Origin of the sequence: Chelatococcus composti (assembly GCF_014201415.1) — a bacterium.
Lineage (GTDB): Bacteria > Pseudomonadota > Alphaproteobacteria > Rhizobiales > Beijerinckiaceae > Chelatococcus_A > Chelatococcus_A composti.
Genome location: NZ_JACHEH010000011.1, coordinates 1 through 55,600 on the forward strand (window position 1 = coordinate 1; position 55,600 = coordinate 55,600).

Annotated in this window: 53 protein-coding genes and 1 tRNA gene (1 of these 54 cut by a window edge); 32 read left to right on the forward strand and 22 right to left on the reverse strand. The window is 68.7% G+C overall.

The window, feature by feature from the left end; all coding sequences use genetic code 11:
* The first annotated feature begins 518 nt into the window (after positions 1-518).
* Together HNQ73_RS16825 and HNQ73_RS16830 are read left to right on the forward strand one after the other, a co-directional pair.
* Entirely contained in the window at positions 519-2,609 is a 2,091-nt protein-coding gene (locus tag HNQ73_RS16825) for a M23 family metallopeptidase (RefSeq protein ID WP_244650276.1), read from the forward strand.
* Positions 2,610-2,706: 97 nt separating this feature from the next.
* On the forward strand, positions 2,707-3,624 hold the full coding sequence (locus HNQ73_RS16830) for an AEC family transporter (protein WP_183336399.1): 918 nt from the start codon (positions 2,707-2,709) through the stop codon (positions 3,622-3,624).
* 14 nt (positions 3,625-3,638) lie between these two features.
* Here the strand turns inward: HNQ73_RS16830 and gluQRS are convergent, their stop codons facing one another.
* Positions 3,639-4,535, reverse strand: coding sequence for a tRNA glutamyl-Q(34) synthetase GluQRS (gluQRS, locus tag HNQ73_RS16835; protein WP_183336401.1), 897 nt, complete (start codon positions 4,533-4,535; stop codon positions 3,639-3,641).
* 55 nt (positions 4,536-4,590) lie between these two features.
* Between gluQRS and HNQ73_RS16840 the strand changes: the two genes are divergently transcribed.
* Complete coding sequence (locus HNQ73_RS16840; RefSeq protein ID WP_183336403.1) at positions 4,591-5,259, forward strand: DNA-3-methyladenine glycosylase family protein; 669 nt, start codon at positions 4,591-4,593, stop codon at positions 5,257-5,259.
* Between the two features lie 82 nt (positions 5,260-5,341).
* Complete coding sequence (locus tag HNQ73_RS16845) at positions 5,342-6,025, forward strand: alpha/beta hydrolase (RefSeq protein ID WP_183336405.1); 684 nt, start codon at positions 5,342-5,344, stop codon at positions 6,023-6,025.
* Here the strand turns inward: HNQ73_RS16845 and HNQ73_RS16850 are convergent, their stop codons facing one another.
* Both HNQ73_RS16850 and HNQ73_RS16855 read right to left on the reverse strand, forming a co-directional pair.
* Positions 6,026-6,796: an HpcH/HpaI aldolase family protein gene (locus HNQ73_RS16850; protein ID WP_183336407.1), complete on the reverse strand. Its 771-nt coding sequence runs from the start codon at positions 6,794-6,796 to the stop codon at positions 6,026-6,028. It lies immediately after the preceding gene.
* A 37-nt stretch (positions 6,797-6,833) separates the two neighbouring features.
* On the reverse strand, positions 6,834-7,154 hold the full coding sequence (locus HNQ73_RS16855) for a DUF1476 domain-containing protein (RefSeq protein ID WP_183336409.1): 321 nt from the start codon (positions 7,152-7,154) through the stop codon (positions 6,834-6,836).
* Between the two features lie 334 nt (positions 7,155-7,488).
* Here HNQ73_RS16855 and purC point away from each other — a divergent pair, with 334 nt between their 5' ends.
* The 3 genes from purC (at position 7,489) to purQ (ending at position 9,303) form a co-directional block, all read left to right on the forward strand.
* Entirely contained in the window at positions 7,489-8,283 is a 795-nt protein-coding gene (gene purC, locus HNQ73_RS16860) for a phosphoribosylaminoimidazolesuccinocarboxamide synthase (RefSeq protein WP_183336411.1), read from the forward strand.
* Positions 8,284-8,372: 89 nt separating this feature from the next.
* Positions 8,373-8,615, forward strand: a complete 243-nt coding sequence (gene purS / locus HNQ73_RS16865; protein ID WP_183336413.1) for a phosphoribosylformylglycinamidine synthase subunit PurS — start codon at positions 8,373-8,375, stop codon at positions 8,613-8,615.
* Positions 8,616-8,619: 4 nt separating this feature from the next.
* Complete coding sequence (gene purQ / locus HNQ73_RS16870; RefSeq protein WP_183336416.1) at positions 8,620-9,303, forward strand: phosphoribosylformylglycinamidine synthase subunit PurQ; 684 nt, start codon at positions 8,620-8,622, stop codon at positions 9,301-9,303.
* Between the two features lie 78 nt (positions 9,304-9,381).
* Here the strand turns inward: purQ and HNQ73_RS16875 are convergent, their stop codons facing one another.
* Positions 9,382-9,750, reverse strand: coding sequence for a hypothetical protein (locus HNQ73_RS16875; RefSeq protein WP_183336418.1), 369 nt, complete (start codon positions 9,748-9,750; stop codon positions 9,382-9,384).
* A 245-nt stretch (positions 9,751-9,995) separates the two neighbouring features.
* On the opposite strand from HNQ73_RS16875, the gene purL reads away from it, so the two are divergent.
* From purL to grxD, 3 genes are read left to right on the forward strand one after another with little or no spacing between them, the layout of a single operon-like run.
* Positions 9,996-12,209, forward strand: a complete 2,214-nt coding sequence (gene purL, locus HNQ73_RS16880; RefSeq protein ID WP_183336420.1) for a phosphoribosylformylglycinamidine synthase subunit PurL — start codon at positions 9,996-9,998, stop codon at positions 12,207-12,209.
* 36 nt (positions 12,210-12,245) lie between these two features.
* Complete coding sequence (locus HNQ73_RS16885) at positions 12,246-12,482, forward strand: BolA family protein (protein ID WP_183336422.1); 237 nt, start codon at positions 12,246-12,248, stop codon at positions 12,480-12,482.
* 45 nt (positions 12,483-12,527) lie between these two features.
* The gene (grxD, locus tag HNQ73_RS16890) at positions 12,528-12,869 is read left to right on the forward strand and encodes a Grx4 family monothiol glutaredoxin (protein ID WP_183336424.1); all 342 of its coding nucleotides are present in this window, start codon (positions 12,528-12,530) and stop codon (positions 12,867-12,869) included.
* Between the two features lie 78 nt (positions 12,870-12,947).
* Here the strand turns inward: grxD and tlpA are convergent, their stop codons facing one another.
* A complete protein-coding gene (gene tlpA, locus HNQ73_RS16895) occupies positions 12,948-13,598 on the reverse strand; it encodes a thiol:disulfide interchange protein TlpA (protein ID WP_183336426.1) in 651 nt (216 codons plus the stop codon).
* 203 nt (positions 13,599-13,801) lie between these two features.
* On the opposite strand from tlpA, the gene lptM reads away from it, so the two are divergent.
* From lptM to HNQ73_RS16950, 11 genes are all read left to right on the forward strand, one after another.
* Entirely contained in the window at positions 13,802-14,044 is a 243-nt protein-coding gene (gene lptM, locus HNQ73_RS16900) for an LPS translocon maturation chaperone LptM (protein ID WP_244650272.1), read from the forward strand.
* Positions 14,045-14,075: 31 nt separating this feature from the next.
* Positions 14,076-15,353: a diaminopimelate decarboxylase gene (gene lysA, locus HNQ73_RS16905; protein WP_183336428.1), complete on the forward strand. Its 1,278-nt coding sequence runs from the start codon at positions 14,076-14,078 to the stop codon at positions 15,351-15,353.
* Positions 15,354-15,436: 83 nt separating this feature from the next.
* The gene (locus HNQ73_RS16910; RefSeq protein WP_244650271.1) at positions 15,437-17,968 is read left to right on the forward strand and encodes a TIGR02302 family protein; all 2,532 of its coding nucleotides are present in this window, start codon (positions 15,437-15,439) and stop codon (positions 17,966-17,968) included.
* A gap of 101 nt (positions 17,969-18,069) precedes the next feature.
* The gene (locus tag HNQ73_RS16915; RefSeq protein ID WP_183336430.1) at positions 18,070-18,255 is read left to right on the forward strand and encodes a twin transmembrane helix small protein; all 186 of its coding nucleotides are present in this window, start codon (positions 18,070-18,072) and stop codon (positions 18,253-18,255) included.
* 237 nt (positions 18,256-18,492) lie between these two features.
* The gene (locus tag HNQ73_RS16920) at positions 18,493-19,065 is read left to right on the forward strand and encodes an acyloxyacyl hydrolase (protein WP_244650270.1); all 573 of its coding nucleotides are present in this window, start codon (positions 18,493-18,495) and stop codon (positions 19,063-19,065) included.
* A gap of 6 nt (positions 19,066-19,071) precedes the next feature.
* A complete protein-coding gene (locus HNQ73_RS16925; protein WP_183336434.1) occupies positions 19,072-19,650 on the forward strand; it encodes a cob(I)yrinic acid a,c-diamide adenosyltransferase in 579 nt (192 codons plus the stop codon).
* Positions 19,651-19,702: 52 nt separating this feature from the next.
* The gene (locus HNQ73_RS16930; protein ID WP_183336436.1) at positions 19,703-20,416 is read left to right on the forward strand and encodes a rhomboid family intramembrane serine protease; all 714 of its coding nucleotides are present in this window, start codon (positions 19,703-19,705) and stop codon (positions 20,414-20,416) included.
* 157 nt (positions 20,417-20,573) lie between these two features.
* The gene (locus HNQ73_RS16935; RefSeq protein ID WP_183336438.1) at positions 20,574-21,323 is read left to right on the forward strand and encodes an electron transfer flavoprotein subunit beta/FixA family protein; all 750 of its coding nucleotides are present in this window, start codon (positions 20,574-20,576) and stop codon (positions 21,321-21,323) included.
* Position 21,324: 1 nt separating this feature from the next.
* Complete coding sequence (locus HNQ73_RS16940; protein ID WP_183336440.1) at positions 21,325-22,269, forward strand: electron transfer flavoprotein subunit alpha/FixB family protein; 945 nt, start codon at positions 21,325-21,327, stop codon at positions 22,267-22,269.
* Positions 22,270-22,440: 171 nt separating this feature from the next.
* Positions 22,441-23,322 carry a 3-hydroxybutyryl-CoA dehydrogenase gene (locus HNQ73_RS16945; RefSeq protein ID WP_183336442.1) on the forward strand — a complete coding sequence of 294 codons (882 nt, stop codon included), beginning with the start codon at positions 22,441-22,443 and terminating at the stop codon, positions 23,320-23,322.
* A gap of 145 nt (positions 23,323-23,467) precedes the next feature.
* On the forward strand, positions 23,468-24,040 hold the full coding sequence (locus HNQ73_RS16950; protein ID WP_183336444.1) for an HNH endonuclease: 573 nt from the start codon (positions 23,468-23,470) through the stop codon (positions 24,038-24,040).
* Here the strand turns inward: HNQ73_RS16950 and HNQ73_RS16955 are convergent, their stop codons facing one another.
* Together HNQ73_RS16955 and HNQ73_RS16960 are read right to left on the reverse strand one after the other, a co-directional pair.
* Positions 24,041-24,562: a disulfide bond formation protein B gene (locus tag HNQ73_RS16955; RefSeq protein WP_183336446.1), complete on the reverse strand. Its 522-nt coding sequence runs from the start codon at positions 24,560-24,562 to the stop codon at positions 24,041-24,043.
* A 105-nt stretch (positions 24,563-24,667) separates the two neighbouring features.
* The gene (locus tag HNQ73_RS16960; protein WP_183336448.1) at positions 24,668-25,249 is read right to left on the reverse strand and encodes a YqaA family protein; all 582 of its coding nucleotides are present in this window, start codon (positions 25,247-25,249) and stop codon (positions 24,668-24,670) included.
* 261 nt (positions 25,250-25,510) lie between these two features.
* Here HNQ73_RS16960 and HNQ73_RS16965 point away from each other — a divergent pair.
* Positions 25,511-25,595: transfer RNA gene (locus tag HNQ73_RS16965), tRNA-Leu, on the forward strand.
* Positions 25,596-25,649: 54 nt separating this feature from the next.
* Here the strand turns inward: HNQ73_RS16965 and HNQ73_RS16970 are convergent.
* Positions 25,650-26,126 (reverse strand): Lrp/AsnC family transcriptional regulator, encoded by a 477-nt coding sequence (locus HNQ73_RS16970; protein WP_183336450.1) that lies wholly within the window; start codon positions 26,124-26,126, stop codon positions 25,650-25,652.
* Positions 26,127-26,261: 135 nt separating this feature from the next.
* On the opposite strand from HNQ73_RS16970, the gene HNQ73_RS16975 reads away from it, so the two are divergent.
* Positions 26,262-28,670 carry a transketolase gene (locus HNQ73_RS16975; RefSeq protein WP_183336452.1) on the forward strand — a complete coding sequence of 803 codons (2,409 nt, stop codon included), beginning with the start codon at positions 26,262-26,264 and terminating at the stop codon, positions 28,668-28,670.
* 68 nt (positions 28,671-28,738) lie between these two features.
* On the opposite strand, the gene HNQ73_RS16980 is transcribed toward HNQ73_RS16975, so the two are convergent.
* The 6 genes from HNQ73_RS16980 to HNQ73_RS17005 all read right to left on the reverse strand — a co-directional run bounded on the left by HNQ73_RS16980 (position 28,739) and on the right by HNQ73_RS17005 (position 35,949).
* Positions 28,739-28,936 carry a hypothetical protein gene (locus HNQ73_RS16980; RefSeq protein WP_183336454.1) on the reverse strand — a complete coding sequence of 66 codons (198 nt, stop codon included), beginning with the start codon at positions 28,934-28,936 and terminating at the stop codon, positions 28,739-28,741.
* Between the two features lie 188 nt (positions 28,937-29,124).
* A complete protein-coding gene (gene kce, locus HNQ73_RS16985) occupies positions 29,125-30,048 on the reverse strand; it encodes a 3,5-dioxohexanoate:acetyl-CoA acetone transferase (RefSeq protein ID WP_183336455.1) in 924 nt (307 codons plus the stop codon).
* Positions 30,049-30,080: 32 nt separating this feature from the next.
* Positions 30,081-31,016, reverse strand: a complete 936-nt coding sequence (locus HNQ73_RS16990; RefSeq protein WP_183336456.1) for a 3-hydroxyacyl-CoA dehydrogenase — start codon at positions 31,014-31,016, stop codon at positions 30,081-30,083.
* A gap of 92 nt (positions 31,017-31,108) precedes the next feature.
* Positions 31,109-33,622 (reverse strand): branched-chain amino acid ABC transporter ATP-binding protein/permease, encoded by a 2,514-nt coding sequence (locus HNQ73_RS16995; protein WP_183336463.1) that lies wholly within the window; start codon positions 33,620-33,622, stop codon positions 31,109-31,111.
* Between the two features lie 10 nt (positions 33,623-33,632).
* Positions 33,633-34,511: a branched-chain amino acid ABC transporter permease gene (locus HNQ73_RS17000; RefSeq protein ID WP_183336465.1), complete on the reverse strand. Its 879-nt coding sequence runs from the start codon at positions 34,509-34,511 to the stop codon at positions 33,633-33,635.
* A gap of 184 nt (positions 34,512-34,695) precedes the next feature.
* Positions 34,696-35,949, reverse strand: coding sequence for an ABC transporter substrate-binding protein (locus tag HNQ73_RS17005; protein ID WP_183336467.1), 1,254 nt, complete (start codon positions 35,947-35,949; stop codon positions 34,696-34,698).
* Between the two features lie 209 nt (positions 35,950-36,158).
* On the opposite strand from HNQ73_RS17005, the gene HNQ73_RS17010 reads away from it, so the two are divergent.
* The 3 genes from HNQ73_RS17010 (at position 36,159) to HNQ73_RS17020 (ending at position 39,159) form a co-directional block, all read left to right on the forward strand.
* Complete coding sequence (locus tag HNQ73_RS17010; protein WP_183336469.1) at positions 36,159-36,857, forward strand: GntR family transcriptional regulator; 699 nt, start codon at positions 36,159-36,161, stop codon at positions 36,855-36,857.
* A 32-nt stretch (positions 36,858-36,889) separates the two neighbouring features.
* Positions 36,890-37,666 carry an SDR family oxidoreductase gene (locus HNQ73_RS17015; protein WP_183336471.1) on the forward strand — a complete coding sequence of 259 codons (777 nt, stop codon included), beginning with the start codon at positions 36,890-36,892 and terminating at the stop codon, positions 37,664-37,666.
* A 365-nt stretch (positions 37,667-38,031) separates the two neighbouring features.
* On the forward strand, positions 38,032-39,159 hold the full coding sequence (locus tag HNQ73_RS17020; protein ID WP_183336473.1) for a PLP-dependent cysteine synthase family protein: 1,128 nt from the start codon (positions 38,032-38,034) through the stop codon (positions 39,157-39,159).
* Positions 39,160-39,180: 21 nt separating this feature from the next.
* Here HNQ73_RS17020 and HNQ73_RS17025 read toward each other — a convergent pair whose 3' ends face one another.
* From HNQ73_RS17025 to pabB, 5 genes are all read right to left on the reverse strand, one after another.
* The gene (locus HNQ73_RS17025; protein WP_183336475.1) at positions 39,181-41,424 is read right to left on the reverse strand and encodes a heavy metal translocating P-type ATPase; all 2,244 of its coding nucleotides are present in this window, start codon (positions 41,422-41,424) and stop codon (positions 39,181-39,183) included.
* A 110-nt stretch (positions 41,425-41,534) separates the two neighbouring features.
* Positions 41,535-42,323 carry a DUF2189 domain-containing protein gene (locus HNQ73_RS17030; protein ID WP_183336476.1) on the reverse strand — a complete coding sequence of 263 codons (789 nt, stop codon included), beginning with the start codon at positions 42,321-42,323 and terminating at the stop codon, positions 41,535-41,537.
* Positions 42,324-42,438: 115 nt separating this feature from the next.
* The gene (locus HNQ73_RS17035; protein WP_183336478.1) at positions 42,439-43,308 is read right to left on the reverse strand and encodes an aminotransferase class IV; all 870 of its coding nucleotides are present in this window, start codon (positions 43,306-43,308) and stop codon (positions 42,439-42,441) included.
* Entirely contained in the window at positions 43,296-43,901 is a 606-nt protein-coding gene (locus HNQ73_RS17040) for an anthranilate synthase component II (protein WP_183336529.1), read from the reverse strand. Before HNQ73_RS17040 ends, HNQ73_RS17035 begins: the two co-directional genes overlap by 13 nt.
* Positions 43,901-45,298 carry an aminodeoxychorismate synthase component I gene (pabB, locus tag HNQ73_RS17045; protein WP_183336480.1) on the reverse strand — a complete coding sequence of 466 codons (1,398 nt, stop codon included), beginning with the start codon at positions 45,296-45,298 and terminating at the stop codon, positions 43,901-43,903. The genes HNQ73_RS17040 and pabB overlap by 1 nt, the downstream gene beginning before the upstream one ends.
* Before the next feature lie 274 nt (positions 45,299-45,572).
* Between pabB and HNQ73_RS17050 the strand changes: the two genes are divergently transcribed.
* From HNQ73_RS17050 to HNQ73_RS17075, 6 genes are all read left to right on the forward strand, one after another.
* Entirely contained in the window at positions 45,573-47,249 is a 1,677-nt protein-coding gene (locus tag HNQ73_RS17050) for an NAD(P)H-dependent oxidoreductase subunit E (RefSeq protein WP_244650268.1), read from the forward strand.
* Positions 47,246-50,056, forward strand: coding sequence for a formate dehydrogenase subunit alpha (gene fdhF / locus HNQ73_RS17055; protein ID WP_183336484.1), 2,811 nt, complete (start codon positions 47,246-47,248; stop codon positions 50,054-50,056). The genes HNQ73_RS17050 and fdhF overlap by 4 nt, the downstream gene beginning before the upstream one ends.
* 261 nt (positions 50,057-50,317) lie before the next feature.
* A complete protein-coding gene (irrA, locus tag HNQ73_RS17060) occupies positions 50,318-50,794 on the forward strand; it encodes an iron response transcriptional regulator IrrA (protein WP_244650278.1) in 477 nt (158 codons plus the stop codon).
* Between the two features lie 80 nt (positions 50,795-50,874).
* Positions 50,875-51,786 carry a LysR family transcriptional regulator gene (locus HNQ73_RS17065; protein ID WP_183336488.1) on the forward strand — a complete coding sequence of 304 codons (912 nt, stop codon included), beginning with the start codon at positions 50,875-50,877 and terminating at the stop codon, positions 51,784-51,786.
* 163 nt (positions 51,787-51,949) lie between these two features.
* On the forward strand, positions 51,950-52,672 hold the full coding sequence (locus HNQ73_RS17070; RefSeq protein ID WP_183336497.1) for a haloacid dehalogenase type II: 723 nt from the start codon (positions 51,950-51,952) through the stop codon (positions 52,670-52,672).
* 29 nt (positions 52,673-52,701) lie between these two features.
* Positions 52,702-53,196: an Lrp/AsnC family transcriptional regulator gene (locus HNQ73_RS17075; protein WP_183336499.1), complete on the forward strand. Its 495-nt coding sequence runs from the start codon at positions 52,702-52,704 to the stop codon at positions 53,194-53,196.
* A gap of 30 nt (positions 53,197-53,226) precedes the next feature.
* On the opposite strand, the gene HNQ73_RS17080 is transcribed toward HNQ73_RS17075, so the two are convergent.
* From HNQ73_RS17080 to HNQ73_RS17090, 3 genes are all read right to left on the reverse strand, one after another.
* The gene (locus HNQ73_RS17080; protein ID WP_183336501.1) at positions 53,227-54,075 is read right to left on the reverse strand and encodes an amidohydrolase family protein; all 849 of its coding nucleotides are present in this window, start codon (positions 54,073-54,075) and stop codon (positions 53,227-53,229) included.
* 126 nt (positions 54,076-54,201) lie between these two features.
* A complete protein-coding gene (locus tag HNQ73_RS17085; protein WP_183336509.1) occupies positions 54,202-54,954 on the reverse strand; it encodes a 2-keto-4-pentenoate hydratase in 753 nt (250 codons plus the stop codon).
* 8 nt (positions 54,955-54,962) lie between these two features.
* Positions 54,963-55,600, reverse strand: the 3' portion of a protein-coding gene (locus tag HNQ73_RS17090) for an SDR family NAD(P)-dependent oxidoreductase (protein WP_183336511.1). Its footprint extends 121 nt past the window's final position; only the last 638 of its 759 coding nucleotides appear in the window; its start codon lies beyond the right edge, outside the window — the gene reads right to left on this strand; it ends in the stop codon at positions 54,963-54,965.

The window sequence follows — 55,600 nt, forward strand, 5'->3', positions numbered from 1 at the left end:
CCCTCTCAGGATACCCCCAGAAGACAGGCCGCAAAAATACCGCCGCCTACGCTTCTCTTCCTCTCTCAACAATGTCAAAGAGCAACGGCAACCGATGATGCCGCGGCAACCTCGGGAGCGCAGCCATCCATCCCGACCTTGGCCGGGTGGATGAACCCGTCTTTCAGAGGAAGCCGTGGGCGCCGCCCGCCGTCAGCGGCAGCGCCGTTGTGGCGCTTATATAGGTCGGGTCGATTTCGACTGTCAACACGGGCCATGAAATTTTTTTGGCGGCCGACGCCCCCTATCTGGGGATAACTCGCCGGGCGCAAGCCCGGATCATGCCACGCATGGCTGCCGCACTTCGACCATACTGTCTGCGCAAAGAAACGGCACAGCTGCTTCTTGCAGACCGCCGTGCGTGCAGGTTGCGGTTGATTTGCCGGGCCGCGACCGGCAAAAGATGAAGCCGCAATTGGAACACAAACGTTTGCCGGTCGGTGGCGAGAGCTTCTGGTGCCAGGGGACGTCACGAGCGCATGAAGATCGACCACATGCCCGAAGGCAACGGCGCCTTCCTGTCGCCTGCGGCCGCAGCCCAGCCGCGGACGGCCGCGCGCGTCGAGGGCATGCGCCGGGAGCGCCCGTCGGTGATGGTCGACCTCGGCCGCGAGCCGCCGATCGACCCCGAGGGTCAATCTTCACCCCACAGCGACCGCCGCAGCTTCAGCCTGCGCTGGCTGACCGCCAGCATCCTGACGGGCGTCAGCGGCGCCGCCCTTCTCGGCGCTGCCATCTATATAGCGCTGCAGGGCGACACCATCTTCGCGCAACTGCCCGAGCGTGCGCGGGAGATAGCCCGCCGGGCCGACGACGGCGCAGCGAGCGGCAACAGGATCGTCAAGGGCGACAAGCTGGTGCGCACCGAGCTGTTCGTCGCCGCCAAGCAGACCATCAAGGCGCCGATGACCATGCGCGTGGGTGACCGCGAGGTGATCAAGGTCAGGCCCTTCCTGCGCCTTGCCACCAACCTGTCGCAGACGGCCGGCGTCTACGCGACCGATATTCCGCCCTTCAATCCGCTCAAGCTCTATGCCGAGGGAGAGGACACCTCCGAACGCTTCGGCGAGGTGGAGCCTGCTCCCGCCGATGCCGACGCCGATGTCTCCTTCGTGCGCCGCGACCTCGACGATGTCGAAATCGAAGCCGATGCACCGGGCCTCACCGACGAGGAGGCCCTGGCCCAGCTCGCCGAGGAGCAGCGGCTCACCGTGAGCGTCCGCAACGAGCCGTCGCTGACGGCGCCGGCCCAGCTCATGCTTTCGCGCACCCTGCGCCACGTGGCCCTGGCGAGCCCCGCCCTCGCCTACGCCAATCCCATCGACGCCCCGTTCAAGGAACTCGACATCCGCGTGGTGCCGGAGAACGTGACGATTGTCGCGCGGCAGGTCGCCGGCGAGAACCCGGCCGCCCCCGAGGAGAAGGTCGTCGCCGTCAAGAAGGGCGCCAAACTCGCCGACATCCTGAAGGCGGAGGGCGCGAGCGACCGGGAGATCGCCGCCATCCTCGCCGCCCTCGGGTCCGATACGGTGAAGGCTGTGCGCGAGGGGCAGAATGTCCGGCTGCTGCTTGCGCCCAATATCGACGGCAGCGGGCCGCGCCGTATCTCGCGCGTCATGATTGTCGATTCCCAGTCGATCGCCGGCATCGCCGCGCTCGACGACAAGGGGCGCTTTGTGCCTGTCTCGCTGCCCCAGGAGGAGTTCGCCACCGCGTCAGCGGAGACGGGCGAGGATGTCGGCGAAGACGGCGAGAACGGCTCCGGCGGGCGCGGGGCCCGGCTCTACGAGAGCCTCTACGAGACGGCACTGAAGAACGGCATCTCGCGCGAGGTTGTCCAGGATCTCATCCGCATCTTCGCCTACGATGTCGATTTCCAGCGCCGCGTCGGCCCCAACGATTCGATCGAGCTGTTCATGGCCGACGACGACGGCACGGCGGCCGGCGATGTCCTCTTCGCCGCGCTCACCGTCGGCGGCGAGCGGCGGGCGGTCTACCGCTACCAGTCGCCCGAGGACAACACCGTCGACTATTTCGACGAGGACGGCCGCTCGCTGAAGAAGTTCCTGCTGCGCAAGCCGATCACCGACGGCGTCATGCGCTCGGGCTTCGGCACCCGCCGCCATCCGATCCTCGGCTATTCCAAGATGCATACGGGTGTCGACTGGGCGAACCGCTCCGGCACGCCCATCCTCGCCGCCGGCGACGGCGTCGTGATAAAGGCTGGCTGGAGCTCCGGCTACGGGCGGCGCATCGAGATCCAGCACGCTAACGGCTACGTCACCACCTATTCACACCAGTCCGCCTTCGCCCGGGGAATTCAGGAAGGCGTCAGGGTGCGCCAGGGACAGGTCATTGGCTATGTCGGCAACACCGGCCTGTCGACGGGCGCGCACCTGCACTACGAGGTGCTGGTCAACGGACACTTCGTCAATCCGATGAAGATCAAGGTGCCGCGTGGCCGCGAGCTGGAGGGCACGGCCCTGGCCGAGTTCCGCCGCCAGCGCGACCAGATCCGCGAGCTGCGCGCCAAGGCCGAGACAGGCATGCAGGTGGCCGAGGGCGGCTGAGGCGGCCCGGCCGCCGCATGGCTGCCCTGCGCCTGCGCGCCTAGCCCGCCCGCCGGTCCCGCTTCAAGGTCGCGCAACATCTGCGACCGGTGGGGCCATGCTCTCCGTCTTTCTGCTCGTCTTGCCGATCTTCGGGCTCATCGCCGTGGGCTTCCTCGCCCGCTGCGTTGGCCTGCTCAACGACCGCACGGGCGAAGGCCTGTCGGATTTCGTCTACGCCCTCGCAATTCCCTGCCTCATCTTCCGCACGCTGGCGAAGGCCACGTTGCCGGAGGTGCAGCCCTGGGGCTACTGGCTGGCCTATTTCGGCGGCGTTGCCGTGGTGTGGGTGCTCACCACCGTCATCGCGCGGCGCCTCTTCCACGTCACCGAGAACGAGGGTGTCGTCGCCGGCTTTTCGGCGGCGCAGTCCAACACCGTCCTCGTCGGCATTCCGCTTATCCTGGGGGCCTATGGCGACGAGGGCGCCGTCCCGCTCTTTCTGCTGATCGCCATCCATCTGCCGATCATGATGACGGTAGCCACCGTGCTCGTCGAAGGGCGCGGCACCTCGCCCCTCACCATCGTGCGGCGGCTCATCACCCACCCCATCGTCATCTCGGTCATCGTCGGCTCACTCGCGCGGCTCCTGCCCGGCGGGCTGCCCGATGTCGTCTGGTCGCTCGTCAACCCCATCGCCGAGGCTGCCATCCCCTGCGCACTTATCGCCATGGGCGTCGCGTTGCGGCGCTACGGCTTCGGCGAAGGCTTCGGGCTCGCGAGCACCATCACGGTGCTGAAGCTGCTGGTGCACCCGCTTCTCGTCTATCTGCTGGCGCTCCATGTCTTCGACATGCCGCCGACGTGGGCCGGTGTCGCCGTGCTCTTCGCCGCCTCGCCCTCCGGCATCAACGCCTATCTGCTCGCCGAGCGCTACCGCTGCGGCATCGCCATCGCCTCCGGATCGATCGCCCTGTCGACCGCCTGCTCGCTGGCGAGCACGATTCTGTGGCTCACGGTGCTCGGCGCCGGCTAGGCGCCTCCTCGCCGTCAGGCGGGAAAGCCGAGGCGGCGGCGAATCTCGTCTGCGCCGATGCCGGCGGCCCTCAGGTCTCGCAACGCGGGCGAACCGCGGCTCTTGGCGAGCTTGAGGCCGGTCTCGTCGGCAATGAGCGGGTGATGGTGATAGCGCGGCACCGGCAGGTCGAGCAGCGCCTGCAGCAGCCGGTGCACATCCGTGGCCGCCGCCAGGTCCTGACCGCGGACCACATGCGTCACACCCTGCAGCGCATCGTCGACGACCACGGACAGGTGGTAGCTCGTTGGCACCTCCTTGCGCGCTAGCACCACGTCGCCCCACCGTGCCGGATTCGCCACCACGCGCCGCTCGCTTCCGTCAGGGTCGAAGGCGACGAAGGAGAGCTCGCGGCCTGCGGCCCCGACGCGCTGCAGCGCCGCAGTCATGTCGAGCCGCAGCGCGTGCGGCTCGCCGGAGGCGAGACGGCGGGCGATCTCCTGGGCCGGCAGCTGCCGCGCAAGCCCCGGATAGAGCGGCGCCCCGTCGGGGTCGCGCGGCCACGGCCTGCCCTCGGCCCGCTCCCGCTCAGCGACGGCGGCCCTGATCTCCTGCCGGCTGGCGAAACACGGATAGAGAAGTCCCATTTCGCGCAGCTTCGCGAGGGCCGCCCCATAATCGTCCATGTGCTGGGACTGGCGGCGCACGGGCTCCTCCCACGTGAGGCCGAGCCAGGCGAGATCCTCGTAGATGGCCTCTTCGAACGCGGGCCGGCAGCGCGTCGGGTCGATGTCCTCGATGCGCAGCAGGAAGCGCCCGCCGAGGCGGCGGGCCAGGGAGGCGTTGAGCAGCGCCGAATAGGCATGCCCGAGATGGAGAAAGCCGTTGGGGCTTGGCGCGAAGCGCAAAACGGGTGTCGCCTTCGCCCCCATTGCCGCATCCCTCATGATGGAACGACCGCGATTCGAATCATGGCGAGGTTACCCGATGCCGAGCATCATCAACGGCGAGGCGGCGCTCGATGAAGCCCTTGGCGCCCTCGCCGCCGCCGACCCGCTGATCGGCGAATTGGTGCAGGCCGGCGCACGGCCGCCGCTGCGCCTGCGCGAGCCGGGCTTCCCCGGGCTTGCTGCCATCATCGTGGCACAGCAGCTGTCCGTCGCGAGCGCAGACGCCATCTGGGCGCGGGTGCGGGCACGATTCGACCCGCTCAAGCCTCGCACCTTCCTGGCCGCAAGCGACGAAGACCTGCGCGCCTGCGGCCTTTCGCTGCCCAAGATGCGCGGGCTGCGCGCCGTTGCGCTCGCCATTGCCGAGGGTCGCCTGATGCTCGATTCGCTCGGCGCCATGGCGCCCGAGGACGCCATCGCCGCCTTGACGGCCGTGAAGGGCATAGGCCCCTGGACGGCGGAGATCTACCTTCTCTTCTGCCTCGGCCACCCCGACATCTTTCCGGCTGGCGACCTCGCCCTGCAGGAGGCGGCCCGCCTCGCCCTCCGGCTCGACGAGCGCCCGCGCGAGAAGCAGCTGCGTGCCATCGCGGCCGAGCGTTGGCGGCCCTATCGCGGCGTCGCCGCGCGGGTGCTGTGGGCGTATTACCGCATCGCGCGCCGCGGCCGCGAAGGAGCGCCGCTGCTCGGAGCTGACAGCGCCTGAAGCCGAGGGAATCGCTCGACCGCGCGAACTCCATTCGCTAATCAGCAGGAAAGATCACCCTCGAGCCGCACGGGACGACCACATGGACCAGCGATTGATAGACGGGCCGCGTCTCGCCGCGCGATCGGGCGCCACGCGCCAGCTCGTCGTCTTCCTGCACGGCTACGGTGCCGACGGCAACGACCTCATCGACATCGGCCGCCAGTGGCAGCGCTGGCTGCCGGATGCGGCCTTCGTCTCTCCCCACGCGCCGGAGCCCTGCGGCATGTCGCCCATGGGCCGGCAATGGTTTGCCCTCACGTTCCGCGATCCGGACGAGCGCTGGCGCGGCGTCAACCATGCCGCCCCCGCGCTCGATGCCTTTCTGGATGCCGAACTCGCCCGCCATGGGCTGACGGAGGACAGGCTCGCCCTCGTCGGCTTCAGCCAGGGCACCATGATGGCGCTGCACGTCGGCCTGCGGCGCCGCACGGCGCCGGCCGCCATCGTCGGCTATTCCGGCATGCTGGTGGGGCCCAGCGGCGCACCGCCCGAGACGATGCGGGAAGAGATCCGCGCGCGGCCGCCGGTGCTTCTGGTGCATGGCGATGCGGACGAGGTGATCCCGGTGGAGGCGCTGTTCTTCTCGGCCCAGGCCCTGTCGAGCCTCGAGGTGCCGGCCCAGTGGCACCTGTCCCACGGCATCGGACACGGCATCGACGGCGAGGGCCTGCGCCACGGCGGGCTGTTTCTGGCGCGCGCCTTCGGCCTGCCCTACCCCGCCTGATCAGCGCCCGACGACGGCGAGCGCCGCCTGCGCCCCCTGGCGCAGGAAGGTCGTGTCGCTGCCGATGGCGGAGACGACGATGCCCTTGCGCGCCAGGGCCGCGGCCCGCTCCGGCGGGCCCGCGTAGACCCAGACGGCCTTGCCGGCAGCGCGGGCACGGGCGAGCACATGGTCAATCGCCGCGTCGACGGCCGCCGATTCCGGATCGAGATCCCGGCCACCGGACAGGGCGATGGACATGTCCGCCGGACCGATGAAGACTGCATCGATGCCCTCGACCGCAAGAATGTCGTCGACAGCATCGAGCGCCGCCCGCGTCTCGATCATCGCCACCGCCTGGGTGAGGCCGTTGGCGCGGGCAAGATAGTCCTTCGGCGCCAGGCCGGACAGGGCCAATGCCGCGTGCGGCCCCCAGCTGCGCTCACCGAGCGGTGGGAACTTGGCGAAGGCTGCGAAGGCCCGCGCGTCGGCTGCCGAGTTGATCATCGGGGCGATGACCGCGGCAGCGCCGGCGTCGAGCAGGCGCGAGGTGGTCTGGAACTCGCCGACGGGAATGCGCACGACGGTCGGCTTGCCCGCTCCGGCGACGAGCTGGATGCCGCGGATGGCGGCGTCGACATCGACGGCGCCGTGCTGCATGTCGAGGGTCACGAGGTCGAAGGCCTCGCGCGCCAGCAAGGCCGCAATGGCCGGCTCCCGGCTGCCGACCCAGGCAGAGAACAGCGGCTCGCCGGTCGCGAGCCGGCTGGCAAAATCCACATGGATCGACATGACGCCCCCCGGCGAATCTCGATGGTGACAGCCGGCCTTACTGGCCTTTGACTTCCTGGATGGCCTGCGCCATCAGCTCGTCCATGGTGCGACGGATCTGGTGGTCGGACTGGGCGACGCCTGCGGCATCGAAGTCGGCCCGCACCTTGCGGAACACGTCGTCGTCCCCCGCCTCCTCGAAATCGGCGAGAACGACACTCTTGGCATAGGCCTCAGCCTCGGCGCCGGTCTTGCCGAGCTGCTCCGCCGCCCAGAGCCCGAGCAGCTTGTTGCGCCGAGCCGTCGCCTTGAAGCGCAGCTCCTCGTCGTGCGCAAACTGCTTCTCGAAGGCCTCTTCGCGCTTGTCGAAGGTCGTCATCGGGCTCAACTCTCCCTCATGCGGTCGCTCAGGCCGCGATATAGATGGCAGAAGGCGGAAGCGCCAGCCCCCATCGGGCTCGAATCACGGCTGTCTGCCTCTGTGCCATCAGACACCCGACAACACCCGCTTGCAACGCCTGGCGGGCTCACCACATCATTTGGGCAATGTCCAATGCGTATCCGCCGCTCGGGGGCAGTCGTTGTGCTCCGGCTCGCAATCGGCTAGGTTGCGCCTTGCGGGCGAGGGCTTTGTCCGCAAGCACGATGAGCCTCGAACCGGCCCCCGCCCGCTTCGAGCCGCGGACCTTTTGTATGGAGCCACGGCACCTCCGATGGACTTTCTCAAAACACGGTATACGCCGATGAACCGTCGCCGTCGTATCTACGAGGGCAAGGCAAAGGTGCTCTACGAGGGCCCTGAGCCAGGCACGCTCATTCAACACTTCAAGGATGATGCGACCGCATTCAACGCCAAGAAGCACGAGGTTATCGACGGCAAAGGCGTTCTGAACAACCGCATCTCTGAATACATCTTCCAGAATCTCAACGACATCGGCGTGCCCACGCACTTCATCCGGCGGCTGAACATGCGCGAGCAGCTCATCCGCGAGGTGGAGATCATTCCGCTTGAGGTCGTGGTGCGAAATGTCGCAGCCGGCTCACTGTCGCAGCGCCTCGGCATCGAGGAGGGCACGCAGCTGCCGCGCTCGATCATCGAGTTCTACTACAAGAACGATGCGCTCAACGACCCGATGGTGTCCGAAGAGCACATCACAGCATTCGGCTGGGCGACGCCGCAGGAGATCGACGACATCATGGCGCTCGCCATCCGCGTCAACGACTTCCTGTCTGGTCTCTTCCTCGGCGTCGGCATCCGTCTCGTCGACTTCAAGATGGAGACAGGCCGCATGTGGGAAGGCGACATGATGCGCATCGTCGTGGCTGACGAGATCTCGCCCGACTCGTGCCGCCTGTGGGACATCAAGTCCTCCGACAAGATGGACAAGGACCGCTTCCGCCGCGACATGGGCGGGCTGATCGAAGCCTATTCGGAAGTGGCCCGCCGTCTCGGCATCCTCACCGAGAACGAGCGTCCCGGCCACGGCGGCCCGCGCCTGGTGCAGTGACGGCACGAGAAGTTGCCGCAGAGCGCGATTTTGATTAAGCGGGGGCCCGTTGGCCCCCGTTTCCATTGTTCCCTCCGGAGACCCCGATCATGAAAGCCCGCGTGACCGTGACCCTCAAGCAAGGCGTGCTCGACCCGCAGGGCAAGGCCATCGAGGGAGGGCTGAAGTCCCTCGGCATCGAGGGCATCGGCTCTGTCCGCCAGGGCAAGGTCTTCGACATCGAGCTGACGACGACGGACAGGACCAAGGCCGAGAGCGTGCTGCGCGAGGCCTGCGAGCGCCTGCTCGCCAACACCGTCATCGAGAACTACCGCATCGAGCTTGCGGAGTGAGGCGATGAAGGCGGCCGTCATCACCTTTCCCGGCTCCAACCGCGACGGGGACGTTGCGCGGGCCCTCAGGCAGGCGGGCGCCACCGTTGTCTCCGCCTGGCACGCCGACCACGAGCTGCCCCATGGCACGGATCTCGCCGTGCTTCCCGGCGGCTTCTCCTATGGCGACTACCTGCGCTGCGGCGCCATCGCCAGCCGGGCGCCCATCATGGACGCGGTGCGCGCCCATGCGGCGCGCGGCGGGCTCGTGCTCGGCATCTGCAACGGCTTCCAGATTCTCTGCGAATCCGGACTGCTGCCGGGCGTGCTGATGCGCAATGCCAACCTGCACTTCATCTGCCGGCGCCAGCACCTCAAGGTGGCGCGGGCCGACACGGCCTTCACCGGCCGATATCACGTCGGTCAGGTCATTGACGTGTGCATTGCCCACGGCGAGGGCAACTACTTCTGCGACGAGGAAACGCTGCACGAGCTGGAGTCGGAGGGGCGAGTCGCCTTCCGCTACTGCGATGCTGCCGGCAACACGTCCCGTGAGGCCAATCCCAACGGCTCGCTGAACAACATTGCCGGCGTGTTCTCCGAGGGTCTCAACGTGCTGGGCATGATGCCGCACCCCGAGAACCTCATCGACGAACTCGTTGGCGGCATTGACGGGCGCGGCCTCTTCGAGAGCCTCGCCGCCGCGTGACCCGCGCCGGCCGGGCGAGCACCGCCCGGCGCACCGCGCCTCACAGGCGAAAGGCGGGCAGCCCGGTCACCGGGCTGATCACATGGCCCACGACACGCGCGTCGCGGCCGTGACGGGCATTGTCTCGTAGCGGAAAAGGCCCAGCATCCCGGTCTCCACGCGGCCCGAGGCCGAGACGGTCAGGGTGCGATTCGCCGGGTCCTTCTCGACCGTGACCTCCTCCACCCAGGTCACCCCGAGGCCGTAGAAGTTGGCGCGGAAGAACTCGCGCGCCCGGCGCTCCAATGTCAGCTGGTCGAGCACCTCCGCTTCATGGATCAGTTGCCGCGCGGCAGCGTCGAGGGCGTTCTGCATGTCGAGACGCACATTGGCGGCGCGCGCATATTCGGCCGCGATCCCGCAGGGCACGAGCAGCAGCACCGGCCAAAGGATGCGGGCTGCGGCCATCGCCTTGTCCCATTGCCTGCGCAGTCCGTCCGAAAAGCTTCCGATCCGTCCCATGGCCGTTCAATTCGCTCCTCACGCGGCACCGTCGGTTACCGGATCGCGAATTCCGTGCCGGTCTCGCTGTATCAAAATGGTGCGCCCTGTGCGGTCTCGGCGCCTTTTCGCTGTCGCAGCGATTGCCTCGGCGAGGCTTAAGGGCTATGGCCGGGCGAGCGCTTTTCGACCGAGCCCAAGCGGAAACCGAGATGATCCCGAACGAGCCGAAGATCACGCCCGAACTCGTCGCCGAGCACGGCCTCAAGCCCGACGAATACGAGCGTTTCGTGGCCCTCATCGGCCGTGAGCCAACGATCACCGAGCTCGGCATCGTCTCGGCGATGTGGAACGAGCACTGCTCCTACAAGTCCTCGCGCCTGCACCTGAAGACGCTGCCGACGAAGGCCCCCTGGGTCATCCAGGGGCCCGGCGAGAACGCCGGCGTCATCGATATCGGCGACGGGCTCGCCTGTGTTTTCAAGATGGAGAGCCACAACCACCCGTCCTACATCGAGCCCTACCAGGGCGCGACGACGGGCGTGGGCGGCATCCTGCGCGATGTCTTCACCATGGGCGCGCGCCCGATCGCGGCGCTCAACGCCCTGCGCTTCGGCTCGCCCGACCATCCCAAGACGCGCCACCTGGTGGCCGGCGTCGTGGCGGGCATCGGCGGCTACGGCAATTCCTTCGGCGTGCCGACCGTCGGCGGCTCGGTGGGCTTCCACTCGCGCTACGACGGCAACATCCTCGTCAACGCCATGGCGGTCGGCATCGCCAGGGCGGACGAGATCTTCTACGCCAAGGCCACCGGTGTCGGTAACCCGATCGTCTACCTCGGCTCCAAGACCGGGCGCGACGGCATCCACGGCGCTACCATGGCCTCTGCCGAGTTCGACGAGAACTCCGAGGAGAAGCGGCCGACCGTGCAGGTTGGCGACCCCTTCGCCGAGAAGCTGCTGCTCGAGGCCTGCCTTGAGCTGATGGCCTCCGGCGCCGTCATCGCCATCCAGGACATGGGTGCGGCGGGCCTCACCTGCTCGGCCGTCGAGATGGGCGCCAAGGGCGACCTCGGCATCGAGCTCGACCTCGACGCCGTGCCCTGCCGCGAGGAGGGCATGACCGCCTACGAGATGATGCTGTCCGAGAGCCAGGAGCGCATGCTCATGGTGCTCGACCCGGACAAGCACGACATCGCCGAGGCCATCTTCCGCAAGTGGGGGCTCGACTTCGCCGTCATCGGCAAGACGACGGACACCCTGCGCTTCGTCGTCAAGCACAAGGGCGAGGTTGTGGCCGACCTGCCCATCAAGGAGCTTGGCGACGAGGCGCCTGTCTACGACCGGCCCTACATCCAGAACGCCTTCGAGCCCGTGCTGCCGCCCGAGAGCGTCGAGGCGCCCATGCCGAACGGCGAGGCGCTCGTGAAGCTGGTCGGCACGCCGGACCTGTGCTCGAAGCGCTGGGTGTGGGAGCAGTACGACCACCTCATTCTCGGCAACACCGTGCAGACGCCGGGCGGCGATGCTGCCATCGTGCGCGTCGGCGACGGGCCGAAGGGCCTCGCCATGACGACCGACGTGACGCCCCGCTATTGCGAGGCCGACCCGGTGGAGGGCGGCAAGCAGGCAGTGGCGGAAGCCTGGCGCAACATCACTGCCGTGGGCGGCCGGCCGCTCGCCGTCACCGACAACCTCAACTTCGGCAATCCCGAGAAGCCCGAGGTGATGGGCCAGTTCGTCGGCTGCATCCGCGGCATCGGCGAGGCCTGCCGGGCGCTCGACTTCCCGGTCGTCTCGGGCAACGTCTCGCTCTACAACGAGACGCAGGGCCGCTCGATCCTGCCCACGCCGACCATCGGCGGCGTCGGCCTGCTCGACGACGTGAAGGTCCACGCCACCATCGCCTTCCGCGCGGCCGGCGAGGCGCTCGTTCTCATCGGCGAGACGAAGGGCTGGCTTGGCCAGTCGGTCTACCTGCGCGACATCTGCGGCCGCGAGGCGGGTGCGCCGCCGCCGGTCGATCTCGCTGCCGAAAAGCGCAACGGCGATTTCGTGCGCGGCCTCATCCGCTCGGGCCGCGTACGCACGGTGCACGACTGCTCGGATGGCGGCCTGGCCGTGACGCTCGCCGAGATGGCGATGGCCGGCGGCATCGGCTGCACAGTGGACGCGGTTCCGGACGGTCTGTCTGCCCACGCCTTCCTCTTCGGCGAGGACCAGGCGCGCTACGTGCTCGCCGTGCCGGATGAGGAGGCGGAGGCAATCCTGCGCGAGGCCGCGGCGGCGGGCGTGCCGGCGGCGCGCATCGGCAGCACCGGCGGGGAGACATTGACCCTTCCGGACGAGGCGCCCATATCTCTTGAACGTCTCAGGACGGCGCATGAATCATGGCTGCCGGCCTACATGGCGGGTCAACACGCCTGAACCGGTACGGCGGGGACAAGGGAAGGGGCTGCAACAATGGCAATGGATGCACGCGAGATCGAGGAGCTGATCAAGGCGCATCTGCCCGACGCCACCGTCGAAATTCGCGATCTCGCCGGTGACGGAGACCACTACGCCGCAACCGTCATCTCGCCCTCGTTCAAGGGCAAGAGCCGCGTACAGCAGCACCAGATGGTCTATGCCGCGCTGCAGGGCCGCATGGGCGGGGCGCTGCACGCCCTTGCCTTGACGACGGCCGCACCCGACAATTGAGCCGAGCTGCGGGTGACGGACGCGCCCCGCGAACAGGGAAAGATTATGAGCAACGTCCACGCTTTCATCGACAATGAGGTCAAGACCAACGACGTCGTGCTCTTCATGAAGGGCACGCCGCAGTTTCCCATGTGCGGGTTCTCCGGCCAGGTCGTGCAGATCCTCGATTACCTCGGCGTGCCCTACAAGGGCATCAACGTGCTTGAGGACGAGAGCGTCCGCCAGGGTATCAAGGACTATTCCAACTGGCCGACGATTCCCCAGCTCTACGTGAAGGGCGAGTTCATCGGCGGCTGCGACATCGTGCGCGAGATGTTCCAGTCGGGCGAGCTGCAGAGCTTCCTGAGCGAGAAGGGCATCCCGGTGCGCGTGCCCGAGAAGGGCTGACAAACCATCGCCAGCAACGAGCGGGCACGTCGCGCAGCGGCGTGCCCTTTTTGCTGCGTCTGCGGGCGCGGCCGCGCCTCAGCGGCCGAGCGCCGCCCTGACGAAGGCCACGGCATCCTGCGAGTGCCATTCGGCCGGGCCGGCGAGCTCGGCGACGGCGCACCCCTCCGGCCCGATGACGAGCGTCGTCGGCATGCCGAAGGCCTTTCCGGCCGACTTGAGCTCCTGGAAGATCTTGGCCTGTGGATCGCGGTAGTGCGCGAGGCGCGTGATGCCCGCCTGCTTCAGCCATTCCTGCGGCTTTTCGGGATCGCGTGTGTCGATGTTGACGGCGACGACCTCGAAGTCGTCGCCGCCGAGATCGGCCTGCAGGGCATCGAGCGCCGGCATCTCCTGGCGGCACGGGGCGCACCAGGTGGCCCAGAGGTTGAGAAGGACGGTGCGACCCTTGAAATCGGCCAGCGTCAGGCGCCTGCCGTCCGGCCCCTCAAAGGAAAGCGGCGGCAGGGGCTGGGGCGTCGACGGCACTTTCACGGCGGCCAGCTCGCCCCTGGCGAGCGGACGCAGCCTGTCGAGCGTCTCCGCTGCCATCGCGCACTGGGCAACCTCCGCGCGGTCTTTGCCTGCGAGCCGGCCGGTCACCAGCGCGAGGCCCGCCCCGAGGATCGCCGCCCCGAAAACGGCGACGACGAACAGAGGCTGGCGGATGAGCGGCGTGGTCTCGGCCATGGATCTTCACCTCTCCTCAAAACGTCCACGGGCGCATTAGTCCGCGCCGGTGGCGAAATCCAGACCGTCGCGCCTCACGAAAGCGTGGCCGGCGGCCGCACGGCGGGACACCATGCCGGCGGCGCAACACGCCGCCCGCGTTAGGGGCTCGCGCTTCGCGACGCTTCGGCTATAGTGCGCGCCGTTTTTCGGAGAATGCCTTCGTGCCGTCACCGCTGCCCATTGCCCGTTCCATCGCCATCGTCCTCGCCGTCTCGCTCGCGCTCGCGGCCTGCGGCCGCCGTGGCGCGCTCGAGCCGCCGCCTGATCCGAACGCACCCGCGCAGGAGGAGAAGGCCGCGCCCGGCGGCGCGAGCCTGACGCCCTCGCCGGTCGGCACGCCGAAGAAACGGGCGGTCGAGCAGCCGCGCCCCAACGAGCCGTTCTTCCTCGACGCCATCCTCTAGCAGAGCGGCCGCTTCGGCGGCCCGTCCGGCCATGCACCACTTTTCCTATCGCGACGACGTCCTTCACGCCGAGGACGTCGCGCTCACCCGTCTCGCCGACGCGGTTGGGACGCCGTTCTACTGCTATTCCACCGCGACGCTGACCCGGCACTACCGCGTGTTCGCGGAGGCCTTCGCCGGCGAGAAGGCGCTCGTCTGCTACGCGGTGAAGGCCAACTCGAATCAGGCGGTGCTCAGGACACTGGCGGATCTCGGCGCGGGCATGGACATCGTCTCGGCGGGCGAGCTTGCCCGTGCACTCGCGGCCGGCGTGCCGGGGCACAAGATCGTCTTTTCAGGCGTGGGGAAGACGAGGGAGGAGATGGCGGCGGCGCTCGACGCCGGCATCCTGTGCTTCAACCTCGAATCGGAGCCGGAGCTGGAAGCCCTGTCCGAGGTGGCGCAGTCGCGCGGGCAGGTCGCGCCCGTCTCGGTGCGCGTCAATCCCGACGTCGATGCGCGGACCCACGCCAAGATCTCGACCGGCAAGTCCGAGAACAAGTTCGGCATCCCCATCTCCCGCGCGCGGGAGGTCTATGCCCATGCCGCGAAGCTGCCCGGCATCGTCGTGCGCGGCGTGGACATGCACATCGGCAGCCAGATCACGGACCTCGAGCCGTTCGACAACGCTGCCGCGCTGCTCGCCGAGCTGGCGCGCGACCTGATGGCCGCCGGGCACAAGCTGCACCACATCGATTTCGGCGGTGGCCTCGGCATCCCCTATCGCCACGACGACCCGCCGCCGCCGGACCCGAAGGCCTATGCCGAGGTCATCACGCGCCACACCCGTGGCCTTGGCCTCGAGCTCGTCTTCGAGATCGGCCGCATGATCGCCGGCAACGCGGGCATCCTGGTGACGCGCGTCGTCTACGTGAAGCACGGCGAGGGCAAGACCTTCGTCATCGTCGACGCAGGGATGAACGACCTCATCCGGCCGACGCTCTACGAGGCGCACCACGACATCATCCCCGTCGTGCGGGCGGCGGATGCGGGCACGATCACGGCCGACGTCGTGGGGCCTGTGTGCGAAAGCGGCGACTATCTCGCCCTCGGGCGCCGGCTGCCCGAGGTGAAGGCGGGCGACCTTCTCGCCGTCATGACGGCGGGCGCCTATGGCGCGGTGCAGGCTTGCACCTACAACACGCGCCCGCTGGTGCCGGAGGTACTGGTGCGGGGCGGCGACGCCGCCGTCGTGCGGCCGCGCCCCAGCATCAGCGAGATGATCGCGCTCGACCGCATCCCCGACTGGCTCGACCACAAATCGGCGTGAGACGGGGTTATCCTCGCGTCCGGGCATGTTAACCTTCGTTCCGGTGGGGGCGGAGTGCCGGAAACGGCGCGTGGAGAACCCGCATGAGCGAAAGCCCGGCACGCGTGCCCGCACGTGCACGGCCCATGATCGATGAACGGCTGCGCGCCCTCACGGCGCGTGCCCGACTCGTCTTGTGGTGGGAGGCTTTGTGGCCGGCCCTGTGGTGGCCGCTCGGCACCGTCATCGTCTTCCTCATCCTGTCGCTTCTCGGCATCTGGGACCTGCTGCCCGTTGCCGCGCGCCCCTACGGCGTTGGCCTCGCCGCCCTGGCGCTGCTCGCCTCGCTCATCCCGCTCGTCCGCATCTCCCCGCCGACGCGGCAGCAGGCACTCGCCCGCATCGACCGCGATTCCGCGGCGCCGCACCGGCCCGCGGCGGCGCTGGCCGACAGCCTCGCCGGCGCACCGAGCGACCCCGGCACCCTCGCCCTGTGGGAAGCGCACCGGCAGCGCGCAGCCGCGGCAATCGATTCACTGCGCGTTGCGCCGCCCCGGCCCGGCATGGCGGCGCGCGACCCCTTTGCAGTGCGCGGCGGCCTCATCGTCGTGCTGGCGGCGGCGGCCTTTGCCGCCGGTTCGGACGTCCTCCCGCGCCTGACGACCGCCTTCGATTGGCAGGCGCCGCAGGCAGGCGGCCCGGCCTTTCGCGTCGACGGCTGGATCGACCCGCCGCACTACACGCGCCTGCCGCCGATCCTGCTCGACCTGCGCGACGGCGAGGAGCGCCATGCCCGGGCCCCCGTCGGCAGCACGGTTGTGGTGCGGGCAGCCGGCAGCGCCGAGCTCTCCGTGTCCGTGGGCCGCGGCCTCGTGCGCGCCGAACAGCCGACCACGGCGCCTGCCGGCCTCGTCGAGCACCGCTTCACGCTCGAGGCGGATGACGAGCTGGTGGTCTCCTCGAAGGCCGGCACCAGCCGGGTGGTCATCGAGGCGACACCGGACACGCCGCCGACGGTCGTCTTCTCCGACGAGCCGCGCAACAACACCCGCGGCAGCATCACCCTCACCTACCGCATGCGCGACGACTACGGCATCGATACGGCCGAGGCGCTCGTCGTGCCCCTGGGGCGCGAGGGCCGGCGGACGCTGGTGCCGCCACCGCGCATCCCGCTTGCGCTGCCGCTCGACCCGGCGGCGGATGAGGACACGCGCACCACCAATGACCTTTCCGCGAGCCCTTGGGCGGGCGCCACTGTGGCCATGACCCTCGTGGCCCGCGACCATGCTGGCCACGAAGGGCGCAGCGAGACGAAGACCGTCGTGCTGCCGCAGCGCCCCTTCACCAAGCCGCTTGCCAGGGCACTCGTGGAGCAGCGTCGCAACCTCGTGCTGGCGCCGGACGAGCGGGACCGCGTGCAGACTGCGCTCGACGCGCTGCTCATCGCGCCGGAGGATTTCACGCCGGAGCTCGGCGTCTTCATCGGCCTCAGCCTCGCCTCCAAGCGCCTTGCCGCCGCCAGGACCGACGAGGAACTGCTCGACGTCGCCGAGCTGCTGTGGGCGATGGCTCTCGAGATCGAGGACGGCGGCATGTCCCAGGCCGAACGCGACCTTCGCGCCGCACAGGAAGCACTGCGCGAGGCGCTGGAGCGCGGCGCGGACGAGGACGAGATCCGCCGCCTCACGGAGGAGCTGCGCCAGGCGATGAACAACTTCCTGCGCGAGTTCGCCCAGCGCATGCAGCAGAACCCTGGCCAGCCCAACCAGGCGCCGCCCAACGCCGATGCGCGCACCGTCACGCCGCAGGACCTCGACAACCTCCTCAACCGCCTCGAGGAGCTCGCCCGCCAGGGCGCCACGGCGGACGCCCAGCGCCTGCTCGACGAGCTGCGCAACATCCTCGAGAACCTCCAGACCGCGCGGCCCGACCAGGGAGGCGACCAGTTCTCGCAGGAAATGAACCGCGCGCTCAACGAGCTCGACGAGATGATGCGCGACCAGCGTAACCTGCGCGACGACACCTACCGGCAGAGCGCGCCGTGGTCGCAGCAGAACCGGCAGCGCCAGCGTCGCCCGCGAGGCGAGAATCAGCAGGCCCAGCCGGGGCAAGACGGCGAGCAGGGCGAGGACGGCCAGAGCCTCACCGAGCGGCAGCAGGCGCTGCGCGAGCGCCTCGAGGAGCTGCGCCGTCGCATGCGCGACTTTGGCCTGCAGGACGAGCCCGGCTTCGGCGAGGCCGAGGAGGCGATGAGGGAGGCGGAAGGCCAGCTCGGCCAGGGCCAGGCCGGCGACGCCGTCGACGCCCAGGGACGGGCTTTGGAAGCCCTGCAGCGCGGCGCGCAGGGCCTGGCGCAGCAGATGCAGGGCAACGGCCAACCGCAACAGGCCGACGGCTCCGACGGGCCACCCCGGCCGGGCGCCGCGGGCCCCGGCGGGCCCCGCAACGAGGATCCCCTCGGCCGGCCGACACGCAACCGCGACTGGTCGGATGGGCGCGTGCGCATTCCCGGTGCCGACGAATCAGCGGCGGTGCGGGCGCGACGCATCCTTGAGGAGCTGCGCCGGCGCCTTGGCGACCCGACGCGGCCGAGCGAGGAAATTGAGTATCTGGAGCGCCTGCTGCGGCGCAATTGACCCCGGACGGTTGCCCTGAAACCGGCAGCGAGACGATCCGTCGCTGCGCCCGGCCGAAGGACAGGGTTGGAGGCGACGCAAGGGAGCTCTAAAGCACGCTCATGACTGCCAATCTTCTCGTCTCCGTCGCCGTCGGCGTTGTCGCCGTCGTTCTCGTCCTCGGGCTGTTCAACATGCTGCGCGGGGGCAGCGCCGAGCGTTCGCAACGCCTCATGCGCCTGCGCGTGCTGCTTCAGTTCCTCGCCATTGTCATCATCATGCTCGTCGTTTGGATACGCGGCTTCTGACGGCGAGCGCCGCAGATCTGCAACACTCGCCTTAATACGACATTAACCATGCTGATTCAGGGTTGCCGCTGGTTCAGGCCCGCTTTATGCCTCGTACGTTGATCGGCATGCCTCTGAGCGGGAGGGGTGCTGGTTTTCTCCTCGCTGGCAGTTCTCCGCCCGGGAAACGGCCTCGTTTCCGTACTTCTAGAGTTGATGCCGATGACGCCGTTCCGCTCCGTTTCAGCTGCGTTCTGCTTGCCGGCAACTCTCTTTCTGGGCCTTCCGGCCAAGGCCGCCGATCTCGCGCCGCCTGCTCCCGTGGTCGACCAGGCCCCCTATGCGTCAAACAGCCTGGCGAGCTTCGTCTCGCAGCTGCGCCTCGGCGTTCTCGCGCACGACCCCGGTGGTAACGAGGACGGCTCGGTCGACATCATGGGCGAGATCGTCTTCGCCAAGCCGTGGCGGCACGAAAACCCGCTCGTCGACATGCTGCTGCCGACCTTCAACGCCGGCGTCAGCGCCAACACCGGCGGCAAGACGAGCTATGTCTTCGCCGGCCTCAACTGGCATGCCGACATCACGGACGCACTGTTCATCGAGGTCGATTTCGGCGGCGCCGTGCACAACGGCAAGGTGGGTGATGTCGTGCCCAACGGGCGGGATGCGCTCGGCTGCCGCGTCCTCTTCCGCGAGGCGGCGTCGATCGGCTATCGCTTTGCCCCCAACTGGAGCGTGCTGGCGACCGTCGAGCACCTTTCCAATGCCGGACTGTGCGACGACAATCGGGGCCTCACCAATGTCGGCGCGAAGCTGAGCTACCATTTCTGAGGGGCCATGGTCCGCCTCAACCGCATCTATACCCGCACGGGCGACGACGGCACGACCGGCCTCGCAACGGGGGCGCGCCGTCCCAAGTACGATCTGCGGATCGAGGCCTTCGGCTCTGTGGACGAGACTAATGCGTGCATCGGGCTGGCACGCCTGCACACGGGCAATGATGCCGCGCTCGATGCCATGCTGGCCCGCATCCAGAACGACCTGTTCGACCTCGGCGCTGATCTGGCGACGCCGGACGATGGCAAGCCGCTGTCCTACGAGCCCCTGCGCATCGTCGACGCGCAGGTGGCGCGGCTCGAGAGCGAGATCGACAGCCTCAACGCGCATCTGTCCCCATTGCGCTCCTTCGTCCTGCCGGGCGGCAGCCCTGCCGCGGCGGCCCTTCACCTCGCCCGCACTGTCTGCCGGCGGGCGGAGCGCCAGGTGGCCGCGCTCGCCGCGCGCGAGGACGAACCGGTGACACCCGCCGTCATTAGGTATCTCAACCGGCTGTCAGACTTCCTATTCGTCGCTGCACGCTATGTGAACGACAAGGGTGCGGCGGACGTGCTATGGGTACCGGGGCAGAACCGCTGAGCGTGGCCGAGGCGGCGCTGCCGCCGACCAATCCCGGGCCGGAGCGCTACCCATGTTTGTGCCGCTGCACGACGGCGTGCCGATGCGCAATCTCAAGGCGCCCTACGCCACCTATGCGCTCATCGTCGTCTGCGTCCTCGGCTACCTGCTGATTCTCGCCGATCCGGACATCCTGCCGGCGGACTGGGCGATCGCGGGGCTCGGCGTCATCCCGGGCGTGCTCTTCGGCTCCTACACCCTGCCGGAGGGGTTGCCGCTCGTGCCGGAGCCGGCGACGCTGCTGACGAGCCTGTTCCTGCACGTCTCCTTCCTGCATCTGGCCGGCAACATGCTGTTCCTCTGGGTCTTCGGCGACAATGTCGAGGACGCGATGGGGCACGGCCGCTTCATCCTCTTCTTCCTGCTGTGCGGCACCGCCGCCGGCCTTGCGCACGCCTTCGCCGTGCCTGGCTCTGACCGGCCGCTCGTTGGCGCCTCGGGCGCCGTCTCGGGCGTCGTTGCCGCCTATCTCATCCTGCATCCGCGCGTGCGGCTGTGGGGCCTGTTTTTCGCGCGCATCCCGCTCAGGCTGCGAGCCTATTGGGCCATCGGCTTCTGGCTCGCCTTCCAGCTCTTCCAGGCCCTCACCGCCACGGACGATTCGGTGGGCTGGTATGCGCATATCGGCGGCTTTGCCGCAGGTGCCGTGCTGGTCGTCATGTTGCGCCGCCGCGACCAGCCGCTTCTCGGCATCGCAGACGAGCCCCGGGAGACCAGAGACGCGTAAACGCTTATCGGCGTTGACAAGTTCGAACAGCCGTCGTTACGGTCCCCGGCGCCATGCGATTGCCTGTTGAAGCGGCAGGCGGTAGAGCAGTTTTGCTGCACCGCCACATGACGACAGGGCGCGCCATGTCGGTCCTCGGTCGAAAGGACTTAAGTCGATGAAGATCCTGGTGCCCGTGAAACGGGTCGTAGACTACAACGTCAAGATCCGCGTCAAGGCGGACGGCTCCGGTGTTGAGCTCGCCAACGTGAAGATGTCGATGAACCCCTTCGACGAAATCGCCGTCGAAGAGGCCATCCGTCTCAAGGAGGCGGGCAAAGCGAGCGAGATCGTCGTCGTATCCATCGGCCCGCAGCAGGCGGCCGAAACGATCCGTACCGGCCTTGCCATGGGCGCCGACCGCGGCATCCTCGTGAAGACCGACATCGCCACCGATCCGCTGGGTGTCGCCAAGGTACTGAAGAAGATCGTCGAGCAGGAGGCGCCCGGCCTCATCATCATGGGCAAGCAGGCCATCGACGACGACGCCAACCAGACCGGTCAGATGCTCGCCGCGCTGCTCGGCTGGTCGCAGGGCACCTTCGCGTCCAAGGTCGTGATCGGCGACGGCACGGTGGACGTGACGCGCGAGATCGACGGCGGCCTGCAGACGGTGACGCTGAAGCTGCCGGCTGTCGTGACGACGGACCTGCGCCTCAACGAGCCGCGCTACGCCTCGCTGCCCAACATCATGAAGGCGAAGAAGAAGCCCATCGACGAGACGACTCCCGAGGCGCTCGGCGTCGACGTGACGCCGCGCCTCAAGGTGCTGAAGACGACGGAGCCGCCCGCGCGCAAGGCCGGCGTGAAGGTGGGCTCGGTCGCAGAGCTCGTGCAGAAACTCAAGGACGAGGCGGGAGTTCTCTAAGATGACGACGCTGCTTCTCGCCAAACACGATAACAAGACCCTCAACGACGCCACGGCCAAGGCGCTCACCGCGGCCCGGGCGCTCGGCGCGCCCGTGCACATCCTCGTCGCCGGCGCCGGCTGCGGCGCGGTGGCCGAGGCGGCCGCCAAGCTCGAGGGTGTCGAGAAGGTGCTCCTCGCCGATGCCCCGCTCTACGAGCATCGCCTGGCCGAGCCGCTCGCCGAGCTCATCGTGTCGCTGGCCAGCGGCTATGATGCCCTCGTCGCCCCCGCCACCACGACGGGCAAGAACGTCATGCCCCGCGTCGCGGCGCTGCTCGACGTCATGCAGGTGTCGGAGATCACCAAGGTTGTCGCGCCCGACACGTTCGAGCGGCCGATCTACGCCGGCAACGCCATCCAGACGGTTCAGACGAGCGAGGCCAAGAAGGTCATCACCGTGCGTACCGCCGCCTTCCAGGCGACCGGCCAGGGCGGCTCGGCGCCGATCGAGTCCGTGGCCGCCGCGCGGGATCCGGGCCTCTCCTCCTTCAAGGGCGAGGAGCTGTCGAAGTCCGACCGGCCCGAGCTCACCTCTGCCCGCATCATCATTTCCGGCGGGCGGGCCCTTGGCTCGGCCGAGAACTTCACCAAGGTGATCGAGCCCATTGCCGACAAGCTGGGCGCCGCCATGGGCGCGTCGCGCGCGGCGGTCGATGCCGGCTATGCGCCGAATGACTGGCAGGTGGGCCAGACCGGCAAGGTCGTGGCACCGGAGCTCTACATCGCCGTCGGCATCTCGGGTGCCATCCAGCACCTTGCCGGCATGAAGGACTCCAAGGTCATCGTCGCCATCAACAAGGACGAGGAGGCCCCCATTTTCCAGGTGGCCGACTACGGCCTCGTCGCCGATCTCTTCACTGCCCTGCCGGAATTCGGCGAGGAGCTCGCGAAGATCGGCCGCTGACGCGTCAGGCCACGGCGACCGCCGCAAGCGGTTTCCGTGGCTTTCGCTCTGGAGAGTGATAAAACAGGGCGCGGAACAGCCGCCGGCTGCCGCGCTCGCTGGCTTTTGTGAGCCGCCACGTGCGCCTGCCGGCGATGGTCGGCTGGCATCGACAGGGATGGATTGGACTTCATGTCTCAGCAGATCCGGACAGTAGGCATCATCGGCGCAGGGCAGATGGGCAACGGCATCGCCCATGTCTGCGCCCTCGCCGGTTACGACGTCGCGCTCAATGACATCAGCGAGGAGCGCATCAACGCCGGGCTTGCGACAATCAACGGCAATCTTTCCCGCCAGGAGGCGAAGGGCCAGATCACCGAGGCTGACAAGCAGAAGGCGCTTCAGCGCATCACGCCCGCCCTCTCCTACGAGGCGCTGTCGAACTGCGATCTCGTCATCGAGGCTGCAACCGAGAACGAAGAGACGAAGCGCAAGATTTTCGAGGCGCTCTGCCCCGCCCTGCCGCCGGAGACGATCATCGGCACCAATACCTCGTCGATCTCCATCACCCGGCTCGCCTCGACGACCGACCGGCCGGAACGCTTCATCGGCATCCACTTCATGAATCCTGTGCCGGTGATGCAGCTCGTGGAGATCATCCGCGGCATCGCCACCGAGGATTCGACCTTCGAGACCATCAAGGCGTTCGTTGCCAGCCTCGGCAAGACGGCGACGCTGGCCGAGGACTTCCCGGCCTTCATCGTCAACCGCATCCTCCTGCCGATGATCAACGAGGCGATCTACACCCTCTACGAGGGGGTCGGCTCGGTGGAATCGATCGACACGGCCATGCGCCTCGGCGCCAATCACCCGATGGGGCCGCTGCAGCTGGCCGACTTCATCGGCCTCGACACCTGCCTGTCGATCATGCAGGTGTTGCACGACGGACTCGCCGATTCGAAGTACCGCCCCTGCCCGCTCCTCGTGAAGTATGTCGAGGCCGGCTGGCTCGGCCGCAAGACGAAGCGTGGCTTCTACGACTATCGGGGGGACCATCCGGTTCCGACCCGCTGAGGCGTCCTCCCCGGGGGCCGGCTGCGGCAATGGCGCAGCCGCCACCCCCATCTTGGCGCTTCACAAGCCCGTCACACGGTTTATAGACTATCCGCGCTGATGGATTCGCACGTCGCGTGCGAGCCCCCAACCAGCGGAGGCGCCCGTGACGGTGCACGTGCCTCACTCGACGGTGTCGCCGGATGCCTGCCCGGCCCTGGTTCTCAACGCCGACTATAGGCCGTTGAGCTACTATCCTCTGTCGCTCTGGGGCTGGCAGGACGCGATCAAGGCCGTCTTCCTCGACCGGGTCAACATCCTCTCGCACTACGACCGGACAGTCCGAAGTCCCAGCTTCGAGATGCGCCTGCCTTCGGTCGTCTGCCTCAAGACCTACGTCAAACCGTCACGACAACCCGCGTTCACCCGGTTCAACGTTTTTCTCCGCGATCGTTTCACCTGCCAGTATTGCGGCTCCCGCGAAGACCTCACGTTCGACCATCTCATTCCGCGGTCGAAGGGCGGGCAGACCACCTGGGACAACGTCGTCACCGCCTGTTCCCCCTGCAACCTGCGCAAGAGCGACCGCCTGCCCGAGGATGTCGGGATGTGGCCGAGCCAGATGCCCTTTGCGCCCAGTGTGCAGGATCTGCACCGCAACGGCCGCCTGTTCCCGCCCAACTACCTGCACGAGAGCTGGCTCGACTATCTCTACTGGGATACCGAGCTCGAGCCTTGATCAGCCGCGCGTCAGCGCCGCCTTCGCGCCGAGCGCCGCCATGGCCGCGATGGCCACCGAGATCACCGCATTCCAGCCCGCCAGCGATAGACCGAGGAAGCGCCAGGCCGCCTCGGTGCAGCTGACGACGCGCACGCTCTTGAGGCTCTGCAGGAAGTCGCCGACCATTGCGGGATTGGGGCCGCCCGTGCCGGCGCAGTCACTCGGCCCGAGCCACCAGCCCCATTCGACGCCGGCGTGATAGACGCCAAGCCCCGCGCTGACGAGGAAGACGACGGCAAGGAGGAGGAGCCCGATGCCGCTCGCCCGCTCCAGCGCCGGCCGCGGCGGCAGGAGAGCGAGAACGAGGGCGACGGGCATCGCCACGTAGTAGGGATTGCGCTGCATGAGACAGAGCGGGCACGGCCGCAGGCCGAAGCCGTGCTCGAAGACGAGCGCCCCGCCGATCGTCACGGCCGCGGCGAGCAGGACGGCAAGTGCAACGCGCCGCGGGCTCGCCAGAAACTCGGCCAATGCGTTCATCCTCGTCCTCCGTCAGCGCCACCCGAGGGCGGCATGTTTCCTCGCGCGATGCAATTGGCCACAGGCCGTTTCAGCTTGCATCTCACGATCGGCTGAACCGGAGCGTCAGAAAAGCAGGGTAGCGGCCGCGAAACCACCGACGATGAGCACGATGGCAGAGGTGGCGACCAGCGTCAGGTGCTCATCGAGCAGCCGGCGGATGGGTTCGCCGAAGCGATGCATAACGCCCGCCACGAGATAGAAGCGGATGCCGCGCGTGATGACGGACAGGACCACAAACCAGAATAGGTCGTAGCCGGCGAAGCCCGAGGTGATGGTGACGAGCTTGTAGGGGATCGGCGTCAGCCCCTTCAGCAGGATCACCCAATGGCCGTATTCGGCATAGGCGCTGCGGAAGGCATCCACCTTGTCGCCATAGCCGTAGAGCGTGATGAGCCACTGCCCGAGCGAATCATACAGCAGGGCACCGATCGCATAGCCGAGGAGGCCGCCGGCGACCGAAGTGACCGTGCAGACCATGGCATAGAACCAGGCCCTGTCCGGGCGCGCCAGAGCCATGGGCACGAGGACAACATCCGGCGGCACGGGAAAGAACGAGCTCTCCGAAAAGGAGACCGCGCCGAGCGCCCAGGTGGCGCGGGGCCGGCTGGCGAGGGAGAGCGTCCAGTCGTAGATGCGTCGGAACATCAGCTTCGCTTACCGGGCAGACAGGCGATTGTCCATTGCCATCGCGAGGGAGCCACCTATAGGCATGCCGGGTTGGCGGAACCACCCCTTTCGGGTACGGGCGGCTCTCGCCGGTTCCGGCCAACCGGCCAAAACAGTGAATTGCGGCTGAGGGCCCATCCACCGGCGCGTGGACCTATGTTACTGGAATAGATTGACAAAGTTCTTTCGCGCTGCTGCTGGCATTTCGCCGGCGGCTGTCGTATACGAGCATCCGGCCGCGCGGGCGTGGCGGAATTGGTAGACGCAGCGGACTCAAAATCCGCCGGAGCAATCCTTGTCGGTTCGAGTCCGACCGCCCGCACCATCCTTTCCTTCCGATCCCATCCCCCGGAGCGTGTTGCGGCGCCCCGAAAAGTTGTCAGCGCAGCGGCAGCACGTGGGTGTGCTTGACCTGCTCCAGCGCGAAGCTCGACTCGATGGAGGCGACGCCGTCGAGGCGTGTCAGCTTCTCCTTCAGGAAACGCTCGTAGGCCGGCAGGTCGGCGCAGACGACGCGCATCAGGTAGTCGCGCTGGCCGGTCATGAGGTAGCACTCCATCACCTCGGGCCAGCGCGACACGGTGGCGGCGAAGCGGTCGAGCTCCTCCTCCCGCTGGCGCTCGAGCTTGATGGAGATGAAGACACTCACCGGCAGGTCAACGGCCGCCTGGTCGACCACCGCCACATAGCCGCGGATGACGCCGGCCGCCTCGAGCAGGCGCACGCGGCGCAGGCAGGGCGATGTGGTGAGGCCGACCTTCTCCGCCAGCGCCTGGATGGTGATGCGCCCATCCTCCTGAAGGGCGGCAAGAATGCGCCGGTCGATGGCGTCGAGCTCGATGTGGCGTTTTTTCATCGTGAAGGCCGTCTCACCTTTCCATAATTGCCACAATCAGATCCCGCACTGGCAAATTTGGCAAGTTCTGCCACGCCGCCCGCCTTAGGCTATCCTTGTTGCGGCGGTTGCCGCCCAGAAGACAGAGGGACTGCCATGAGGGACGAGCACCTCGCCTATCTCGCCGCCCTGGAGAAGAAGGTGCTGTGGCTGGCAACGTGGACCATCCACCACGCCAACCACATCAGGGGCAACGACGACGGGCTCAAGATCGGTGGGCACCAGGCCTCCTCCGCCTCGCTCGCCACCATCATGACGGCGCTCTACTTCTCGGCCCTGAGGCCGCAGGACCGCGTGGCGGTGAAGCCGCACGCGAGTCCCGTCTTCCACGCCATCCAGTACCTCCTCGGCAACCAGAGCAAGGAGAAGCTCGTCGATTTCCGTGCCTATCGGGGCGCCCAGTCCTACCCCTCGCGCACCAAGGACATCGACGATGTCGATTTCTCCACCGGCTCCGTCGGCCTCGGCGTGGCGCAGACGCTGTTCGCCTCGCTGGTTCAGGACTACGTGAAGGCCCGCGGCTGGGCGAAGGACTGGCCGGAGGGCCGCATGGTCGCCCTCGTCGGCGATGCCGAGATGGACGAGGGCAACATCTTCGAGGCGCTGCTGGAAGGCTGGAAGCAGGGCCTGCGCAACTGCTGGTGGATCATCGACTACAACCGCCAGAGCCTCGACGCTGTGATCCGCGAGGGCCTGTTCGCGCGTTTCGAGGCGCTGTTCTCCGCCTTCGGCTGGGAGGTGGTGACGCTGAAGTACGGCTCCCTGCTGGAGGCGGCGTTCCGCGAGGAGGGCGGCGAGGCCCTGCGCCGCTGGATCGACACCTGCCCTAACCAGCTCTATTCGGCGCTGACCTTCCAGGGCGGCGCCGCCTGGCGCCGGCGCCTCCTCGACGACATCGGAGACCAGGGGCCCGTCACCGCGCTCATCGAGCGGCGCAGCGACGAGGAGCTGGCGCGGCTGATGACCAACCTCGCCGGCCACGACCTGCCGTCGCTTCTCGCCGCCTTCGAGAAGGCGCAGACGCACGACAGGCCGGTGGTCTTTATCGCCTATACCATCAAGGGCTTCGGCCTGCCGCTCGCCGGCCACAAGGACAACCATGCCGGGCTGATGACGCCGGCCCAGATGGAGGGCTTCCGCAAGGCGATGAACATCCGCCCTGGGCACGAATGGGACAGGTTCGAGGGCCTCGACATCGATGAGCGCAAGCTGCAGGCCTTCCTCGATGCCGTGCCCTTCAATGCCCGCGGGCCGCGGCGGCTCCGCGCCGCGCGCGTGCCCGTGCCGAAGGAACTGCCGACGCCGCGGCAGGCAGAAATGTCGACCCAGCAGGGCTTCGGCCTCGTGCTCAACGAGATCGCCCGCTCCGACACGGCGCTCGCCGAGCGTATCGTCACCACCTCGCCGGACGTGACGGTGTCGACCAATCTCGGGCCATGGGTCAACCGGCGCGGGCTCTTCGCACGCGAGACGATGGTGGACACGTTCAGGCAGGAGCGCATCCCCTCGACCTACAACTGGGAGTTCTCGCCCAGGGGCCAGCACATGGAGCTCGGCATTGCCGAGATGAACCTCTTCATCATGCTCTCGGCCCTCGGCCTCTCGCACAGCCTCTTCGGCGAGCGGCTGCTGCCCGTCGGCACGCTCTACGATCCCTTCATCGCCCGCGGGCTCGATGCGCTGAACTATGCCTGCTACCAGGATGCCCGCTTCCTCCTCGCCGCCACGCCCTCGGGCATCACGCTGGCGCCCGAAGGGGGTGCTCACCAGTCCATCGCAACCCCGCTCATCGGCATGGCGCAGGACGGCCTCGCCGCCTTCGAGCCGGCTTTCGTCGACGAGCTTTCCGTCATCATGCGCTTTGCCTTCGACTACATGCAGCGCAATGGCGAGGACGGGGACGATGACGGCAGCGCCTCGCGCTCATGGCTGCGCGACGAGACGGGCGGCTCCGTCTACCTGCGCCTGTCGACGCGCCCCATTGCCCAGCCGCAGCGCACGATGAGCGCGGAGCTTGCCCGCGACATCATCGACGGGGCCTACTGGCTGCGCGAGCCGGGGCCGAATGCCGAGATCGTCGTGGCCTACACCGGCGCCATCGCGCCGGAGGCGATCGCCGCCGTCGGCCTGATGGCCGAGGACCGGCGCGACGTCGGCCTGCTCGCCGTCACCTCGGCGGATCGCCTCAATGCGGGCTGGACGGCGGCGAGCCGGGCCCGCGAGCGCGGCCTCGTCCACGCGCGCAGCCACATCGAGCGGCTTTTCGAGAAGCTGCCGCCCCACTGCGGCATCGTGACGGTGCTCGACGGCCACCCGGCGACGCTCGCCTGGCTCGGCGCTGTCGGCGGCCACCGCACGCGCTCTCTCGGGGTCGAGCATTTCGGGCAGACGGGCAGCCTCGCCGACCTCTACCGGCATTACGGCATCGACACTGAGGCCATCATAACCGCGGCGCAGACGCTGGCTCCCGGCCGGCCGATCCGGCACCTTCGGGCACTCGGCTGAACGAAAGAACCCGGAGGCACGCCGGCCTCCGGGTTCCGCATCTCGCAAGGCGTCAGGGCAAGCCGCGCTCAGTACCCGCGACCGCCGCCGAGCACATCGCCGCCAAAACGGTCGTCCCGCGGCAGGGGCGACTGGATCAGCTGGTCCTCGACATATTTCGGCGTGCCGGACGGAATGTCTCCACCCGGGCCCGAACGTGACGTATTGCAGGCGGCGAGCGTGAGGGCGAAGCCCGCAGCGGCGAGCGCCACAACGAAGCGCGGCATGGAACCTCCTTGAGTCTCAGGTGCCGCTCATTCGACATGAGCGTCTTCCCGCGTGCAAGCAAGAAGAGACGCGCGGAACAACTTCACCACAGCGATGGGCTTTGCTGCAACACTTCGGCCCGGGCGGACATGGCCGCCGAGGGCGGCCATGCCCGTCCGCTGCCCTCCGGTCGCCGCGCCATGCGGCCTCAGAAGGCCACCTGATCGCCCCCCTTGAGGTCGAGGATCTGCCGTGCTTCGTCCGGCGTCGCGATCTCGAGGCCGAGCCCCTCGATGATCTGGCGGGCGAGCCGCACCTGCTCGGCGTTCGACTCGGCGAGCTTGCCAGGCCCCGCCCACAGGGAATCCTCCAGCCCCACGCGCACATTGCCGCCCATGGCCGCGCCCATGGCCGCGATCGGCAGCTGGTTGCGGCCGGCGCCGAGCACGGACCACTGGTACTGGTCACCGAACAGCCTGTCGGCCGTGCGCTTCATGTGCATCACATCCTCCGGGTGGGCGCCGATGCCGCCGAGCAGGCCGAAGACCGTCTGCACGAACAGCGGCGGCCTGACGAGGCCCGCATCGAGGAAGTGCGCCAGATTGTAGAGGTGGGCCGTGTCGTAGCACTCGAATTCGAAGCGCGTGCCGGAATCCGACAACGTGCGCAGCACGTATTCGATGTCCTGGAAGGTATTGCGGAACACGATGTCCTTGTTGGCGAGGTGTTTTTCCTCCCAGTCGTGCTTGAATTCCTTGAAGCGCCTCAGCATGCCGAAGAGGCCAAAGTTCATGGAGCCCATGTTGAGCGAGGCGACCTCGGGCTTCCAGGTCGCGGCGGGCTTTACGCGCTCCTGGACCGTCATGTAGGGCGCGCCGCCCGTCGTCAGGTTCACCACGCAGTTCGAGCGCTGCTTGATGATCTTGAGGAAGGGCTCGAAGGCCTCGGCCGACTGGTCGGGCTGGCCGGTCTTGGGGTTGCGGGCGTGCAGGTGGACGATGGCCGCCCCGGCCTCGGCGGCGCCGATGGCGGCGTCCGCGATCTCCTCCGGCGTCACCGGCAGGGCGGGCGACATGGAGGGCGTGTGGATGGCTCCGGTGACGGCGCAGGTGATGATGACTTTGCGGGCCATGTGACACTCCAGATGTTCTGGGAGGAAGGACGTCAGGGTTCGCGGGGGGCGCTCGCCTTGTGCGCGGCGAGCGCGGCAAGGCGCCGGTTGCGCCACTCGCTGCGCGCGGCGATGCGCTCGGGGCTGCCGGAGCCGTGCCAGGCAGCGAGAATCTTCTCGACATTCTGCGGATCGTAGACCTCCGGCGGGGCCGGGTCGGCCGCAAGGCGCCTGTAAAAGCCGGTGTAGCGGGCACAGTAGTCGGCCATGCCGCCGGGCGCGTTGAGCTCGATGGTCTCGAACGGCCCCATGAAGGACCAGCGCAGGCCCAGCCCGTCCTTGACGGTGTGGTCGAGATCCTGCGGCGAGACGTAGCCTTCCTCGACGAGGCGGAAGGCTTCCGCGAGAAGCGCCCCCTGCAGGCGGTTGAGGATGAAGCCGTCGATCTCCTTGCGCACGGTGATGGGCACCTGGCCGACGGCCTGGTAGATGGCGCGGGCGCGTTCCATCGTCTGGGGCGACGTCCACGGCGCACCGCACAGCTCCACCACCGGCACGAGGTGCGGCGGGTTGACGGGATGAGCGACGAGGCAGCGCGCGCGGCCCGGCAGATCCTCGGTGAAGCGGGAGGCGACGATGGCCGACGTCGAGGAGGCGAGGATGGCGTCGGGCTTCGCCAGCCGGTCGAGATCGCTGTAGATGGCCCGCTTGGCCTCCAGCTTCTCCGGCCCGTTCTCCTGCACGATGTCCGCCTCGTCCACCGCCTCGGCGAGGGAGCCTGCGGCGCGCGCCCGGGCGGCCACGGCTGCCGCATCGTCGACGAGCCCGTGGCGGGCGAGTTCCTCGCATTCGCAGGCTATGAGCGTCGGCGCGTCAGCGAGGGTTGGCCGATGCGGATCCCAGAGGCGCACGTCCCAGCCGGCACGGGCGAAGACGATGGCCCAGGCCCGGCCGATGAGGCCCGATCCAACAATGGCGGCGGTTGGCATGTGTCAGGTTCTCCCAAACGACTGTTCCTCGAGGGAACGCCACGGCGGCGCTCCGCCTCGCCCGCTCCCCGGCGGGGAGAAGCGATCCTTCCTCACAGCCACAGCACCTTGCGGCGCAGGTCGAGATCCTCGCGCAGCGCCTTGGACGGGCCGGCGTGGATGACCTCGCCGCGCTCCAGCGCCACCGTCTGGTCGGACAGGGCGAGCGCCAGATCGAGGTGATGGTCGACGATGATGATGGCGACTTCCCTGCGCAGGCGGTCGAAACTCTCGAAAAGCTGCTCGACCACCGCCGGGGCGAGGCCCTCGAAGGGCTCGTCGAGCAGCAGCACGCGCACGTCGCCCGACAGCGCCCGCGCCACTGCCACCATCTGCTGCTCGCCGCCGGACAGGTAGTCGGCCGGTGTGTCGAGCCGCTCCCGGATGCGGGGGAAGTAGTCGAAGATACGCTCCAGATCCCAGTGGATGCCGTTGCCCGTGCGGCGCTTGAGGCGGCCGAGTTCCAGGTTCTCGGCCACCGTCATGCCGGCAAAGAGGCCCCGCCCCTGCGGCACGTAGCCGATGCCGAGGCGTGCGACCTCCGCCGGAGGACGACCAACGAGCTCCTCGCCCGCCAGGCGGACGGAGCCGCGCGCCGCCGGCGCGATGCCGACGAGCGACTTCAGCAGCGTGGACTTGCCCGCACCGTTGCGGCCGAGCAGCGCCACGATCTCGTTCTGGTGCACGGTGAAGCTGACGCCGTTCAGGATGTGGCTCTTGCCGTAGTAGGTGTGGACGTCGTCGAGCGTCAGGATGGGCTCCGGGCGCGCCGCCGTCTCGCGGGGCTTGGCCGCGACGTGGGCGGCGCCGGAGCCGATGTAGACCTCCTGCACCTTCGGGCTCGAGCGCGCGTCCTCCACGGTGCCGTCGAGCAGCACGCGCCCCTCGTTCATCACCGTCACATGGTCGGCAAGCTTGAAGACGCGGTCGATGTCGTGCTCGACGAGCAGCACCGGCACGTCGGCCGACAGGCGCTTGATGATGTTGCCGATGCGCTCGCGCTCGGCCGCGGCGAGGCCGGCGAGCGGCTCGTCGAGCAGCAGCATGCGCGGCCGCGTGGCGAGCGCCAGGCCCATGTCGAGCAAGCGCTGGCCGCCGTAGGAGAGCGAGCCGGCCTCCGCGCGCTCGATGCCGGCGACGCCGAGATAGCGCATGAGCTCGGTCGTCTCGCGGTTGATGTCCTCGATCGCGTGCGCCTGCCGGAACAGGTTGAACCGCGCCGGGTGGCGCGCCTGGACGGCAAGGCGGATGTTCTCCTCCACACTGAGCGCCGGGAAGAGGTTGGTGATCTGGAACGAGCGGCCGATGCCGGCGCGGCAGATCTTCTCCGGCGCCATGCCGGCGATGGAGCGCCCGGCGAGCGTGATGGTGCCCTCGTCCGGCACGTACATGCCCGACAGCAGGTTGAAGGCCGTTGTCTTGCCGGCGCCATTGGGGCCGATGAGCGCGTGCAGGGTGCGGTCCCTGACGGCGATGTCGAGGCCCTGGACGGCCTTGATCCCGCCGAAGTGCTTGACGACGCCGCGCGCCTCGAGCAGTGCGCCGTCCGACTGTTCGGCGGGCTTCAGGAAGTCTGGCAGCGGCAGGTCCTCCACCTTGCGCGATGCCATCGCGGCGGCCTCCTCCGCCTTCCTGCGGAAGGGCGCGAGAACACGCTCGCCGATGCCGATGAGGCCGGTGGGCGAAAAGACGATGAAGGCGACGAAGAGCAGGCCGAACCAGAACAGCCAGTTCTCTGTGTAGATCGACAGGAACTCGCGGAAGAGGATGAAGAACAGCGCCCCGAGCGCAGGCCCGAGGAAGCTGCGCATCCCTCCGATGACGACCATGGCAAGCAGCTCGCCGGAAAAGGCCACCGACAGCGGCTCGGCCGAGGTCATGCGGTTCTTGTAGAGCAGCAGCATGCCGGCAAGGCCGGTGATGACCGCCGAGACGACGAAGGCGATGAGCTTGTAGCGGTTCGTCGCGTAGCCGAGGAAACGCGCGCGCTGCTCGTTCTCGCGGATAGCGACGAGCACGGTGCCGACAGGCGAGTTGTGGAAGCGCCACAGCAGCACGACCACGAGGAAGCCGACCGCAGCCACGAACCAGTACCAGGCGGTGGAACTCTCGAAGTCGATGCCGAACCACTGCGGGCGCGTGATGCCCCCGAGCCCGTTCTCGCCGCCGGTCACCTCCGTCCAGCGGAAGGCGACGACATAGAGCATGGCGGCAAGCGCCAGCGTCATCAGCGAGAAATAGACGCCGCGGCGGCGCAGGATGAGATAGCCGAACACCGTCGAGACGACGAGCACGGCACCGAGGCCGAGGAGGACGGGCGCCACGAACGAGCCTGGAAAGAGCTCGCGCTGGGCGATGCCGGCGATGTAGGCCGCCATGCCGAACCAGGCCCCGTGGCCGAAGGAGATGAGCCCGGTGTGGCCGGCCAGGATGTTCAGCGCCATGCAGGCGATGGCGAAGATGACCACCTCCGCCGCCGAGGTCATGGTGAGGCCAAGCGCCAGCAGCACGGGCGGCAGGGCGAGGAGCCCGACGGCTGCGATGACGAGCGGGGAATATCGCTTCATCTGATGCGCCTCACTCGAAGCGGGTGATGCGCTCGCCGAACAGGCCACGCGGCCTGAACAGGAGGACGAGGAACATGAGGAGGTAGATGGCGGCGGTGGAGCCGGCGGAATAGCCGAACGCCACCATCAGGCCCTTGACGAGGCCGACGAGCACTGCCGCGACGACGACACCCCAGAAGGAGCCGAGCCCGCCGATCACGACGACGACGAAGGCCGGCGTGATGATCTCCGCCCCCATGGCGGGATGGACGGAATAGATCGGCGCCAGCAACACGCCGGCGAGCCCGGCAAGGCCGATGCCAAGGGCCGCAACGGCCGACATGTAGGGCTGCAGCGAGATGCCGAGCGCCCCCACCATGTCCGGATTCTGTACGCCCGCCCGTACGACGCGGCCGAAGGCCGTCTTCTGCAGCAGGAACCACAGCGCGGCAACGCAGGCCACGGCGACGAGCAGCAGGATCGAGCGGTAGAAGGAGTAGATGAAATCGCCGATGAACACCTGCCCCCGCAAGGCCTGCGGGATGGAATAGGACAGGGGCGGCGCGCCGAAGATCATGCGCAGCGCCTGCTCCGCGACCATCGCGAGCCCGAAGGTGAGCAGCAGCGAATAGATGGGATCGGTGCGGTAGAAGCGCGTGAACAGGACACGCTCGATGAGTACGCCGAGCAGCGCCACTGCGACCGGCGAGACGACGAAGGAACCGCCGAAGCCGATGTAGGGCGACAGGACGAGCGTCAGATAGGCGCCGATGGCATAGAAGGCGCCGTGCGCCAGGTTGACGATGCCGCCGAGCGAGAAGATCAGCGACAGGCCGAGCGCGATGAGCAGGTAGTACACACCGTCGAGCAGGCCGTTGAGCACCTGCTGGAGAAAGAGCGTGAAGGTCACGAGGTCATGCTCCGGCGGTCGTTACGGCAAGGGGCGTCTCCTCCCCTCTCCCTGCGCCACGGAATCCCAGGGCGTGCTCTTGAAAGAGGCGGGCATCCGCGGGCGGGCGGACGGACAGCTCCAGCCCGCGCGACATGGCGTGACCGGGGCCGGCCGCGCCGGCCCCGGTATGAGAGAGGAAAACTCAGGCCTGGAAGGTGCAGGCGTTCTCCTCGCGCGTCGCTGCGATCGCGTCGAGCGGCTCGTTCGGCCCCGGCACGGGGCCGGAGGAGGTGAAGATGTCCCACTCGTTGGTGATCTTGTCCGCCGGCAGCGCCGTGATGGCGTACATCTCGTGCATGAGCTGGTGGTCGAAGTCGCGGAAGTAGCCCTCGCGCGTCTTCAGCACGTCGAACTTCGCCCCCTTTTCCCAGTGCTCGACGAGCTTCTCGGAGTCTGTCGACTTCAGCTCGTTCATCGACTGGGCAATGATCTTGAGTGCGACGTACTCGCCCCAGGCCTGGTTTTCCGGCGGCTTGCCGTACTTCTTGACGAAGGCCTCGGTGAAGGCCTTCGAGCCGGGCGTCTCGAGGAGGTGGTGCCACACCACCGGCCAGGTGCCCACGAAGTTGCCCTTCCCGGCTGCCCAGGCGAGCGCCGTGTCGAAGCCGAAGCCGCCGATGGGGAAGGTGAGGCCGAACTCGGCATACTGCTTGAGGAAGTTGGTAATCTGCGCACCGGCGAGGTTGAGCACCACGAGGTCCGGGTTCGCCGAGCGGATCTTGATGAGATAGGCGGAGAAGTCTGTCGCGTCGGTCGGCACGAGTTCATCGCCCACGAACTCGCCGCCGTTGGCCTCCATGAATCGCTTGGCGACCGAGAGCAGGTCGTGCCCGAAGGCATAGTCGGCAGTGAGCGAATACCACTTCTTGCCCTTGACCAGCCCCTCCTCCAAGAAGGAACGGCCGACCGATTTCACGTACATGGAGTTCTGTGACTCCACATGGAACATGAAGCGCTTGCAGTCCTTGCCCCGCAGCGCGTCGGAATTGCCGCCGGTGTTGACGAAGAGCGTCTTCGTGCGCTGGGCGACCTGGGCGATGGTGAGGCAGGAGGCCGAGGAAATCTCGCCGATGATGCACGCCACCTTGTCACGCTCCACCATGCGCTCAGCCTTGGTGGACGCGGTTTGTGGATTGACCGAATCCTCCTTCAGGATCTCGACCTTGCGACCGAGGATGCCGCCGGAGGCGTTGATCTCTTCCACCGCCAGATCGGCGGCCATGACGGCATATTCGCCGAGCGGGCCGAGGAAACCCGTGCGGGGCGTGAGATGGCCGAAGCGGATGACGTCGGACTGTGCGCGCACGATGGCCGGCATGCCGAGCCCGGCGACGAGCGCCGTGCCGGCCGCCCCTTTGAGCAGACCGCGACGGGACAGATGATCCTTGGTTGTCATGACCTCCCCCTTGGGTTCTGGCCGCTGCATGCGGCGCCGTTTCCATCCCCCTCGACCGACGCTGCGGCGTCGGCCATCCCAGTCACCGGGGCCGAAGCCCCGCAAGCACCGCATCTCTGACCGGACGCGTTCGCAGCTTGCCGTGATCTGTGATCACAGTTAGGTTTTCCCATATCTCGGCCGATGTCGAGTCCTTTTTGAGGTTGCCCGTGCCGCTCGCCCCCGCCCTCAACGAGATCGCGCCGCTCACCCGCCAAACGCTGGGTGACCGCACCTATGCCCAGCTCAGCGAGCTTCTCGTGTCCGGCCGGCTGGCGCCGGGCGACAGGCTGTCCCTCCGGGGCGCGGCAGAGGCGCTCGGTGTCTCGATGATGCCGGTGCGCGAGGCGGTGAGCCGGCTCGTGGCTGACGGGGCGCTCGAGGTGACGCCCAACCGGGCCGTGCGCGTGCCGATCATGACGACGGAGCGGTTCCGTGACCTCGCGCGCGTGCGCATCGAGATCGAGGGCTATGCGGCAGAACAGGCGGCTCTCCTGCGCAACGACGAGGATCTTGCCGCCATCGCCCGCGCCGAGGAGGCGTTCCGGCGGGAGAGCTATGCTGAAAAGCCCGACGCGCCGCTGTCGGTCGAGCTCAACAAGAACCTGCATTTCGCCATCTACGAGGCGGCGCGCTCGCCGATCCTCGTCGAGATCATCCGCGGGCTGTGGCTGAAGGTCGGCCCTATCCTCAACCTCGACCTCAGGGCCAACCCGCACCGGCTGGCGAGCGGCGGCGCGCGGGAGCGGCACGCCGCAGCCCTCGCCGCCATCATCGCCAGGGATGGCGCTGCGGCGCGCGCCGCCATCGCCGAGGACATCAGCAATGCGGCCGAGTTCATCATCTCCCGCGGGCAGCTCGCCGACTGAAGAAGAACCACAGGGACGGAACGGAGAGGGCAATGGATCTCAACATCAGGGGCCTCAACGTGCTGGTCACGGCCGGCGCGAACGGCATTGGCCTCGAAATCGCCCGGGCCTTCGTGCGCGAGGGCGCCCGGGTGCATGTGTGCGACGTCGATAAGGAAGCGCTCGACGCGCTGGCGAAGACCGACCCGGCGCTGACCCGTTCGGTGTGCGACGTCGCGGACCGGGCCGCGGTGGCGCGCCTGTTCGACGAGGCTATTGCCGCGCTCGGCGGGCTCGACGTGCTCGTCAACAACGCCGGGATCGCCGGGCCGACGGGCAAGGTGGACGAGATCAACCCGGAGGACTGGGACCGCTGCGTCGCCGTGTGCCTCACCGGCCAGTTCAACTGCGCGCGCCTCGCGGTGCCTTACCTTCGGCGCAGCAGCAACGCTTCCATCATCAACATCGCCTCGGTGGCGGGGCGCCTCGGCTTCGCACTGCGCTCGCCCTATGCCGCCGCCAAATGGGGCGTCATCGGCTTCACGAAATCGCTCTCCATCGAGCTCGGGGAGGATCGCATCCGCGTCAATGCCATCCTGCCGGGGCTCGTCGCGGGCGACCGGCAGCGGCGCGTGCTCGAGGCAAAGGCGCAGCAGCGCGGCCTGAGCTTCAGGGAGATGGAGGAGCGCGCCTTCTCCTTCACCTCCATCAAGGAATACGTCACGCCCCAGCAGATCGCGGACCAGATCGTCTTCCTCGCGAGCCCCCGCGGGCGCACCATTTCCGGCCAGGCTATCTCCATCTGCGGCGACACCCAGATGCTGAGCTGACCCTGGCCTCCTGTTGCCCCGCCTGCCGCCGCATTGTGCAGCGGCAGCACACATTGGCGCCTTTTCGGGCGCCAGCCGGCGTCTTCCCGCCCGGTTGAAGCAAGGCCCCCCGGCATTTGCTGGCCCTTTGCATTTGGCACGGTTGATGCTTTGATTCGCCTGAAGACCCAGAGGGGGGGTCTGACAAGCGCCGAAAAGGCGCAGCCTTCAGCGACGCCGGCCGGATGCCCGCATCCGGCCGGTTTTTTTGGCCGCAAAGCCAGCCTCGCAAAGGCGGGCTTGCCGGAAAAATCTTTCTCCCAGGAGGCGAAGGACGGACACGACAAAGCAAACCCATTGCGCACAGGCGCTGCTAGCCTGCGGGCATGAGAACCCTTCCTGCCGACGAATTCCCGCAAGCCGCCGCGGCAAAGACCAGTGACCGCGCCTGGCTCAACGAGGCGATTGCCCGCATCGAGGCGGACTTCAACCGCTCGGCCGACACGCATCTGGTGCGGCTCGACCTGCCCAAGGCGCCGGGCATCACGCTTTACCTGAAGGACGAATCGAGCCATCCGACCGGCAGCCTCAAGCACCGGCTCGCCCGCTCGCTTATCCTCTACGGCCTCTGCAACGGGCAGATCGGTCCCACGACGACGCTGGTCGAGGCCTCCAGCGGCTCGACCGCCGTGTCGGAAGCCTATTTCGCCCGGCTCCTCGGCCTGCGCTTCATCGCGGTGATGCCGCGCTCCACCTCGCCGGAGAAGGTGGCCGCCATCGCCTTCCACGGCGGCGAGAGCCATTTCGTCGACGATCCGAAGGCGGTCTACGAGACGGCGCGCCGCCTCGCCATCGAGACCGGCGGCCACTATCTCGACCAGTTCACCTATGCCGAGCGGGCGACAGACTGGCGCGGCAACAACAACATCGCCGAATCCATCTTCACGCAGATGCGTCTCGAGCCCTCGCCCATTCCGGTCTGGCTCGTGTGCGGCGCCGGCACCGGCGGCACCTCGGCGACGCTCGGCCGCTACATCCGCTACCAGAAGTACGCGACGCGGCTGTGCGTGGCGGATCCCGAGGGCTCCGTCTTCCACCGGCACTATGCCGACCGGTCGATCACCGAGCTCGACCGCTGCGACAGCATCATCGAGGGCATCGGCCGGCCTCGCGTCGAGCCCTCCTTCGTCCCCGAGGTGGTGGACCGGATGATCGCCGTGCCCGATGCGGCGAGCATCGCCGCCATGCAGGTGACGAGCGAGCTTCTTGGCCGGCGGGTCGGCGGTTCCACGGGCACAAACATGTGGGCCGTCGCCACCATCGTCAGCGAAATGATGACGGCCGGCCTCAGGGGCTCCGTCGTCACGCTGCTGTGCGACGCAGGCGAGCGCTATAGCTCCACCTATTACGACCCCGCCTGGCTCGCCGGGCGCCGCATCGACACGACCCCCTGGCGCGAGAAGATGCTGCGCTTTCTGGATGGCTGCGGCCTTGCGCTGACCCAGCCTTGCTGACCGCCGCCCGCAAGGCCCGCGTCATGCATGGCGGAAGAAGGCCAGCAGCCGCAGCGCGTTAAGCGTGACGAGCACGGTCGCGCCGGTGTCCGCCAGGATGGCCATCCACAGTCCTGTCGCACCGACCACGGTGGTAACGAGAAAGAGCACCTTGAGCCCCAGGGCGACGGCGATGTTCTGGCGCACGTTGGCCATGGTCGCGCGCGCAAGGCGCAGCAGCACCGGCACGTCGCGCACGCGGTCGTGCAACAGGGCCGCGTCGGCCGTTTCGAGCGCCACGTCGCTCCCTCCCCCCATGGCGATGCCGACATGGGCCCGCGCCAGAGCCGGCGCATCGTTGATGCCGTCGCCGACCATGGCGATGCGCCGCCGGGCGGCGAGTTCGCCGATGGCCACGGCCTTGTCGGCCGGCAGCATGCCGCCCCGCGCCTCGACGCCCAGCGCATTGCCAATGGCCGCCGCCGTGCGCGGATTATCGCCGCTCAGCATGACGCTGCCGACGCCGAGCGCAGCGAGTTCCGCCACTGCCTCGCCGGCATCCGCCCGTGGCTCGTCGCGCAGGGCGACGAGGCCCGCGGCCTCGCCGCCGGCCACAACGACGACGACGGTCTTGCCCGCTCCCTCCAGCGCCTCGACCGACGCACGCACGCTCTCGTCGAGCTGCGCCCGCTCGGCGGCGAAGGACGGCGCGCCGACGAAGACGGACAGGCCGTCCACCGTCCCCTCCATGCCCTTGCCGGGCAGGGCACGCACGTCCGAGGCCGCTGGCGGCTCCACGCCCTGCTGCGCCGCGCGGGCGGCGATGGCCGCCGCGAGCGGGTGGCTGGAACCGCGCTCAACCGCCGCGGCGAGCGCGAGGAGACGGGCCGTGTCATGTGTGCCGAGCGGCAGCACGTCGGTGACTGCGGGGCGGCCGACGGTCAGCGTCCCCGTCTTGTCGAAGGCGACGGTATCGATGCCCGCCAGCCGCTCGATGACGGCGCCGCCCTTGACCAGCAGGCCGTTGCGCGCCGCCGAGGAGAGGGCCGAGGCCATGGCCGCCGGTACCGAGATGACGAGCGCGCAGGGGCAGCCGATGAGCAGCAGCGCCAGGCCGCGATAGATCCATGTGGTCCAGTCCCCGCCCGCGAGCAGCGGCGGCGCGACGGCCACCGCGACGGCGAGCGCCACCACGAGCGGCATATACCAACGGGCGAACGCGTCGATGAAGCGCGCGGTGGGCGCCCTTGCGTCCTGCGCCTCCTCCACAAGGTGGACGATGCGGGCGATGAGATTGTCCGCCGCCGCCGCCTCCACGCTCACGCGCAGGGCCGCCTCGGCGTTGACTGCACCGGCAAAGACCTTGTCCCCCGGCCCCTTGGCAACGGGCACGGATTCGCCGGTGATCGGCGATTCGTCGAGGCTCGAGTGCCCCTCGAGGATGACGCCATCGGCCGGCACCCTGTCGCCGGGCCTTACCAGCACGACATCGCCGACGGCGAGAGCCTCCGCCGGAACCTCCTCAAGCCGCCCGCCGACCTCCCGCCGGGCCGTCTGCGGGACGAGCGCGGCAAGGGCGCGGATGCCGGAGCGGGCCTTCTCGGCCGCCACGCCTTCCAGCACCTCGCCGATGCAAAACAGGAAGACGACGATGGCCGCCTCCTCCACCGCACCGATGACGAGCGCGCCGGCGACGGCCACCGTCATCAGCATCTCGATGGTCATCGGCGCACCGGCCGCGGCCTTGCGCAATGCGGTGAGGGCAACGGGCGCGGCTGCGACGAGGCTCGCCACGGCGAAGGCGGCGTCGGCAAGGCGCGCGTCGAGAAGCCCTATGCCATAGGCGACCACGAGGAGCAGCCCGGCTGCAGTGGCGATGCGGCCCTTGCTGGTCGTCCACCACGGCGGTGAACCGGCCGGCCGGGGCGCGACGGCCCCTGCCCCGCTTCCCGCAGGCGAGCCGAGCCGGGACGCGCGATAGCCGAGGCGCCCGAGCAGCGCCTCGATCTCGCCGGCCGTCGTGTCGCCGTTCAGGTCGAGGGAGACCGTTTCCCTCGCGAGCGAGACGCTGACGCCGGAGATGCCCGGCAGACGCGACAGGGCCTTGTCGATGGTGGCGACGCAGCTTGCGCAGTCCATCCCCTCGACGCGCCACGTGAAGGCCGCCGGCGAGGGCTCCGCGGCAGCCGTGGCATGATCGTGGTGCCCGTCGTAGGCGTGGTGGTGGCCGCAGCAGCCGCCCGCCTCCGCAGGCGGGTGCGCGGTGGAGTGGAAGCCGGTGTGCATGGGCCTGTCCGTTTCTGGTCAGGCTGACACCATAATCCCTGTAGCCGCTACAGGGTCAAACGGCTTCCGACGCCTTTCCTCTCGCAGGGAGTGTCGGCCCTGCGATGCGTTCACACCACCAGCCTGCGGTAGAGATGCCAGGTCGCGTGGCCCAGCACTGGCAGGACCACGGCAAGGCCGACGAAGGCCGGCAGCGCCCCGGCGAGCAGGCCGAGTGCCACCACGAGCCCCCAGACGAGGATGGGGACCGGATTGACGAGCGCGGCCTTGATCGACGTCGCCACGGCTACGGCCGCTCCCACGTCCCGGTCGACCAGCATGGGGAAGGAGATGGCGCTGAGCAGCAGCACGACGAGGGCGAAGCCGAGTCCCACGATGTTGCCGATGACGAAGAGGCGCAGGCCCTCGGGTGTGCCGAGGATCGTGGACAAGAACTCGCCTATGGGCTTGGGCGCGTCGATGCCGAAGATGGACTGGTAGATGGCATGCGCCGTGGCGACCCAGGCGAAGAAGATCACCATGAGCGCCACCGCCAGCGCGCCGATGGCCCAGATGGAGGGCGAGCGCAGCACGTCGAAGGCGTGCTTCCACGATGTGTCGAGGCCCTGCTCGCGCCGCTTGCTCATTTCATAGAGGCCAATGGCGGCGAAGGGGCCGACCAGAGCGAAGCCGCTGATGAGTGGATAGACCAGCGGCATCAGGTTGTTGTCGTAGGTCGCCCGGCCGAGCAGCAGCCCCATCACGGGGTAGATGACGATGAGGAAGGGCAGATGGCTGGGCATTTCCCGAAAGTCGTCGAGCCCGCGCGCGAGCGCCTGCCAGATGTCTGCGACCGTGATCTTGCGAACGGCCGGAACGTGTACGTCTTCGTGGGGCCCGGAAATGACATGGAACACCATGGCTCTGCCTCCGCAAAACGTGGCGGTCGCGAGCCCGAATGGCGCTGCCCCCGATGCGCTGGTCACGTCGAGCCGCGACCGGCTGTCGCAGCATAACCCCTTACGGGACCTCGTGTCATCCCGCGGTGGCACCGGCGGCGAAGGGATCGCGACCACAGGCGGCGGCAATGGCGCCGCGGACCAGCCCGCGCAGCGCCGCCACCGCCGCCTCGGCGCGGCGCGGCAGGGCCCGCCCGTCGATCGCCGCCACCTCCATGACGAGACGCAGGCTGTTGGTGGCGAGGACGGCATCGGCCGTGAAGAGATCATCCGGCCCCAGGGAGGCCTCGCGCGCCACGAGCCCCGCCTCCCCCGCCCGGGTGAGGAAAAGCGCCCGCAGCGTGCCCGGCAGGACGCCATCCGCAACGGGCGGGGTCATCAGGTCGCTGCCGCGCAGCACGAAGAGATTGGCCATGCTCGTTGCCGCCACACGCCCGGCTGTGTTGAGGACGAGGGCGTCGTCCGCACCGCCGGCCGCCGCCTCTTCCAGCGCCAGCACGTTGTCGAGATAGGCGAGGGTCTTCATCCGCGACAGAGGCGAGGTCTCGTTGCGGCGGATGCCGACGCGGGCGAGCGTGACAGAGGTGAAGGCCATCGAGGGCCGCCACGGCGCGATGGTGGCAAGGACGCTCGGCCTCGCATCGGCGGGAATGCGCAGTCCGCGGGCGCCGGGCCCGCGCGTCACCGAAAGGCGCAGCGCGTGGTCGCCGCCTCCCGCGGCGGCGGCGAGCCGTGCGACGGCGCCGGCCAGCGCCTCGCGCGCCACCGGCAGGCGCAACTCGGCCGCCGCAGCGGCGAGCCGGTCGAGATGCTGGTCCAGCATGAAGGGACGGCCGGCAACGACGAGGATGGTCTCGAACAGGCCGTCGCCGAGCGTCAGGCCGCGGTCGCTGGGGTCGAACACGGCCGTCGTGCCGTCATGGATCTCGCCGTTCAGGACGAACATGGCTTCTCCCTGCTGCAGGCGCACCGCTCCGCGCAGGCGAGGAAATTGGCGAGCAGCGCCTTGCCCTGTGGCGTGAGCACGGATTCGGGATGGAACTGGATGCCATAGGTGGGATGCGAGCGGTGGGCCAGCGCCATGATCTCGCCCTCCGGCGAGCGCGCCGTGACGCGCAGCGGCCCGGATTCGTCGTCGAGCTCGACGATGAGGGAGTGGTAGCGGCCGGCTGCGAGCGGTTGCGGCATGCCGGCGAAAAGCCCCTCCCCCGTGTGCAGCACCGGCCCCGCCCGCCCGTGCATCGGCACGCGGGCACGCACCACTCGCCCGCCGAAGACCTCGCCGATGCACTGGTGTCCGAGGCAGATGCCGAGCAGCGGCACCTGCCCGGAAAAGGCGCGCACGACATCGCGGGAGATGCCTGCCTCCGCCGGCGTGCACGGCCCCGGCGAGAGGACGATCGCGGCGGGCTGCATGGCGGCGAGCCCTGCGACGTCCACTGCATCGTTGCGCACCACCGTCACCGTGCAGCCCAGCTCGCGCAGGTAGCGCGCAATGTTGAAGACGAAGGAATCATAGTTGTCGACGACGATGATCATCACGCCGCCCCGCCCGTCGACGCGCCGGCGAAGGCCTCGAAGAGGCGGCCAGCCTTCACCATCGTTTCCTCGTATTCCGCCTCCGGCTCGGACAGCATGGTGATGCCGCCGCCGGCCTGCACCACCGCCTTGCCGCCGGCCAGCGTCACCGTGCGGATGGCAATGTTGAGGTCCATGTCGCCGGAGAAGCCGATGTAGCCGATGGCGCCGCAGAAGATGCCACGGGCATGCTGCTCCAGCTCGGCGATGATCTCCATGGCCCGGATCTTCGGCGCGCCGGAGATCGAGCCACCCGGGAAAGTCGCGGCGATGAGATCGACGGCGTCGCGCCCCGGCTCGAGCTCGCCCGTCACCGTCGAGACGAGGTGGTGCACGCTCGCATAGCTCTCCAGCACGCACAGCGCCGGCTCGCGCACGCTGCCCGGCCGGCAGACGCGCGAGAGGTCGTTGCGCAGGAGATCGACGATCATCAGGTTCTCGGCCCGGTCCTTCTCGGATGCGGCGAGCGCGGCTGCCAGCGCCGCATCCTCCTGCGGATCGGGGCTGCGCGGGGCCGTGCCCTTGATCGGCCGCGTCTCGACGATGCCGGTCTCGAGCCGCAGGAACCGCTCGGGTGAGGAGGAGGCGACCTTGACCTCGCCGTAGTCGAGCCAGGCGCCGAACGGCGCGGCATTGACCGTGCGCAGGCGCCGGTAGAAGGCCCAGCCGTCGAAGCCCGGCGGCAGGGGCGCCTCGAAGCGCTGTGCAAGGCACGCCTGGAAGATATCGCCTGCCAGGATGTAGTCGATGGTGCGACACACGACCGCAAGATAGTCGGCGCGCGAGAAGTCGGCCTTCCAGGCCCCGTGGGAGATGGCCGGGTTGTCGCGCGCCGGCGGCGGCGGCTTCCGCAGGTGCTCGAGGAAGGCCTCGGCGCGTCGCGTCGCCCGCCGCTCGCGCAAGGCAGGGTCGGCCTCCGGCCAGCCGGTGGAGACGAGGAAGGCGCGCGAGGCGGCGAGATCGAAGGCAAGCACCACGTCGTAGAAGGGCAGCATCGCCTCGGGAACCGCACCCGCCCCGGCAGCTGGCGGCGGAAGCCGCTCGAAAACGCGGGCAAGGTCATAGGCGAGGAAACCTGCCGCTCCGCCCTGGAACGGGGGCAGGCCCGCCCGCCGTTCCTGCCGGAAGGCAGCAAGGCGCGCCTTAAGCGCCGGCACGAAGGCTTCGTCGAGTTCTTGCCCGTCCCAGAAGCAGCGCGCGTCACGCACCGAAAAGACACCGAACGGATCGGCCGCCACATAGGCATGGCGACCGAGCGGGCCGTCGCGGGCACTGTCGAGGAAGGTCAGGTGTCCGAGCGGCGCGAGCCGGGCCGCGGCATCCACAGGATCGAGGCCGTCGAGTAAATGTATCTGCATGGCCCCTGCCCGCGCGCCCTCCCCCTTTCATCGCGCCGGCATTTATGGCCTGGCATAATGGCCCGGCAAGCCCTGACCATCTCGCAGCCGCTGTCGGCACCGACGGACAACGGGCAGTGCGCCGGGCTCGCACCCGGGTTCCCAAGGAGAATCGTGATCTCGCCCCGTCGGCGTGCTACCAGTCTGGAATCGCACCAAAAAGTGGCCCCCACGAGGGCCCCGACGACCGGAAGCGCCAGGCGAGCGAGAGGGTATGAGCGAGCAGGAAGCGGTAATGCGGCCCCGCAGCAAGGGCCGGGCAAGTGTCGGCAAGGGCCGGCCCATCGACGAGGCCGCGCTCGCCGAGGTGCGCGCCCTCGTTCCCGATGCCCCGCCGCGGCGCGACCGGCTGATCGAATACCTTCACCTGCTGCAGGACCGTTTCGGCGCGCTGCGTCCGCGCCACCTCCACGCGCTCGCCACTCACATGGGCCTCGCCCAGGCCGAGGTCTACGAGGTCGCGAGCTTCTATCACCACTTCGACGTCGTGGCCGATGACGCGCCGGACCTGCCGCCGGTCACCGTCCGTGTCTGCGACAGCATCTCCTGCATGATGGCCGGCGCCGAGACGCTGGCGGCGGCCCTCGCCGATATGGTCGATCCGCGCCAGGTGCGCATCGTGCGCGCGCCCTGCATCGGCCGCTGCGCTGCGGCGCCCGCGGCTCAGGTGGGACAGCGGCCGGTCGACCACGCGACGGCGGAGAAGGTCGCCGCGCTGGCGGCCGAAGGGGCCACCGATGTGCAGGTGCCGGACTACGAGACGCTCGGCGCCTGCCTCGCGGCCGGCGGATACGGCGCTTTTGTATCCTGCCAGAGCGGCGCGAGGAGCCGCGAGGAGGTGATCGCCGCGCTGTCGGATGCGGGCTTGCGCGGGCTCGGCGGCGCCGGCTTTCCTGCCGGGCGCAAGTGGGCAGCGGTGGCCGCGCAGCCGGCCCCGCGGCTGATGACGGTGAACGCCGACGAGGGCGAGCCCGGCACCTTCAAGGACCGCTGGTGGCTGGAGCGCACCCCGCACCGCATGCTCGAAGGCATGCTCATCGCCGCCTGGGCGGTCGGCGTCGAGCGCATCTACATCTACCTGCGCGACGAATATCCGGCTGTGCGGGAGATCCTGAAGCGCGAGATCGCGGCGCTTGAGGGCGCCGGGCTCGTCGCCCCCGGCTTCGTCGAGCTGAGACGCGGCGCCGGCGCCTACATCTGCGGCGAGGAGTCGGCGATGATCGAATCGATCGAGGGCAAGCGCGGCCTGCCGCGCCACCGGCCGCCCTACATCGCCGAGGTGGGCCTCTTCGGCCGCCCGACACTGAACCACAATGTCGAGACGCTGGTCTGGATCCCCGAGATCCTCTCACGCGGCGTCGACTGGTTCACGGCCCAGGGCCGGCGTGGGCACAGGGGACTGCGCTCCTTCTCCGTCTCCGGCCGCGTGCGCGAGCCCGGCGTCAAGGTTGCGCCAGCGGGCATCACCGCGCGCGAGCTGATCGACGAATTCTGCGGCGGCATGGCCGAGGGGCACGAATTCGTCGCCTACCTGCCGGGCGGAGCCTCCGGCGGGATCCTGCCCGCCGCGCTCGCCGACGTGCCGCTCGACTTCGGCGTGCTCGACACGCACGGAGCCTTCGTCGGCAGCCACGCTGTCATCGTGCTCTCCGACAAGGACGACCTCAGGGCCGTGGCGCTGAACCTCATGCGGTTCTTCCGGGCCGAGAGCTGTGGCCAGTGCACGCCCTGCCGCGCCGGCACGGACAAGATGGTGCGCCTGATGGAAGCCGGCGACTGGGACCGCAGCCTGATGGAGGATCTCTGCACCGCGATGCGCGACGCCTCCATCTGCGGCCTCGGCCAGGCGGCCCCCAACCCGGTGCGCTCGATCCTCAACTTCTTCGACGGCGCCGCAGGAGCAGCACGATGAGCGAGGCGAAGGAGCCGATCCGCTTCACGCTCGACGGGCGCGAGATCACGGCCCTGCCGGGCGAGACCATCTGGCAGGCCGCGAGGCGCGCGGGAACGGACATCCCCCACCTCTGCCACCTGCCGCAGCCCGGCTACCGGCCCGATGGCAACTGCCGTGCCTGCATGGTGGAGATCGATGGTGAGCGTGTGCTCGCCGCCTCCTGCATCCGCAAGCCGGCGCCGGGCATGGTGGTGCACTCGGCCTCCGAGCGCGCCGAGAAGGCGCGTCGCATGGTCTTTGAGCTGCTGCTGGCCGACCTGCCGGAGCGCGAGGCGGCGCCCGATCCGGAGGCCCCCCTGTGGCAATGGGCCGAGCGCGTTGGCGTCACGAGCAGCCGTTTTGCCAACGGGCGCACCGAGCATGGCGCGGGCGGGCACGCCTGCGCGCAGGCGCTCGCCGCCCCTGGCCTGCACGATGCGAGCCACCCCGCCATCGCCGTCAACCTCGATGCGTGCATCGCCTGCGGCCTGTGCGCGCGCGCCTGCCGCGAGGTGCAGGTCAACGACGTCATCGGCATGGCCTTCCGTGGGCTCGAGACGCGCCCCGTGTTTGACATTGCCGAGCCGATGGGCGCCTCGACCTGCGTCGCCTGCGGGGAATGCGTGCAGGCCTGTCCCACGGGGGCGCTCTTCGAAAAATCCCTGATGGACGCGCAGGCGCGCCGCCGCACCGTGGTGCCCGACCGGTATGTCGACAGCGTCTGTCCGTGGTGCGGCGTCGGCTGCCTGACGCGTGTGGCCGTGAAGGACGATGTCATCGTACAGGTGGATGGGCGCAACGGACCGGCCAACGAGAACCGCCTGTGCGTGAAGGGCCGCTTCGGCCACGACTACATCCGCCACCCGCACCGGCTCACGGTACCGCTGGTGCGGCGCGAGGATGCGCCCAAGCGCGGCGACATCGTGGTGGACCCTGCCAATCCCTGGGCCGTCTTCCGCGAGGCGTCGTGGGAGGAGGCGCTGGAGAAGGCGGCGGCTGGCCTCAGGCGCATCCGCGACAGTCACGGCCCCTCCACGCTCGCCGGCTTCGGCTCGGCCAAGGGCTCCAACGAGGAGGCCTATCTGTTCCAGAAGCTGGTGCGGCAGGGCTTCGGCACCAACAACGTCGACCACTGCACGCGGCTCTGCCATGCGTCCTCGGTGGCGGCCCTCATGGAAGGCGTCGGCTCTGCCGCCGTCTCCGCCCCCTTCACCGCGGCGCTGGAGGCGGACTGCATCTTCGTCATCGGCGCACGACCGGCGCAGAACCACCCGGTCGCCGCCACCTACTTCAAGCAGGCGGCCAAACGCGGCGCCACGCTGATCGTCGCCGACCCGCGCGGGCAGGACCTGATGCGCCATGCAACCCACGCCCTGCGCTTCAAGCCCGGCACGGACGTCGCCCTGCTCAATGCGATGCTCAACGTCATCGTGACAGAGAGGCTCTACGACGAGCAGTACATCCAGGGTCACGTGGACGGCTTCGCCGCCCTCAAGGAGAAGGTCGCCGCCTTCACCCCCGAGGCGATGGAGCCCGTCTGCGGCATTCCGGCCGAGACGATCCGCACCGTGGCGCGCACCTATGCGCGCTCCGAGCGCTCCATCATCTTCTGGGGCATGGGCGTGTCGCAGCACGTGCACGGCACGGACAATGCGCGCTGCCTCATCGCGCTTGCGCTCATCACCGGGCAGATCGGCCGGCCGGGCACCGGCCTCCACCCGCTGCGCGGCCAGAACAACGTGCAGGGCGCGTCCGACGCCGGGCTGATCCCCATGGTCTTCCCCGACTACCAGAGCGTGGCCGATCCGCACGTGCGGGCCCGCTTCGAGGACCTGTGGGGCCGTCCGCTCGACCCGGTGCGAGGCCTGACCGTGGTGGAGATCATCGACGCCATCCACGAGGGCACCATCCGGGGCATGTACATCATGGGCGAGAACCCGGCGATGTCCGACCCGGACCAGCTCCACGCCCGCGCCGCGCTGGCCAAACTCGAGCACCTCGTGGTGCAAGACATCTTCCTCACGGAGACCGCCTGGCACGCCGACGTGGTGCTGCCGGCCTCGGCCCATGCCGAGAAGCTCGGCACCTACACCAACACCAACCGGCAGGTGCAGCTCGGCCGGCCTGCCGTGCCACTGCCCGGCCAGGCGCGGCAGGATCTCGAGCTCATCATCGAGATTGCCAACCGCCTCGGCCTCGGCTGGACCTATGGCGGCGTCGGCGATGTCTACGAGGAGATGCGCTCTGTGATGCCCTCCCTCGCCCACATCTCGTGGGAGCGCGTGGTGCGGGAAGGCTCTGTGACCTATCCGGCGCCGGCGGACGACGCGCCGGGCACGGAAATCCTCTTCGCCCGCGGCTATCCAACGAAGGATGGGCGGGCACGGCTGGTGCCAGCGGACCTTTCCCCGCCCGACGAACTGCCGGATGCGGAATTCCCCCTCGTCCTGACGACAGGCCGGCTTCTGGAGCACTGGCACACTGGCTCCATGTCCCGCCGCTCGACCGTGCTCGACGCCATCGAGCCCGAGGCCATGGTGGCCATGCATCCCGGCGAGATCGACAGGCAGGGCCTCACGGCCGGGGAGATGGTGCGCGTCGAGACCCGGCGCGGCGCCATCACCCTGCGCCTGATGGCCGACCGGCAGGTGGCCGAGGGCATGATCTTCATTCCCTTCTGCTACGGCGAGGCACCGGCGAACGTGCTCACCAACCCGCAGCTCGATCCCTTCGGCAAGATTCCCGAATTCAAGTTCTGCGCTGCACGCATTGCTCCCGCCAGCTGACGTCATGCGCCAGCCGGCCTGCAACGATCTCGCTGTTATTTCAGTGACAAGGCGCAGATCTTGAATTTAGAATGATTAAAAACATTAATATCTGTGCCAGAATGCTGCTGTTCCGCGTTTGACTTGCCGAAACATGATCAGTAAGGAGCTCTCAGTGGCTGTTTCCGGCAAGTGTGTATTTGTATCGGAGGGAGTGTCATGGCGGACCAGCAGCGGACGATGGGTGATCGCGGCACAGCCGGCGACATCAACCTGCGCGCCATGCTCGACCGTGCCCCCCGCTCCCCCATGGCGGGTTGCGCCTTCCACGACATTCGCGAGCGCCTGCGCAAGGTCGGCCTGCGGCCCACACGCCAGCGCCTGATGCTGGGCTGGCTGCTCTTCGCCAAGGGCCACCGCCACGTCTCGGCCGAGATGCTCTACGAGGAGGCGACCCGCGCCAAGGCTGCCGTGTCGCTCGCCACGGTCTACAACACCCTGCACCAGTTCACGGAAGCGGGGCTGCTCAAGCAGCTCGCCCTCGATGGCACCAAGAGCTACTTTGACACCAATGTCAGCGACCATAACCACTACTTCATCGAGGACGAGCAGGAACTGGTCGACATCCCGCCAGGCGAGCTCGACGTGAAGGTGGTGCCGAACCTGCCCCCGCATTTCGAGCTGCGCGACGTCGAGGTGATCGTGCGCGTGCGCCGGCGTGACCGCCTGGCCATGGCGCGCACCAGCGGCGAGGCCTGAGAGCGGGCGCGGTTGACGCCTCTTGTGTGATGGATTGAACTGCAAGGCATCTTGCAAGGAGATGCCTTGGGTCGTCCGTCATGAACAGCAGCGATCTCGCCTTCTTTCTCGCCGCGGCCCGCCACGGCGGCATCGGGCGCGCTGCGGTGGCGCTCAACACGGTCCAGTCCAACGTCACGGCCCGCATCCAGGCGCTCGAGGCGGAGATCGGCCAGGCGCTCTTCACCCGGCACAGCCGTGGCGTACGCCTGACGCCAGCCGGCGAGCGCCTGATGCCCTATGCGCTGCGCATCGCGCAGCTGCTCGCGGAAGCGCGCGAGGCAGTGCGCGACGACCGCGCCAACCCTTCCGGCCTGCTGCGCATCGGCTCGCTGGAGACGACGGCGGCGCTGCGCCTTCCACCCGTCCTCGCCGCCTTCGCCCGCGCCTGCCCGCGGGTCGACCTGCATGTCGAGACCGGGACGAGCGAGGACCTGATCCGCAAGGTACTCGATGGAGACCTCGCCGCCGCCTTCGTCGTAGGCCCCGTGGCGCACGCGGCGCTCGTGGCCGAGCCCATGGTGGAGGAGGAGCTCGTTCTCGTCACGGCGCCCTGGCAGGGGCCGCCGCGCTGGCTGTCTTCCACCCCGGACGCTCCGGCCCTGGAAGGAAACAAGCTCATCGTGTTCCGGTCCGGCTGCAGCTACCGCCGACGCTTCGAGGCGCTCGTCGCGGCGGCCGGCGTTGCCGAGACCCGCTACCTCGAGTTCGGCACACTCGACGGCATCATCGGCTGCGTGGCGGCCGGCATCGGCATCAGCCTGCTGCCGCGCGCCGTGGTGGAGCCGGCCCGCGCCGCCGGACGGATCGCAATCCATGCCCTGCCCCCGGACAGCGCCCGCGCTGTAACCGTGCTGGTGCGGCGGCGCGACGCCCATGTGTCCGCCGCCCTCGCGCGCCTTGCCGACTGCGCGCGAGGTGCCATGTCCCCGGCCGGCCGCGATGCGGCGTGAGATGGCGATGGGCACCACGGCAATTGATGCCATTTTCGGCGCAGTTTCGGCACATCATGCCGCGCGCGTGCCATGCCTGCGGCGAGCGTGCGTGCGCGCCTGCCCCTAACCTTCTGCCGATCGTCAACCCGTGCCTGCACAGCGGCCAAGAGCGGAGTGCCCCATGAAACTGACCGACTTCAAGGTGCTGACCTTCGACTGCTATGGCACGCTCATCGACTGGGAGAGTGGCATCCACACGGCGCTGCAGCCGCTGGTGGCAAAAGGCGGCGTCCCCCACTCGCGCGACGAGGTGCTCGAGACCTTCGCGCGGCACGAAAGCAGCCAGGAGGCCGAGACGCCCGACATGATCTACTCGGACCTGCTGGCCCGCGTGCATCGGCGCATCGCGGAGGAATGGGGCATTCCCACGAGCGACGAGGAGGACAGGCGCTTCGGCCAGTCTGTCGGCGACTGGCCGGCCTTTCCCGACTCGGCCTCGGCGCTGCAATACCTGCAGAAGTTCTACAAGCTCGTCATCCTCTCCAACGTGGACCGCGCCAGCTTCGCCCGCAGCAACGAGAAACTCGGCGTCACCTTCGACGCCGTCTACACGGCGCAGGACATCGGCTCCTACAAGCCCGATCCGCGCAACTTCGCCTATATGCTGGAAAAGCTCGCCGGCCTCGGCTACGGCAAAGAGGATATCCTGCACACGGCCCAGAGCCTGTTCCACGACCATGTGCCGGCCAAGGCCGCCGGCCTCGCCTCGGCCTGGATCGACCGGCGGCGCAACGAGGGCGGCTGGGGCGCGACACCGCCACCCCGTGGAGATGCCCGCTACGACTTCCATTTCGCCAGCATGGCCGAAATGGCGAAGGCCCATCAGGACGCGCTGCGCGACTGAGCCGGGCGTCTATCCGGAGTCCCGAGCCGATGACCGGCGCCCCGAAGCTCGACCGCATCGACCTCAACATCCTCGTCCAGCTCCAGAGAAACGGCCGCATGACCAACGTCGCGCTGGCCGAGGCGGTCGGCCTGTCGCCGAGCCCCTGCCTGCAGCGGGTGAAGCGCCTCGAGGCAGCGCGCTACATCACCGCCTACGGCGCCACGATCAATCTTGCCAAGCTCGGCCAGACGGTGATGGTCTTCACGGAGGTGACGCTGAAAGATCACCGGCGGGAGGATTTCGTGCGCTTCGAATCCTTCATCCGCACGGTCGACGAGGTGATGGAATGCCACCTCGTCAGCGGCGGCTACGACTATCTCGTGAGGTTCATCACCCGCGGCGTGCTGCACTACCAGGAGGTGATGGACCGCATCCTCGAGCACAACGTCGGCATCGCCAACTACTTCAGCTACATCGTCCTCAAGTCTCCCTTCGTGCGCACGGAATATCCGCTCACGCTCCTCTTCCGCGAGGAGGACTGAGGGCGCACACGGCCGCCCCGGCCCGCGTGCTTACACGAGCTGGTAGACGTGCGCGGCATTGCCGCCGAAGACGCGCGTGCGGCCGTATTCGCCGAGCGGAGCCAGCAGCTCCTCGGCAGCGAGCACCACACGCTCATAGTCGGCTGCGAGCAGGCACACCGGCCAGTCGGAACCGAAGATCAGCCGCTCGGAGCCGAAGAGGGCGATGACGCGCGCGACATAGGGCGCAAGGTCGTGCACCCCCCAGCGCTTCCAGTCTGCCTCCGTCACGAGGCCGGATACCTTGCACCACACGTTGGGGCGCGCCGCCAGCTCCGCCATCAGGGAACTCCAGGGCTCCATCGCTCCCTCGGCGATGCGCGGCTTGGCCATGTGGTCGAGCACGAAGCGCACGTCCGGGTTCGCGTCGACGCAGCGGATCGCGGCCGGCAGCTCCCGCTCGCGCACCAGCAGATCGTAGGCGAGCCCCGCGCGGCCGACGGCGGCGATGCCCTCGATCACGTCCGGACGGGCGAGCCAGCCCGCATCCTCCTCGTCGTGCGCCTGGTGGCGGATGCCCTTGAGGAAGGCGCCGCCCGGCGCGCGCTGCAGCTCGGCCACCGCGCCTTCGACGTCCGGCCCCGTCAGGTCGACCCAGCCGACGACGCCGGCGATGAAGGCGGTCTCCTGCGCCATGGCGAGGAACTGGCACGTTTCCTCCATGTCCGAGCGCGTCTGGACGAGGACCGTCCGTGAGATGCCGGCGGCGGCGATGAGCGGCGCCATGTCCCTTGGGCCGAAGGGCCGGCGGATGGGCGCGAGCGCCTCCGGCGCCATCCAGGGATAGTCCGCCTCCTCAGGGTTCCAGAAATGGTGATGGGCGTCGATCCGTCCACTCATGGCCTTCTCGCTTATTGTGAGCCGGCGCGCGGACCCGTGCCCGGTATGCCCGCGCCTTTTGCATCGCCCATGATGTCACAGCTGCCGGCGCCGTCACCGGGGAAGTGGCACGCCGGCGCGCCACGGTCATGCCGCCAGGGCGAGCCGGCCGAGCCCCTCGATGCTCGCCTCGAGCGCCCAGGGGCGCTCGCAACGGAGGAGGCCGACGAGGCTGCCCGTCGTCACGATCTGCCCCGCGCGCAGCCCGCCGAGCGTGTCGCGCTGCGTATTGGCCCAGGCCAGGAGCGGCGCAAGCGGATCTCCCGCCGGGTGGCCGCCCGTGGCGTCATGAAGGACATGGCCGTCGCGCACGACCCGGCAATGCAGCCCCGAGAGCGCATCGAACGGCACGGCCCCCACCGGCTCGCCGGCCACGAAGCCACCATTGCCGAGATTGTCGGCGAGGAAGGCGGGAAACGGCGCCCCCGCCCCTTCGGCGAGGCGGCTTTCGATGAGCTCAATGCCGATGAGCACGCCGTCGAGTGCCGAGACGACCTCCTCGCGCGTGTAGCCGCCCGTCCGGGGCGGCAGGTCGCGGCCCAGCCGGAAGGCGATCTCCACCTCGACGGCATCCGCGCCCTGCCCGTCGGCCAGACGGTGGCCGGAGGGCAGAAGCGGCCCGAACATCGGCGCTGCCACGGGCGTGCCCTGCACGATGGCCACCTTCCAGCCGGCGATGGCCGCGTCCAGCCGGCGGGCGACGAGCCCCTGCACCGCATAGCCCTCGGCCATGTCGCGCGGCAGGTCGTGCCCCTCGCAGGCGACGGTTGCGCCGAGCCGGCGGGCCTCGACGAGCGCCTCAGCGATGGCGGCGAGGCGGAGCGGGATGTCGGGCAGCATGAAGGTCCTCAATAGGTGGCGCGGCCGCCGGAGATGTCGAAGATGCCGCCGGTGGAGAACGAGCAGTCGTCGGAGGACAGCCACAGCACCAGCCGGGCGATTTCCTCCACCTCGACGAAGCGGCGCATCGGAATGCGGGCGAGGATCTCCGCCCGGCGCTCGCTCGTGATCTCCTTCGCCATACTGGTCTCGGCTGCGGCGGGCGTGATGCAGGTGACGCTGATGGCCTCCTCGGCCGTCTCCTTGGCGACGGTCTTCGTCAGGGCGATGAGCCCCGCCTTGGAGGCGCTGTAGGCGCCGGCGCGCGGCATTCCCTCCTTGCCCTGGATAGAAGCGACGTTGACCACGTGGCCGCGCATCGGCCGAGCCTCCTGCCCGCGCATCAGGCCGACCACGGCCCTTGTGACGAGATAGGCCCCAAAGAGGTTGACCTCGAGGACACGGCGGAAGTTCTCCGGATCGGTCTCCCACACCGGCTTCACCTCGCCGAGGATGCCGGCGTTGTTGACGAGGATGTCGATGCGCCCCCACCGCGCATGACAATCGCGGGCAGCGGCCTCCACCGCCGCGGCGTCGGTGATATCGAGCACCCTCTGCTCTGCCGCGCTGCCCAGGTCCGAGACCGCCGCCGCAAGCGCCGTCTCGT

Coding starts and splice junctions, on each gene's coding strand:
- HNQ73_RS17020 (WP_183336473.1), top strand. CDS start 38,032: ATGAGAACCCTTCCTGCCGACGAATTCCCGCAAGCCGCCGCGGCAAAG.
- HNQ73_RS16885 (WP_183336422.1), top strand. CDS start 12,246: ATGGCAATGGATGCACGCGAGATCGAGGAGCTGATCAAGGCGCATCTG.
- purS (WP_183336413.1), top strand. CDS start 8,373: ATGAAAGCCCGCGTGACCGTGACCCTCAAGCAAGGCGTGCTCGACCCG.
- HNQ73_RS17025 (WP_183336475.1), bottom strand. CDS start 41,424: ATGCACACCGGCTTCCACTCCACCGCGCACCCGCCTGCGGAGGCGGGC.
- HNQ73_RS16850 (WP_183336407.1), bottom strand. CDS start 6,796: ATGTCGATCCATGTGGATTTTGCCAGCCGGCTCGCGACCGGCGAGCCG.
- HNQ73_RS17070 (WP_183336497.1), top strand. CDS start 51,950: ATGAAACTGACCGACTTCAAGGTGCTGACCTTCGACTGCTATGGCACG.
- HNQ73_RS16995 (WP_183336463.1), bottom strand. CDS start 33,622: ATGAAGCGATATTCCCCGCTCGTCATCGCAGCCGTCGGGCTCCTCGCC.
- HNQ73_RS17015 (WP_183336471.1), top strand. CDS start 36,890: ATGGATCTCAACATCAGGGGCCTCAACGTGCTGGTCACGGCCGGCGCG.
- tlpA (WP_183336426.1), bottom strand. CDS start 13,598: ATGGCCGAGACCACGCCGCTCATCCGCCAGCCTCTGTTCGTCGTCGCC.
- HNQ73_RS16875 (WP_183336418.1), bottom strand. CDS start 9,750: ATGGCCGCAGCCCGCATCCTTTGGCCGGTGCTGCTGCTCGTGCCCTGC.
- purC (WP_183336411.1), top strand. CDS start 7,489: ATGGACTTTCTCAAAACACGGTATACGCCGATGAACCGTCGCCGTCGT.
- HNQ73_RS16830 (WP_183336399.1), top strand. CDS start 2,707: ATGCTCTCCGTCTTTCTGCTCGTCTTGCCGATCTTCGGGCTCATCGCC.
- HNQ73_RS17035 (WP_183336478.1), bottom strand. CDS start 43,308: ATGTTCGTCCTGAACGGCGAGATCCATGACGGCACGACGGCCGTGTTC.
- pabB (WP_183336480.1), bottom strand. CDS start 45,298: ATGCAGATACATTTACTCGACGGCCTCGATCCTGTGGATGCCGCGGCC.
- HNQ73_RS16855 (WP_183336409.1), bottom strand. CDS start 7,154: ATGACGACCTTCGACAAGCGCGAAGAGGCCTTCGAGAAGCAGTTTGCG.
- HNQ73_RS16955 (WP_183336446.1), bottom strand. CDS start 24,562: ATGAACGCATTGGCCGAGTTTCTGGCGAGCCCGCGGCGCGTTGCACTT.
- purQ (WP_183336416.1), top strand. CDS start 8,620: ATGAAGGCGGCCGTCATCACCTTTCCCGGCTCCAACCGCGACGGGGAC.
- gluQRS (WP_183336401.1), bottom strand. CDS start 4,535: ATGGGGGCGAAGGCGACACCCGTTTTGCGCTTCGCGCCAAGCCCCAAC.
- HNQ73_RS17005 (WP_183336467.1), bottom strand. CDS start 35,949: ATGACAACCAAGGATCATCTGTCCCGTCGCGGTCTGCTCAAAGGGGCG.
- HNQ73_RS16915 (WP_183336430.1), top strand. CDS start 18,070: ATGACTGCCAATCTTCTCGTCTCCGTCGCCGTCGGCGTTGTCGCCGTC.
- HNQ73_RS16945 (WP_183336442.1), top strand. CDS start 22,441: ATGTCTCAGCAGATCCGGACAGTAGGCATCATCGGCGCAGGGCAGATG.
- HNQ73_RS16930 (WP_183336436.1), top strand. CDS start 19,703: ATGTTTGTGCCGCTGCACGACGGCGTGCCGATGCGCAATCTCAAGGCG.
- lysA (WP_183336428.1), top strand. CDS start 14,076: ATGCACCACTTTTCCTATCGCGACGACGTCCTTCACGCCGAGGACGTC.
- HNQ73_RS16960 (WP_183336448.1), bottom strand. CDS start 25,249: ATGTTCCGACGCATCTACGACTGGACGCTCTCCCTCGCCAGCCGGCCC.
- HNQ73_RS16845 (WP_183336405.1), top strand. CDS start 5,342: ATGGACCAGCGATTGATAGACGGGCCGCGTCTCGCCGCGCGATCGGGC.
- HNQ73_RS16910 (WP_244650271.1), top strand. CDS start 15,437: ATGAGCGAAAGCCCGGCACGCGTGCCCGCACGTGCACGGCCCATGATC.
- HNQ73_RS16975 (WP_183336452.1), top strand. CDS start 26,262: ATGAGGGACGAGCACCTCGCCTATCTCGCCGCCCTGGAGAAGAAGGTG.
- irrA (WP_244650278.1), top strand. CDS start 50,318: ATGCTCGACCGTGCCCCCCGCTCCCCCATGGCGGGTTGCGCCTTCCAC.
- HNQ73_RS16970 (WP_183336450.1), bottom strand. CDS start 26,126: ATGAAAAAACGCCACATCGAGCTCGACGCCATCGACCGGCGCATTCTT.
- HNQ73_RS16825 (WP_244650276.1), top strand. CDS start 519: ATGAAGATCGACCACATGCCCGAAGGCAACGGCGCCTTCCTGTCGCCT.
- fdhF (WP_183336484.1), top strand. CDS start 47,246: ATGAGCGAGGCGAAGGAGCCGATCCGCTTCACGCTCGACGGGCGCGAG.
- HNQ73_RS16980 (WP_183336454.1), bottom strand. CDS start 28,936: ATGCCGCGCTTCGTTGTGGCGCTCGCCGCTGCGGGCTTCGCCCTCACG.
- purL (WP_183336420.1), top strand. CDS start 9,996: ATGATCCCGAACGAGCCGAAGATCACGCCCGAACTCGTCGCCGAGCAC.
- HNQ73_RS17050 (WP_244650268.1), top strand. CDS start 45,573: ATGCGGCCCCGCAGCAAGGGCCGGGCAAGTGTCGGCAAGGGCCGGCCC.
- grxD (WP_183336424.1), top strand. CDS start 12,528: ATGAGCAACGTCCACGCTTTCATCGACAATGAGGTCAAGACCAACGAC.
- HNQ73_RS17065 (WP_183336488.1), top strand. CDS start 50,875: ATGAACAGCAGCGATCTCGCCTTCTTTCTCGCCGCGGCCCGCCACGGC.
- HNQ73_RS17075 (WP_183336499.1), top strand. CDS start 52,702: ATGACCGGCGCCCCGAAGCTCGACCGCATCGACCTCAACATCCTCGTC.
- HNQ73_RS17085 (WP_183336509.1), bottom strand. CDS start 54,954: ATGCTGCCCGACATCCCGCTCCGCCTCGCCGCCATCGCTGAGGCGCTC.
- HNQ73_RS17080 (WP_183336501.1), bottom strand. CDS start 54,075: ATGAGTGGACGGATCGACGCCCATCACCATTTCTGGAACCCTGAGGAG.
- kce (WP_183336455.1), bottom strand. CDS start 30,048: ATGGCCCGCAAAGTCATCATCACCTGCGCCGTCACCGGAGCCATCCAC.
- HNQ73_RS16990 (WP_183336456.1), bottom strand. CDS start 31,016: ATGCCAACCGCCGCCATTGTTGGATCGGGCCTCATCGGCCGGGCCTGG.
- HNQ73_RS16840 (WP_183336403.1), top strand. CDS start 4,591: ATGCCGAGCATCATCAACGGCGAGGCGGCGCTCGATGAAGCCCTTGGC.
- HNQ73_RS16935 (WP_183336438.1), top strand. CDS start 20,574: ATGAAGATCCTGGTGCCCGTGAAACGGGTCGTAGACTACAACGTCAAG.
- HNQ73_RS17030 (WP_183336476.1), bottom strand. CDS start 42,323: ATGGTGTTCCATGTCATTTCCGGGCCCCACGAAGACGTACACGTTCCG.
- HNQ73_RS16940 (WP_183336440.1), top strand. CDS start 21,325: ATGACGACGCTGCTTCTCGCCAAACACGATAACAAGACCCTCAACGAC.
- HNQ73_RS17040 (WP_183336529.1), bottom strand. CDS start 43,901: ATGATCATCGTCGTCGACAACTATGATTCCTTCGTCTTCAACATTGCG.
- HNQ73_RS16925 (WP_183336434.1), top strand. CDS start 19,072: ATGGTCCGCCTCAACCGCATCTATACCCGCACGGGCGACGACGGCACG.